The following is a 56,477-nucleotide window of genomic DNA, read 5'->3' on the forward strand; positions in this document are numbered from 1 at the left end:
GGGAAGGGCAAGGGTGGGGCCCCGCGATGGCAATCAACCGCACTCCGATGGCCCCCGTCCGGCTCCTCGACCTCCGAGGATTGCGCCCGGAGATGCGGCCCGAAGTGTCCGCGCCGAGCTTCGGGTTCGGGCCAAGTTTTCGGCTTGGCAGTTTATTGAGGATTTTCGGGTTTTCTTGCCGGGCCACTTGCGCGTCGGCGTCGCGGGCGGCCGAGAGATCTCCCGATGCCTCTGTCCCAGATCGTCTTCTTCAGCCGCAACCGGGTGACACTCGCCGGCGGCTCGATGCGCGAGATGGTCCGCGACATCCTCGCCGCCTGCCACAACTACGACCGCGTCTCGGGCCTCACCGGCGCGCTCGTCTTCAATGAGGACTTCTTCCTGCAGGCGATGGAGGGAGAGCGCAGCGCGATCTCCGAGCAGCTCTGGGGCTTGGCCGCCGATCATCGCCTCAGCGGCATGGTCCTCGTCTCGTGCCGCACCATCGAACGGCGGGACTTCGAGGGCTGGATGGTCGGCTATGCCGGGCATTCCGAGCCCCTCGACGCGATCTACATGCATTATGGCACGGCCGCGAAGCTCGACCCGACCGACATGTCGGTCCAGGGCATGATCGACCTCCTGCGCGCCTTCGCGCATCTCGACGGCAGCCACTTCGTCCAGAGGGCCGGCGCAGCAGGGGTTCCGTTGCGGGAGCCGCCGCGGCGCGGCGCCTGATCTTCACGCGAAGCCTATTTGCGGCAGGTCGGCTTTTGGTTCATTGAGGCCGGCGAACGGGCCTGCGGGCCCGGCTTCGTTCCCTTGATCGCGTCGGGATGACTTCACGCATGGCAACCCCTGACTTCGACCTGAACGACATCAAGCGCCGCATGCAGGGCGCCGTCACCTCGCTGAAGGGCGACCTCGGCTCGCTGCGCACCGGCCGCGCGACCCCCAGCATCCTCGATCCGATCCAGGTGGACGCCTACGGCGCGATGATGCCGATGGCCCAGGTCGCCACGGTCAGCGTGCCGGAGCCGCGTCTCCTCAGCATCTCCGTCTGGGACCGCGGCATGATCGGCGCCGTGGAGAAGGCGATCCGCGAATCCGATCTCGGCCTCAACCCTCAGACCGAGGGCCAGACCATCCGGCTGCGCATCCCCGAGATGAACGAGCAGCGCCGCAAGGAGATGGTCAAGGTCGCCCACAAGTACACGGAGGAGGCCCGCGTCGCGGTCCGCCACGTGCGCCGCGACGGGCTCGACCACCTCAAGAAGCTCGAGAAGGACGGCGCGATCAGCGAGGACGACGAGAAGCGTCAGGCCGCCGACGTCCAGAAGGCGACCGACCAGTACATCGCCGAAATCGATGGGGTGCTCGCCGCCAAGGAGAAGGAGATCATGCAGGTCTAGTTCAGGCCCCGCGTGATCGAGTGGGTCGAGGGTCGGCAAGGCACGAGACGAGGGAGAGGCGCGTTGGGTCGCTTTACGGGCGCGCGTCAGATCGAGGCAGCGATGACGGCCGACGTCGAGACGGTGGTGCGGCCGGATTCCGCGTCGAGCCAGACGCCCGCCCGCGTCCCGGACCACGTCGCCATCATCATGGACGGCAACGGCCGCTGGGCGGCCCGGCGCGGCCTGCCGCGGGTCGAGGGTCACCGCCGCGGCGTCGAGGCGGTGCGCCGGGCCGTGCGCTCGGCGATCGAGCTCGGCGTGCGCTACCTGACGATCTACAGCTTCTCGGCCGAGAACTGGCGCCGGCCCCCCGCCGAGGTCGCCGACCTCATGGGGCTGCTCAAGCTCTTCATGCTGCGCGACCTCGCCGAGCTCCACGCCAACGACGTGCGGGTGCGCATCATCGGTGCGCGCGACGGCCTGAGCCCGGACATCGCCGGCCTTCTCGAGGAGGCCGAGCGGCGCACCTGCCGCAACACCGGCCTGACCCTCGTCGTCGCCTTCAATTACGGCGGGCGCCAGGAGATCCTGCGGGCGGTCCGGCGCCTCGCCGAGGCGGTCGCCGAGGGGCGCCTGCGGCCCGACGCGATCGGCCTCGACGCGATCACGGGGGCGCTGGACACCGCGGGCATCCCCGATCCGGACCTCGTGATCCGCACCTCGGGCGAGCAGCGCCTCTCGAACTTCCTGACCTGGCAGACGGCCTATGCGGAATACGTGATCGCGCCGGAATTCTGGCCCGACTTCGACCACGAGTCCTTCCTCGCGGCGCTGGACGAGTACAACCGTCGCGACCGCCGCTTCGGCGGCCTCAGCGACAAGGCGGGATGATGATCGCCGGCGGCGAGACGGCGCCGCGCCACACCCCGTTCGGGAGCCGCGAGTTCCAGGCGCGCGTGTTCTCGGCCGTGGTGCTCGCCGCAATCGTCCTCTCCGCCCTGGTCCTCGGGGGCTGGCCCTTCGCCCTGATCTGGCTCGCGGCGGCGATCGTGGCCGCCGCCGAGTGGATCGGGATACGCCGGATCGCGCCGCGGCGCGCCCTCCTCGCCGTGACCGCGCTCACGCTCACCGGCCTCGTCGCCTCCCTGCAGCTCGGGGCTCCGGTCGCCGCCCTCGTCGTCATCGGGGGGCTGGGGCTCGGCGCCGCCCTCGTCCTGGCGAAAGGGGAGGGGGGCCGGCTCGCCGCTGCGCTCGGTCTCATCGGGGCAGGAATCCTCGCCCTCGTTCCGACCGCGCTGAGGAACGATCCGGCCATCGGCATCCTCGGCCCGGCCTGGATGTTCGCCGTGGTCTGGTCCACCGACATCGTCGCCTACTTCACCGGCCGGGCGCTGGGCGGCCCGAAGCTCATGCCGCGGGTCAGCCCGAAGAAGACCTGGTCCGGCGCGTTGGGGGGACTCGCCGCCGGGACCGGGGCGGGAATCGGGCTCGTCCTCTTCGCCCGCGAGCACGGCTGGAGCATGCTCGCGGCCGCGCCGCTCCCCGCCGTGGCCCTGGCGAGCGCGCTGGCCTCCGTCCTCAGCCAGGCCGGCGACCTCGCCGAATCCGCCGTGAAGCGGCGATGCGGCGTCAAGGATTCCGGCCGTTCGATCCCGGGCCACGGCGGCGCCATGGACCGCCTCGACGGCTTCTTCGCCGTGGCCCTCCTCGTCGGGCTCGCCCTGATCATCCACCGCCTCGCCGCGGCCTGAAGGAACTCGTCCGTTGCGTCTCACCGTCACCATCCTCGGCGCCACCGGCTCGATCGGCCGCTCGACCACCGACCTGCTGGTCCAGCATCGCGACCGCTTCCGCGTCGGTGCCCTGGTCGGCGGCCGCGACGCGATCGCTCTGGCCAAGCTCGCGCGCGAGCTCGACGCCAACTTCGCCGCGCTGGCCGACGAGTCCGCCGGTCCGGCCCTGCGCGAGGCGCTCTCGGGGTCCGGCATCGCCTGCGGGGCGGGGGAGGCGGCCGTGCTCGAGGCCGTGGCGCGCGAGGCCGACATCGTGGTCGCGGCGGTGAGCGGCGCGGCCGGCCTCAAACCCACCCATGCCGCCCTGCGGCTCGGCCGGACCGTGGCGCTCGCCAACAAGGAGAGCCTGGTCTGCGCCGGCGACGCCTTCATGCGCGACGCCGCCCGCTACCGCGCCCGCCTCCTGCCTGTGGATTCCGAGCACAACGCGCTCGCCCAGGCGCTGGGCGACGGCAGGGTCGCCGACGTCGCGAAGATGACCATCACGGCCTCGGGCGGTCCGTTCCGGACCTGGGCCCGCGAGCGCATCGCCGCCGCCTCCCCGGCGGAGGCCGCCGCCCACCCGACCTGGTCGATGGGCATGAAGATCAACATCGATTCCGCCTCGCTCATGAACAAGGGGCTGGAGCTGATCGAGGCGCACCACCTCTTCGCGATCGAGCCGGAGCGCCTCGACGTCATCGTCCATCCGCAATCCATCGTGCACGGCCTCGTCACCTGGCGCGACGGCGCCGTGACGGCGGGTCTCGCCATGCCCGACATGCGGGTGCCGATAGCCCATTGCCTCGGCCTCGGCGACCGCCTGACGATCGAGCGCGGGCGCGGCCTCGACCTCGCGGCGACGGGAAGCCTCACCTTCGAGCCGGCCGACGAGGCGCGCTTCCCCTGCCTAGCGATCGCCCGCGCGGCGCTCGCCGAGGGCGGCGCGGTGCCGACCGTGATGAACGCCGCCAACGAGATCGCGGTGGCCGCCTTCATCCGCGGCGAGATCCCGTTCTACGGCATCGCCGACCTCGTAGAGCGGGCCTGCACGCACTTCGCCGGGACCCACCGCGACGCCCCGGCCGACGTCGACGAGGCGCTCGCCATCGACGCCGAGGTCCGGAGCTGGAGCACGCAGGCGCTGCCCGAGCTGCGCGCGGCCGGGTGACCGACCGTCCCGATTGACGAGCTGCGCGCCCGGGCGGGGCGCGGGCGTTCACCCTCTCTCCAACAAAGCGGGGAGGGCGGCCCGGTTTGGCCCGCCCGGGATTGCCATGCGACCATGATGCGGCCTCTCCTGCCTTTGCGTTGGCGCCGAAGCGATCCGATCTGCTAGAGATCGCCGCCCGACGAGCGGCCTGAGGACCGAGAGATGGAATTCCTGAACGCCATGAGCGGCACGGCCGCCGGCTTCTTCGGCGCGGTGATCCCGTTCCTCATCGTGCTCACCATCGTCGTCTTCGTGCACGAGATGGGGCACTTCCTGGTCGGGCGCTGGTGCGGGGTCGGGGTTCACGCCTTCTCCATCGGGTTCGGGCCGGAGCTCCTCGGCTTCAACGACCGGCACGGCACGCGCTGGAAGCTCTGCGCGATCCCGCTCGGCGGCTACGTCAAGTTCTACGGCGACGCCAACGGCGCCAGCGTGCCGGACCCGGCCGCGCTCGCCCGGATGGATCCGCGCGAGCGCGCGATCAGCTTCCCGACCCAGCCCTTGCCGAAGCGCGCGGCCATCGTCGCGGCGGGGCCGATCGCCAACTTCCTGCTGGCGATCCTCCTGTTCGGGGGCGCGATCTACTTCGGCGGCCGCTACGAGATCCCGGCGCGCGTCGTCGGCGTGGTGGCCGGCAGCGCCGCCGAGCGCGCCGGCTTCCAGCCCGGCGACGTGATCCAGTCCATCGACGGCGCGCCGGTCAACAGCTTCATGGAGATGCAGCGGACGGTCACCGGCAGCGGCGGCTCGAGCCTGATCGTGACCGTCGACCGCGGCGGCGAGGCCCGGCAGCTCACCGCGACGCCCGACACCGTCGAGGAGCGGACCCCCTTCGGCCGGCACCGGTTCGGGCGCCTCGGCCTGCAGGGGCCGAAGGCCGAGGAGGCGAAGCTCGTCCATTACGGGCCGTTCCAGTCGCTCAAGCTCGGCATCTACGAGACCTACTTCGTCGTCGACCGGACGCTCGCCTATATCGGCAAGCTAGTCACCGGCCGCGAATCGCCGGACCAGCTCTCAGGCCCCATCGGGATCGCGCGGGTCTCGGGCGAGGTCGCCAAGGTCGGCGGCGTGGCCGGCCTGATCGGGCTCGTCGCGCTCCTCTCCGTCTCAATCGGGCTCTTGAACCTCTTTCCCGTGCCGCTCCTCGACGGCGGCCACCTGCTCTTCTACGCCTACGAGGCCGTGCGCGGCCGGGCGCTGAGCGAGCGGGCGCAGGAGATCGGGTTCCGCATCGGGCTCGCCCTGGTGCTCATGCTGATGCTGTTCGCGGCCTGGAACGACATCCTAAACCTCGGCGCCTCCTGGGGGGCGAAGGGGACCTGAGGCGCCGCCGAGGCGTGGCCGTGTGCCGTTCCGCACCGGGTGGCGGCATCCCCGCCGGCCGGGCCGTGGGCGGGTTTACGCTTCGTAAACCCTGTCGGGATATCGCCGAAAACCGTTAAGTGACCGGAAGGCCACGTCTCCCAAAATCCCTAACGAGCGATGACCCCGAGCGTTTGCTTCGCTCGGGAAACTCGGTAGAAGCTGGACTGGGACCAAGTGACGAGACGACCGGTAAACCGGCGATCGTCTGCGGGTGCAAACCCGCGTCAACCATAAAAAGACGGGCGATTACATGATCTCGATGACGGGGAAGCGTCGACGCAAGTCGGCCGAGCGGACCATCGTCCTAGTCGCCGCTGCGGCCGCCGGGCTTGTTCTGGGCGGGACCGCGCAGGCGCAGCAGATCGTCGTCCAGGGCAACAAGCGCGTCGATTCCGACACGATCCGCTCCTACGTCACCGGCACCGCCTCGGGCTCCCCGGAGGAAGCGCGACGCAACCTGCTCGCCACCGGCCTGTTCTCGGACGTGCGGGTCTCCCGCAGCGGCGGCAGCACGGTCGTGAGTGTGCGCGAGAACAACGTGATCAACCGCGTCGTGTTCGAGGGCAACAAGAAGGTCGAGAAGGCCACCCTCGAGGGGCAGATCGAAGCCAAGGGCCGCAGCGGCTTCAACGAGGCCGTCGTCCAGGCCGACCTGCAGCGCATCCGCGAGATCTACCGCCGGGCCGGCCGCGGCGGCGCCAAGGTCAGCTACCGCACCGTGGACCTGCCGAACGGCACCATCGACGTGATCTACGTGATCGACGAGGGCGACAAGACCGGCATCAAGGCGATCAATTTCGTCGGCAACAATGCCTATTCGGAAGGCACCCTCAAGGACCTGATGTCGTCCTCGGAGATGAACTTCCTGAGCTTCATCAAGACCTCGGACGTCTACGACGCCGACCGCATCACCGCCGACCTCGACCTCGTCCGGCGCTACTACCTCAAGAACGGCTACGCCGACTTCCGGGTCGTCAACGCCGACGCGCGCTACGTCGAGGGCGAGGGTGATGCCGGCTGGGTCATCACCGTGACCGTCGACGAGGGTGAGCAGTACCGCGTCGGCAACGTCGCGATCGATTCCCGCCTGCCCGGCCTCGACACGCAGGGCCTCGACGGCGAGATCCGCACGGCGGTGGGCGACGTCTACAACGCCGAGGACGTCGAGAAGACGCTGAACGGCGTCACGACGCAGGTGAACCGCCAGGGCTACCCCTTCGCGCAGGTCCGCCCGACCGGCCAGCGCGACCGCGCCACCCGGACCGTCTCCCTCGGCTTCGTCGTCGAGGACGGCCCGCGCGTCTACGTCGAGCGCATCAACATCCGCGGCAACACCCGCACCCGCGACTACGTCATCCGCCGCGAGCTCGATATCACCGAGGGCGACGCATACAACCGCGTCCTCACCGACCGGGCGGAGCGCCGCCTGAACGGCCTCGGCTTCTTCAAGAAGGTCCGCTTCTCCAACGAGCCGGGCTCCGCGGCCGACCGCGTCATCATCAACATCGATGTCGAGGATCAGCCCACGGGATCGTTCTCGGTGGCCGGCGGCTATTCGAGCCAGGACGGCATCATCGGCGAGGTCTCGGTCTCGGAATCGAACTTCCTCGGCCGCGGCCAGTTCGTGCGCGTCGCCGGCACCGCCGGCCAGTACTCGCGCGGCGTCGACTTCTCGTTCACCGAGCCGTACTTCCTCGGCTACCGCCTCGCTGCGGGCTTCGACGCCTTCTACAAGTACAGCGACCAGACCCGCTACTCGCGCTACGAGACCACCGTCTACGGCGGTCAGCTCCGCGTCGGCCTGCCGATCACGGAAGAGTTCGGCGTAACCCTGCGCTACTCGCTCTACAACACCGAACTGAAGGTGCCGAACACCCTCAAGCGGCCCTACAACGACTGCTCGAACCCGATCCCGGGTTACACCGATCGCTACCCCGCCGGCACGGTCATCAACGGCCAGAACGTCGGTGGCCTCGCGCGGTACCCGAACTGCGCGTTCGACGGCGAGGCCTCGATCGCGCTCAAGGGCTCGCAGGGCTCGACCCTGACCTCGCTCGCGGGTCTCACCCTGGCCTACTCGACCTTGGACAGCTACGCCCAGCCCCGCAACGGCCTCTACGCCGAGGTGAAGCCGGACATCGCCGGCCTCGGCGGCGACTCGAAGTTCTTCCGCGCGACGGGCGACGCCCGTTACTACAAGGAGATCTACGAGGACGTGGTTGGATTCGTCCGCTTCCAGGGCGGCCACATCACGGCGCTCAACGATCAGCCGCTTCGCATCACCGACCAGTTCTTCCTCGGTCCTTCGCTGGTCCGCGGCTTCGCCCCGAACGGCATCGGTCCGCGCGACGTCGGCATCGCCGACAGCCGCTCGAACGCGATCGGCGGCACCACCTATGTCGGCGGCACCGTCGAGGTCCAGTTCCCGATCCCGGGCATCCCGCGGGATCTCGGCCTGAAGGGCGCGGTGTTCGCCGATGCCGGCACGCTGTTCGGCTATAGCGGCCGCACCCAGTTCAACGTGAACGGCGATGCGCTCATCAACGGCATCGCGCCGGGCGGCCTCTGCAACTTCAACACGAGCACCATCGGCGTCGAGCCGGAATGCGTGAACGTGCGCGACCGGGCCGTGATCCGCTCCTCGGTCGGTGCCTCGATCCTCTGGAACTCGCCGCTCGGACCGATCCGCTTCGACTACGCCTACGCCCTCTCGAAGGACGAGGGCGCCCGCGTCCCCGGCACGAACTTCCGGGTCGGCAAGGATCAGACCCAAGCGTTCCGGTTCTCCGGCGGCTCGCGCTTCTGAGGACGCGCGCCGCCTCCATCCCGAGGCGGCGCGTTCTCATCCCATGTCGAGCCCCCAGTTCTTCACAGCTCAAATCGTCATCAGCCTCGGCGCCGTCGCCGAGGCTGCGCGCGTTTCGCTTCCCGACGGGGTCGACTCCCAGGCCGTCATCAGCGGCGCGGCGCCCCTCGAGAGCGCCGGGGCGCGCGACCTGGCCTACATGGACAACGCCCGCTACGGCGACGCGCTCGCGGCGACGCGGGCGGGCGCCTGCCTCGTGGCGCCCCGCTTCGCGGCCCGGGTGCCAGCCTCGACCGTCGCGCTCGTCACTCGCGATCCCTACCGCGTCTACGCCGAGATCCTCGCGCGCCTGCACCCCGACGCGATGCGTCCCGCCTCGATGTTCGGCGCGAGCGGCGTCTCCCCGGGCGCGCACCTGCATCCGGAAGCGCGCCTCGAGGCCAATGTCCGTGTCGATCCCGGCGCCGTCATCGGGCCGCACGCCGAGATCGGCTCCGGCACGGTGATCGGCCCGAACGCGGCCGTGGGCCCGAATGTCCGGATCGGGCGCGGTTGCGCCATCGGCGCCGGGGCCACCATCGCTCACGCCCTCGTCGGCGACCGGGTGATCGTCCATCCCGGCGCGCGCATCGGCCAGGACGGCTTCGGCTTCGCCATGGGCGCCAGTCACCTCAAGGTGCCCCAGATCGGACGGGTCATCGTGCAGGACGACGTCGAGATCGGCGCCAACACCACGATCGACCGGGGCGCCAGCCGCGACACGGTGATCGGGGAGGGCACCAAGATCGATAACCTCGTCCAGATCGCCCACAACGTGGTGATCGGCCGCCACTGCGTGATCGTCTCGGGCGTCGGCATCTCAGGCTCGACGACGCTGGAGGATTACGTGGTGCTCGGCGGCCAGGTCGGCGTCGTCGGCCATCTGCGGATCGGCAAGGGCGCCCAGATCGCGGGCTCCTCCAACGTCAACCGCGACGTGCCGTCTGGCAGCCGCTGGGGCGGAACGCCGGCCAAGCCCGTGCGCGCCTGGTTCCGCGAACTGACGACCCTGGCGCGCCTCGCCGAACGCTCGGGCCGCGACGAGGACGAGCCCAAGGGCTGAGCGCGCTGCGTTCTTGCCATGCATCCGTCGCGCGGGAGATCGCGCTTTGGCTCCCTTGCCGGCTTTCGAGACCGACACTAGGGTCCGCGCCGCGACGGAGCCGTCCTGTCCGGGCTCGTCGATCAATCGGAGTGCACTGACATGGGCTTTCTGGCCGACGCCCTCTCGCGCGTGAAGCCGTCCGCGACCATCGCGATGACGCAGAAGGCGCGCGAGCTCAAAGCCGGCGGCATGGACGTGATCAGCCTGTCGGTCGGCGAGCCGGATTTCGACACGCCCGATCACATCAAGGACGCGGCGATCGAGGCGATCCGGCGCGGCGAGACCAAGTATCCGCCCGTCTCGGGCATCGTGCCGCTGCGCGAGGCCATCGCGAAGAAGTTCAAGCGCGAGAACGGGCTCGACTACAAGCCCTCGCAGACCATCGTCGGCACGGGCGGCAAGCACGTCATCTACAACGCGCTGCTGGCCACCCTGAACCCGGGCGACGAGGTGGTGATCCCGCGGCCCTACTGGGTCTCCTACCCGGAGATGGTGGTGCTGTGCGGCGGCACGCCGGTCTTCGCCGAGACCGACATGGCGCACGACTTCAAGCTCCAGCCCGAGGAGCTGGAGCGGGTGATCACGCCCAAGACCAAGTGGATCATCCTGAACTCGCCCTCGAACCCGTCGGGCGCCGCCTATGCCCGCGACGAGATGAAGGCGATCACCGACGTGCTGATGCGGCATCCCCATGTCTGGGTGCTGACCGACGACATGTACGAGCACCTGACCTACGGCGACTTCGCGTTCGTGACCCCGGCCCAGGTCGAGCCCGGCCTCTATGAGCGCACGCTCACCATGAACGGCGTCTCGAAGGCCTACGCGATGACGGGCTGGCGGATCGGCTACGCGGCCGGGCCCGAGCACCTGATCAAGGCGATGGACTTCGTCCAGGGCCAGCAGACGTCGGGCGCCTCCTCGATCTCGCAATGGGCGGCCGTGGCGGCGCTGGACGGCACGCAGGAGCACCTCAAGCGCTTCAAGGCAGCCTTCCAGGAGCGGCGCGACCTCGTCGTCTCGATGCTGAACCAGACGCAGGGTCTGAAATGCCCGACGCCGGAGGGCGCCTTCTACGTCTATCCCTCCTGCGCGGAGACGATCGGGCGCAAGGCGCCGTCGGGCAAGACCATCGAGACCGACGAGGACTTCGTGGTCGAGCTCCTGCAGGCCGAGGGCGTGGCCGCCGTCCAAGGCTCTGCCTTCGGCTTGGGGCCGAACCTGCGCATCTCCTACGCGACCTCGAACGCGGCGCTGGAGGATGCCTGCCATCGCATCCAGCGGTTCTGCGGCTCGCTGCGCTGAAGCGGTCCCGACGCGGCCTCGAAGGATCGAGGCCGCGGCATCGCGACGGTTGCCGGCTCCAGAGCGTGCCCCTACATCGGCCGTCCCTGCCGCCAATGCGCCCGATGGTCTCGCGAACCCTCTCGGGCCTGCATGGTGGCGCGGTCGGCAGTGACGGGACGGTGCGGACCAGTTCTCTGCACCGCTCCCTTGAGGCTCAGTGGGCCGAGCGGCTGCAGGAGTGTCGGCGGCGCGGGGAACAGGAACCGCGATTCCGGCGCAAGGCCCACAGATCGTTCCAGTTCGGGACACTACCCGCGCGGGCGCGGAAGCCGTCCGTTCACGATCTTCGGTAAGGATGGTCTCGATCGGGGAACCGGTCTCGTTCCACGCGCAATCCGGGCCAGACCATCATGCGGCGCCTCCTGACGGGCGGCATCAAGGCGATCCTCGCGATCGCCGCGCTCTCCACCGCCGCACACTGGGCGATGCGCGTCCAGCGCGATCCCGCCGAGGGGCCGCAGGCCATGGCCTCGATTCCGGACCCGGTCACCACGGGCTCCATCGAGCCGCGGAAGGCGGAGCCGCCGCGCGCCGAGGCGTCGAAGGACGTCACCACGGGCCTCGATCAGCGACACCTCTCCGAGCTGATCGCGGGCTCCGTGTCCGAGAAGCCGAAGCCGCAGAAGGCCGCCGCGACCAAGCGCTGAGCCTCCGTTGTCACGCTTCCTTCGTCGGTTTCTGATCTTGGGTTTCTGATGCGGTCGGCGGGACCGGATCGGGAGCCTGAGGCATGTCGGATCGTTCAGGCCTGACCCGGCGCGAGAGCGTCGTCGGCGCAGCCGCCCTCGCCGTGACCGCCGCGACGGCACAGGCCCAGACCGCCCCCAGCCAAGGCGTCCCGCGTGCCGAAGCGACCGCCATCGGCCGGGTCTACGACGCGGCCGCGGCGGGAGACGGGCGGACCGAGCGGGCCGGCATCCCGGGCGTCCTCGTCTCGAACGGCCGCGAGGTCGTCCGCACGGACGAGGCCGGCCGCTACGCGCTGCCGGTCTCCGACGAGACGATCCTCTTCGTGATCAAGCCGCCGGGCTACGCCCTGCCGCGCGACGCCAACAACATCCCACGCTTCAGCTACATTCATCAGCCGAAGGGCACGCCCCCGGAACTCGGCCTGCGCTATCGCGGCATCGACCCGACGGGGCCGCTGCCCGCCGCGATCGATTTCGGCCTGACGCCGGCACCGGAGCCCGAGAGCTTCGAGGCGATCCTGTTCACGGACCCGCAGCCGGAGAGCCTGATCGAGCTCGGTCATGTCCGCGATACCGCGGTGACCCGCGTGCTCGGCACGCAGGCCGCCTTCGGCATCACGACCGGCGACATCCTGTTCGACGATCTCTCGTTCTACGGCCGCTACAATCGCATCATCGGGCGCATCGGCGTGCCCTGGTACCATATCGGCGGCAACCACGACCTGAACTTCGAGGCGCCCGACGCCCGCTACAGCCGCGAGACGCTGAAACGGATCTACGGCGCGCCCTACTACGCCTTCCACCACGGGCAGGCGCTCTTCGTGATGCTCGACAACGTCCATTATCTCGGCGCCGCCACCGCGACGGGGAGCAATGGCGGGCGCTACGAGGGCCGGATCGGCGAGCGTCAGCTCGCCTTCGTCGCGAACCTCCTGCGCGAGACGCCGAGGGACCGCCTCATCGTCGTAGCGATGCACATTCCGCTCCTCACCGATCTCGGCCCGGACAACCCGCGGGAGAACACCCTCGACCGCGACGCGCTCCTCGATCTCCTGGAGGGCCGCCCGGTCCTGAGCCTCGCGGGGCACACCCACACGACCGAGCACCATTACCCGCGCGGGAAGGGCGAGGGGGCGCATCATCACCATGTGCTGACGGCGGTCTCGGGCTCTTGGTGGAGCGGCCCGAGCGCGCGCACCGGCATTCCCTCGGCGGACAGCCGCGACGGGACGCCGAACGGCTTCCACGTGCTCTCGATCGAGGGCACCCGCTACACGACGCGCTACCTCTCGGCGCAGGGCGAGCCCGATGCCGTCATGCGGATCATGTTCGAGAGCCAGCACCGGACCGGCGCCGGCCAGATCCTGCGCGACTACCGCCCGGCGCAGCTCCTGCGCTCGCCGATCCCCCTCGACAGCGTCGACTCGACGGATCTCGTCGTGAACGTCTTCGACGGCGGCCCCCGCACCCGCGTGCAGTTCCGCGTCGGTGACGGCGGGCCCGTGGCCATGACGCGCCGCCGGCGATCCGACCCCTTCGTCGCCGAACTTTACGCCCGCTACGCCGACACCAAGAAGCCCTGGGTGAAGGCGGAGCCGTCGAGCCATCTCTGGGTCGCGAGACTACCGGCCACGATCGGGCCGGGCGCCCACCGGATTACGGTCGAGGTCGAGGACGAGTACGGGCGCCCGGCGCGCTCGGCGGTCGTGCTCGAAGTCTTGGCGGAGGAGGCCGTGCCCCGGCGCGGGTGAGCCCCCGGGCCAGGGTTGGTGGCGCTCCCTCCTGGCCGCGCCGCCCGCGGAACTGGCATGGACGGGAGGTGTTGGTCCGCAGACCCCCAACCCGAAGGAGCGCTGCATGGCCAATCCCGGCCTCCCGATCCCCGAACCCCTGCCCGGCGGGATTCCCGGCGACCTGCCGCCGACGCCTCAGCCGGACGAGCAGCCCGAAATCGGCCCCACCGGTCCCCGCACTCCCTATCCCGTCAACGATCCTGGGGTCGTCGATCCCGCCGGCCCCGGCTCCGAGCCGGATTACCTCCCCGGCGCGCCCACCGATCCCGGCGTGCGGATGTAGGGCTCAGTGGTCCCCGTGCGACGCACGCACGTCGCGGGGAGCGGCGAGAATTTCGGAGAGGCTCGTCGCGACGTGACGGGCCTCTTCGTCCGTCAGGCGCAGCTGGAACGGCGGCAGGGCGCCGGCCTGGAGCGCGACCACGGCCTGGCCCTGCTCGTCGGTCCCGACTTCGATCGCCGACGAGGTCACTTCGAGCATGGCGATGTCCTCGTCGTTCATGTCCTCGGGGAGATCGGATTCGTCCGGCTCGTCGATGGCGGTGAGGAGCTGCCCGACGGCCCGCACCAGGGCACGCGCGGCGCGGGCATCCATGACCACCGCCGTCGCCTGATCGTCCTTCTGGAACGAGAGCTGGATGTTCGCGCCTTCGAGGGAAACCGAGATGCCCGCCATGAACCGCCTGACCGCGTCGCCTAACCGCTTGGAACCGAACTCATATATGCATGCGTCGGTGCCAAAAACACAGGGCCGCGCGGGCCGCCGCGGCGTGATGGGCGCCCCGATATCGGCCAGGGTGCCTTGTTGCCGCCGCATCCCCGGCCTACATGAAGGTCAGCGGGGATTGGTGAAACGGACGCCTGGGCGAACCAGCGTCTCACGCTCCGCCAGCCCCCGTCAGAAGTGAAGTAGAGGATCGAACGACTGGCGTCGTGAGACGTTTCCGTTTGGTCGACGAACGATACGAGGATCTATTCGTGAATACCGGTACTGTGAAGTGGTTCAACGAGACCAAGGGCTACGGCTTCATCCAGCCTGACGACGGCGGCAAGGACGTATTCGTCCACATCTCCGCCGTCGAGCGCGCCGGCATGCGCAACCTCATCGAGGGTCAGAAGGTCTCCTACGAGATCCAGACCGACAAGCGCAGCGGCAAGGATTCCGCCGGAAACCTGCAGGCGGCCTGAGGCCCCTTCGGCGCCGGTCCATCGGACCCGCGCCCTCCCTGCCGGATGAACGGACCGGTCACCGCTTTCCGACGACGCCCGCCCTCGACGAGGCGTGGGCCCGCCGGACGGCCCATCATCAATCAACGCCCCGGTTCAGCCCAAAGCGGCGGGCCGCGAAGACCGAAAGACAAAAAGAAAACACATGCTGTTCGAATACACCCGACGCCGCGGCGTCCGGTCGCCCGTCACCGACGCCGCGACCTTCAAGGTGACCCGGTTGAAGCAGGCCTCGGCCCAAGCCGACAAGCCCGTCGATCTCTCTCACATCATCGACCGATCCTACAACTATCACTCGCCGCGCGAACTGCGCTGGCACATCGCCGAGCGGTTCGGCTTGCCGCCCGCAACGGTCGCGCTTCAAGAAGCGCACTAACCAGGGCGGCTCAGGGAAGGCGCCGGCGACGCGCGAGGCAATCGCGCGCCCGCCCGATCGCAAGCCTGAGGTCGGCAGCGGCTCCCTTCCACTCCCCCGACCCCATCATCATCGCGCGGCTTGCCCGCGCGAGTTCTTCGAAGCCGAGCATGCCCGCGCAGGACACCAGGTTGTGTGCCTCACACGTGATGGCCTCGCGCGCATGCGCCGAGGTCTCGACGACGAGCAGCGCCCGATCGAGGTGCTGCCCGAAGAGCAGCAGAAGATCGTTCATCGCCCGGGCGCCGATGCCGCCGGCGAGTTCCTGATAGACCTGCTCGTCCCATACCCGCATCTCGTTCTCCGCCGACGGCTCCGGTCTCGTCCAGCGATGGACCAGCGCGAGCAGGTCGACGGCGCGGAAGGGCTTGGCGAGCGATGCGTCGATCCCCGCCGCGCGCCGCGCGTCGCCCTCGTCCTCCTCCGGGCGAGCGCTGAGGGCGAGCAACGGCAATCTCCGGTCCTCATCCTCGGAGGCGCGGATCGCGCGGCTCGCGGCGAGCCCGTCCATCACGGGCATGTTGAGGTCCAGGAGGACGAGGTCGTAGCGGTCCCGCCGCACGGCCTCGACCGCCTCCGCCCCGTTGGCGGCGGTCCCGACCTCGTATCCTGCCGGAGCAAGGATCGCGGCCGTCAGATTCCGTGCCAGGTCATTGTTGTCGACGACGAGGATGCGGGCGGTGTCCATCGGTATCGGCATTCGTGACGCGGCGGCTGAGCGTTCGGAGGCGCCGGGGTTCAATTCTGGGTCGGGCGCCGTGCGGCCCCACTCACGACCACGCGAGTGGTTAACGAGTCCTTAAGACGACTTTGCTATAGCATTAAAAATTCGATAAATTTATTCTTTCGACATCAACAGGAGATGTATACACAGGCTCCTCAAGTGAAGAGTATGGTTGAACCGTCCCTGAGCAGGGTCGTGCGAAGGAGCAGGCGATGAAGCTCGGACAGCAACGCGTTCTCCTGGTCGAGGACGAGATGCTGACGGCCATCGATCTGTCCTGCGAGATCGAGGATTCCGGCGGGGAGACGATCGGTCCCGCGACCTCCGTCAAGGACGCCCTCCGGCTTCTCGAGCGCGAGGCCGTCACCGCCGCGATCCTCGACGTCAATGTGCGCGACGGCGAGACCATGCCCGTCGCGGCCGCCCTCATCGCCCGGGGCATTCCCTTCATCCTGCATACCGGCGCCGTCCTGCCCTCCCGCCTGCGCACGCGCTTCGGCGGGGCACCGGTCCACATCAAGCCGACGTCGAGCCGTCGGCTGATCGCGGCGCTGGCCCGCGAGATCGAGAGCGCCGAGGCCCGCGGGCAGGGGCGGTCGGCGCCCCACGCCCTCGTCATCGAGGACGAGCGGCAGACGGCGCAGATCCTCGATGGATGCCTACGGGCCTACGGCTATGCCAGCGTCGATCGGGCGGACACCGAGGCCGGGGCGATCGCTGCCGCGCAGGCCCACCGGCCGGATCTGGTCCTCGTCGACCTGAGGCTGCGCGAGGGCGATGGCCTCTCCGCCGCGCGGGCGATCCGGATCGCCTACGGCGTCCCGCTGATCGTGGTGACGTCCCGGCCGGACCTCGCCACGGGGATCGATGCCCGCTTCGTCGTGGCCAAGCCCTTCACGCCGGCCATCCTCCAGGCGGCGATCGAGCGGGCCCGCCCGGCCGCGATCCCGGCCTGAGGCTGCTCCGCGCGGCTAGGCCCGGCCGTCGAGGGCGCCCACGACCTGGTCGCGCAGGCCGTGCGCCGTGGCAATCAAGGCGCCGTGGATCGGCTCGGGCCGGTTGTAGCGCGTCGGCTGCCCGTCGAGCATGCTCACCGAGCCGCCCGCCTCGCGCAGGATGATGTCGGCGGCGGCGAGGTCCCAGTCGCGCGCGTCCTGCGAGATCAGGCCGACATCGATGACGCCCTCCGCGACGCGGGCGATGCGCAGCGCCAGCGAGGGCACCCGCTCCACCGGCACGAAGGTCGGGGCCGTCCCGTTCTGCGTGGCACCGCGGCTGAGCTTGTCGATCATCGGCTTGGGCCCGGCGACCCGGGCGCCGTCGAGGGCGCCGAGGGCCGAGACGGCGATCGGCCGCCCGTCGCAGGTCGCGCCCGCGCCGGCCCTGGCCTCGTAGAAGCGGTCGGTGGCCGGCGCATGGACGAAACCGAGCAGGGGCTCGCCGCCCGAGAGCAGGGCAACCGCGATGGACCAGTCCGGATGGCCCGACAGGAAGGCGCGGGTGCCGTCGATCGGGTCGACGATCCAGACGAGGTCGTGCCCGAGCCGGACCGAGTCGTCGCTCGTCTCCTCCGAGAGCCAGGCGGCCTCGGGGAGGAGAGCGCTGAGACGGATCTTCAGGAAGGTGTCGACGGCGACATCCGCCTCGGTCACCGGCGAGCCTCCCGCCTTGGACCAGATCTTGGCCCGCGTGTGGCCGCCCGCCTGGAAGAAGGGCAGGGCGAGCGAGGCGGCCTCGCGAATCGCCTCGCGCAGGGCCGGGACGATCGCCTGCGCGGCCTCTGAGGACATCGGTGCGGACATGCGTCTCCGTGCTGGTCTTGCGCCCGCCTGAGGCGTCGCGGGCGTGCGGCGTCGCGGCGGTCCCGACCCCGCCCATGCGTTGTAGGCCGCCGGCCCGGCCGCCACAAGGATCGGGCTCTGCTCACGAAGCTCCATCTTCCTTCCAATCCGTGCAAGGAACCGTTGAGCATTCCCGCGGCTTTACCGGTGTCCATGATCGCTTAACTGTCAGTCTTAAGGCGCAACGAGGAGATTAGACGCGAATCTGCTTGTCATAACGGACGGCCCGACTAGGGCCGCCAAGGCAACAGGGCGTCAGCGAGATGAACACGTTCGCGAACATGAACTCCGAGGTCGAGGCCGATGCCTCCGCCCCATACGTCCACCCCGCTTCACCCCTGCCGGTGATCGGCCGGACGCGGACTTCGGCACCCGCCGGCGTCGCGCTGACCTTCGCCACCGAGGCGGCCGAGAGCTGCGGCGAGGACCGTTTCGCCCTCCTCATCGTCGATGCCGGGGGCGCCACCCTGATGCGGCTCGGTCCCTTCAGCGAGGACGACGTCGTCGCGGTCTGGCGCGACTGCGCCGCCAAGTCGACCCTGCCGCGGATGATCGTGCGCGAGGACGGCACCCTCGCGACGGTCTCCCGTCAGCTCGGCCCCGTCGCGCTTGGCGCGACGCGCACGCGCCGCCGCCACGGCTCCCTCAACGGCCGTCGCCCGCGCTTCCTCGTGCGCCGCAAGACCGGCCGCCTGCCCGTGCGTCCGCAGATCTTCCGCGGCGAGCGCGAGATCATGGGCGGCGCGCTCTCGTAAGAGCGGCCCGCCGTCCCGGCCAGGGACACCGTTTCTCCGCAAGTCTTGCGAAAACACGGTGAACGGGAACGGTTGTTTAACCTGAATCCCGTTTGAATGACGTCATCAAGTTGCGTCAGCAAACGGGTGCGTCGATGCGGGTTCGCGGGACTGGTCGGGGAATGAGGGCGCTGTCGCGCTTCGCGCTCGTCGGCATCATCGGTGGCGGCGTCGCCGCCTGTTCGTCGGATGCCTCGCGGCTCGGCGACCCCTTCACCAATCCCTTCGCCGCCTCGGAGCCCTCGGCCACCGGCAGCCTGCCGGATCAGGCCGAGATGCCGCGCACGGCGCCGCTGCGCACCGGCCAGGTCCAGTCCGAGTCGCTGCCCGCCCCGACCGCCCGGATGTCGCCGCGTCCCGCCGCCAATCCCGCGCCGGCCATGACGAGCCGCGTCGCCTCGACGGAGCCCTCGATCGGCGCCGCCTCGGGCATGAACCCCGATGCTGGCAAGTCCATCGCGGCCCACCCCGCTCCGGCGCCTGCGCCGATGACGCCCTCGCCGAAGGCCGTCGAGAAGCGCGCCACGGAGGCCGCCCGCAAGGAGGCCGAGGCCAAGAAGATCGTCGAGGCGCGCAAGCTCGTCGAGGCCAACAAGCAGGGCGAGGCCCGCAAGCTCGCCGAAGCCAAGAAGCTTGTCGAGGAGAAGAAGCTCGCCGAAGCCAAGGCCCAGAAGGAGGCCGAGGCCGCCAAGCGCCGCGTTCGCCCCGGCCAGAGCGCCAAGGCGGAGGACAAGTCGCCCAAGGCCGCCGAAAAGGCTGCCGAGGTGAAGAAGGCCGAGACCAAGAAGGTCGAGCCCAAGGCCGAGCCGAAGCTCGAAGCCAAGGTCGATCCGGCCAAGGCCAAGGCCGAGGCTGCCCGCAAGGCCGCCGAGGCGGAGGCCAAGACCGCCAAGGCCGAGGCGGCCAAGCAGGCCGCGAACAAGGCTGCCGAGGCCAAGGCCCAGAAGGATGCCGAGGCCGCCAAGGCTGCGGCGCCCGTCAAGGTCGCGGCAACGCCGGCGCCCGAGAAGGTCGAGCCTGCGAGCACGGGTTCCGTGGCGACCGAGCATTCGTTCCGCTGGCCGGCCAAGGGCCGCGTCATCGCGGGCTACGGCTCCAGCGGCAACGAGGGCATCAACATCGCCGTGCCGGAAGGTACGCCGGTGAAGGCCGCCGAGGACGGCACCGTCGCCTATGCCGGCTCCGACGTGAAGGGCTACGGCAAGCTCGTCCTGGTGCGCCACAACAACGGCTACGTCTCGGCCTACGCCCACAATGCCGAGCTCGACGTCCGCCCCGGCGAGAAGGTGAAGCGCGGCCAGACTATCGCCAAGTCCGGCGCCTCGGGCAACGTCACCTCGCCCCAGCTCCACTTCGAGATCCGCAAGGGCGCGACCCCGGTCGACCCGATGCCGCACCTCGCGAGCAACTGACGCCTCGCAAGCACCAATCTACGGAACAACGAAGCCTCCGAACGGACCTTTCGGAGGCTTCGTGCCGCCTTGGGGCTTGAGCACCGGGCGCGGGCCTCAATCCTGATCGTCGTCATCGTCCCGGGAGCGGCGCCTCGGCCCGTAGCCGTAACCCCGCTCGCGGTAGCCGTCGCGACCCCTGTAGCCCTCGCTGCGGCGGTAGCGCCGCTCGTAGAAGCGGCGGCCGCGATCATCGTCGCGGACCAGGGTGTCGATGCGGGTGTGGACGCCGTTCGAGCTGTTCGAGCTCGAATTCGACGAGGTGTTCCCGGCCAGGGCGGTCGTGGCCGTCAGCAGGGCCAATCCCGAGAATGCCAGCGAAAATGCCAGAATGCGTCTCATGGCGCGCCTCCTCCGTTGCGTGGGGAAGGCTGATCACGGTTGCGATGAATGCCGGATGAGCCGCGGGGCAGGGTGCCACCGATCCGGCGAGCGCACGGGATCGTGTCCCGTCGCGCCGAGAGGGTCGGTCTGCGCGGGCGTTCAGGCCAGGCGCTGCCCGAGCCGACCCGCGAGGTCCTGGATGAACTGGAAGGCGGTGCGGCCCGAGCGCGAGCCTCGCGTCGTCGCCCATTCCAGCGCCTCGGCCCGCAGCCGTTCCGGCTCCACGGCGAGTCCGTAGCGATCGGCATAGGCGCGGATCATCGCCAGGTATTCGTCCTGGCTGCATTTGTGGAAGCCGAGCCAGAGGCCGAAGCGGTCCGAGAGCGAGACCTTTTCCTCCACGGCCTCGCCCGGATTGATGGCGGTCGAGCGCTCGTTCTCGACCATCTCCCGGGCCAGCAGATGCCGCCGGTTCGAGGTGGCGTAGAACAGGACGTTCTCAGGCCGGCCCTCGATGCCGCCGTCGAGCGCGGTCTTGAGCGACTTGTAGGAGGTGTCCTGCCCGTCGAACGAGAGATCGTCGCAGAACACGATCCAGCGGTGCGGGTCCGGGCGAAGGAGAGCCATCAGGTCCGGCAGCGCCTCGATGTCCTCGCGGTGGATCTCCACGAGCTTGAGGGGGAGGGCCCCCTCCGCCCGCGCCGCGTTGATCTCGGCATGGGCTGCCTTGACGAGGGAGGACTTGCCCATGCCGCGCGCACCCCAGAGCAGCGCGTTGTTGGCGGGCAGGCCCTCGGCGAAGCGCGCGGTGTTCTCGACGAGGGTGTCCCGCGCCCGGTCGATCCCGGTCAGGATACCGATCTCGACGCGGTTGACCCGCGGCACGGGCAGCAGCCGACGCTCGGGCCCCCACAGGAAGGCGTCCGCGCTCGTGACGTCGGTCCTCGGCGTCGCGGCTGGGGCTGATCGCTCCAAGGCGTCGGCGATACGCTCGAGCAGGGGCAGGATCGCGTCGAGCGTGGGGGGCGGTGGCGTGGCCGTCATGAAAAGGGACCCCGGGTGCGGAAGAGCCGCGTCTTTAGAAGCTTCGCGCCGCGAAATCACGCACGGCCTCACCCCGACCCATTCGCCTCACCCCGGCGCCGTTGCTTTCACTCGGACCCTGGCTATAGTCCGCGCGCTTTTTAAGCCGGCCCGCAGGCGCTCGACGCCTCCGCGGGCTTTGGCCGCTTTAAACTCAAGGAGTCACGCGTTTGATCACCCCCGCCTTCGCGCAAGGGGCCGGCCCCGCTGCTGGCGGAGCGGACATCGCCTTGCAGGTGGTGCCGTTCGTCCTCATCTTCGTCATCATGTACTTCCTGATCCTCCGCCCGCAGCAGCGCCGCGTGAAGGAGCATCAGAACATGGTCAAGAACGTGCGCCGGGACGACACGGTCGTGACCACCGGCGGCATCGTCGGGCGCGTGACCAAGGTGGCCGACGAGGCCTCCGAGATCGAGGTGGAGATCGCGCCCAACGTCCGCGTGAAGGTCGTGCGCACGATGATCGCCGAGGTCCGCGTCAAGGGCGGCCCGGTCAAGGCGGCCTGAGGGCCTCGCGCCGACACCAGGAACGAGTGGGCGGATGCTGCGCTTTTCGAGAACCAAGATCATTGCGACGCTGGCGGTCATCCTGATCGGCCTCAGCCTCGCCGTTCCGAGCTTCATCCCGGCGGACAGCCGCAAGGCCTTCATGGCCTCGCTCCCGGGCTGGTTCCCGAGCTGGATCATCCCGACGCGCTCCATCGTGCTCGGCCTCGACCTCCAGGGCGGCTCGCAGCTGCTCCTCGAGGTCGACCAGAACGAGCTCACCGCCTCGCAGGCCAAGGCGCTGCGCGACGACGTCCGCCGCGTCCTGCAGCAGGAAAGCGTGCGCGCCGAGGGCGGCATCCAGCTCCTCCAGCGCGGCGTGCAGGTCCGGATCGCGGATGCCGCTGCCCGCGCCAAGGTGCTGCCCAAGCTCCAGGAACTCTCCCAGCCGATCCAGAGCACGCTGGTCACGCAGGGCGGGGGGCGCACGCTCGAGGTCACCGAGCAGCCCGACGGCCTCATCCGCCTCGTCAACACCGATGCCGGCATCCTCGACCGCACGCGCCGCGCCGTGAGCCAGGGCATCGAGGTCATTCGCCGCCGCCTGGATTCCACGGGGACGACCGAGCCCTCGATCCAGCAGCAGGGCGCCGACCGCATCCTGATCCAGGTGCCCGGCGAGCAGAACCCGGAGCGCCTGGAGCGCCTGCTCGGCTCCACCGCCAAGCTCGAATTCCGGATGCTGTCCGACACGCCCTCGGGCGATGTCGACCTCCTGCCCTCGAAGGACCAGGGCGGCGCCCGGGTGCCGGTCGAGCGGCGCGTCATGGCCGATGGCGGCGACCTCGTCGATGCTCAGCCCGCCTTCGACCAGCAGACGCAGGAACCGATGGTGAGCTTCAAGTTCAACCTGAAGGGCGCCCAGCGCTTCGGGCAGGCCACCTCGGAGAATGTCGGCCGCCGCATGGCGATCGTGCTCGACAACGAGGTCGTCTCCGCTCCCGTGATCCGCTCGGCCATCACCGGCGGCAACGGCCAGATCACCGGCAACTTCACCGTGCAGCAGGCCAACGACCTCTCCGTGCTGCTGCGCGCCGGCGCCCTGCCGGCGAAGTTCACCGTCGTCGAGCGCCGCGTCGTCGGGCCGGGCCTCGGCCGCGACTCGATCGAGGCCGGCAAGATGGCGACTCTCGCCGCCGCCGCCCTCGTCATCGCCTTCATGTTCGCGACCTACGGCGTGTTCGGCTTCTTCGCCAACATCGCCCTCATCGTCCACGTCGGCCTCATCCTCGGCCTGATGTCGGTGCTTGAGGCCACGATGACGCTGCCCGGCATCGCCGGCATCGTGCTGACCATCGGCACAGCGGTTGATTCGAACGTGCTGATCTACGAGCGCGTCCGCGAGGAGGTGAGGGCCGGGCGCTCCATCGTCTCGGCGCTGCAGGCCGGCTTCGACAAGGCCTTCGCCACCATCATCGACTCGAACTCGACCATGGCGATCGCCGCGATCATCCTGTTCTTCATGGGCTCCGGCCCGGTGAAGGGCTTCGCCGTCGTGTTCATCCTCGGCATCCTCACGACCGTCATCACCGCGGTGACGCTGACCCGCATGATGATCGCGTTGTGGTATAACTACGCCCGACCCAAGGCCCTGCCTTTCTGATCGGCAGGACTTCGCGTTTTCGATTCCGAGAGGAGCCCGATACGATCTCCATGTGATCGACCCGGCTGGAGAAGCCCACCCCGTCATCCCGGGGCCGCGAAGCGGAACCCGGGATCCAGACGCACAGGTGGTCCAGCTTGAATCGTCGGCGGTTCTGGATTCCGGGTTCGCTCTTCGAGCGCCCCGGGATGACAGGGCGGGTGATGCGAAGGGACGTGGTGACGTGGATATCGTGCGAGGCCCGCTCAAAACCTGAGACCGACCATGCGCCTGCTCCGCCTCTGGCCCGACGAGTCGCATTTCGACTTCATGCGCTTCCGGCGCTTCACCTTCCCGCTCTCGGCGTTGCTGTCGGTGGCGACGGTGGTGCTGTTCATGACGATCGGCCTGAACTTCGGCATCGACTTCAAGGGCGGCACGCTGGTCGAGCTGCAGGCGAAGAGCGGCACGGCCGATGTCGGCGCCGTGCGCCAGACCGCCAACGCCTTCGGCTTCGGCGAGACCGAGGTGCAGGAGCTCGGCGGCCAGGGCAACATCCTCGTCCGCTTCCCCCTCCAGCCCGGCGAGCAGGGCCAGACGGCCGTGATGCAGAAGGCGCACGCCGCCTTCGACGCGGATTTCGAGTTCCGCCGCACCGAGACGGTGGGCCCGCGCGTCTCGGGCGAGCTCGTCCAGTCGGGCACGATCGGCGTCGTGCTCTCCGTCGTGGCGGTGCTGCTCTATCTCTGGTTCCGCTTCGAGCGGGAGCTGGCGCTCGGCGCCATCGTCGGCACGCTCCACGACATCGTGCTGACGCTGGGCATCTTCGTGATCAGCCGGATCGAGTTCAACATGACCTCGATCGCCGCAATCCTCACCATCGTCGGCTACTCGCTGAACGAGACCGTGGTGGTGTTCGACCGGACGCGCGAACTGATGCGCCGCTACAAGACGATTCCCACGGTCGAGCTCCTCAACCTCTCGATCAACTCCACCATGTCGCGGACCGTGATGACGGGCACCTCGGCCTTCCTGTCGCTGCTCGCCCTGGTGCTGTTCGGCGGCGAGGCGATCGAGGGCTTCGCCATCGTCATGCTGGCTGGCGTCGTGATCTGCACCTACTCGGCCATCTTCGTCTCGACGCCGTTCCTGATCTATATCGGCCTGATGCTTTCGGGGGCGAAGGCGCCGGCGCGCCAGGGCGGACGCGTGGCGCAGGCGGCGGAGTAGCCCCGCCTTGACATCCGGCAGCCTGCACGACGGCTTCGTCCCGGGGCGTCACCTCATCGACGCCTACGGGAATGGCGGGTTCCGCTTCGCAGAGATGTCGCATCGGGGCTCGATCCTCGCGACGCCGGCAGGAATTCGGGCCTGGGACGTCGCGCATCCGGGCGCCATCGACCGCAACGCCCTGCGCCCGATCCATGCCGAGGCGGGCGTCGTCGAACTGCTCCTGATCGGAACCGGCCTCGACATCGCACCGTTGTCGGAGGGTCTCAGACGCTGGTTGAAGGAGGCGGGCATCGGGCTCGACGTGATGCAGACCGGCGCGGCCGCGCGCACCTACAACATCCTGCTGGCGGAGAACCGCAAGGTCGCCGCTGCCCTGATCGCCGTCGCGTGACTGAGACGGACGCCTCCCCACGCACCGACGAGGGCCTGGCCTTCGCCTTCGCCCATTGCGAGACCCTGGTGCGGGAGGGCGACCCGGACCGCTACATCGCCACCCTGTTCGCGCCCGCCGCCTTCCGGCCCCACCTCTTCGCGCTCGCCGCCTTCGGCCTCACCATCGCGCGCGTCCGCGACGCGGCCTCGAACCCCATGGCCGGCGAGATTCGGCTGCAATGGTGGCGCGACGCGCTGCAGGGCGAGGCGAGGGGCGACGTGCGCGCCAATCCCGTTGCCGCGGCGCTCGACGACGCCATCGTCAAGCGCAAGCTCGGGCGCCAGCCCTTCGTCGACCTGATCGATGCCCGCGTGTTCGACCTCTACGAGGATCCGATGCCGCGGGTGAACGACCTCGAAGGCTATTGCGGCGAGACCGCCTCGGCCCTGATCCGCCTCGCTTCTCTCGTGCTCTGCGACGGCGCGGAGCCAGGGGGCGCCGCCGCGGCCGGCCATGCCGGGGTCGCCTACGGGGTCACCGGCCTGCTGCGGGCGCTGCCCTGGCACGCCCGGGCAGGGCAGGTCTACCTGCCCGCCGACGTCCTGCGTACGCATGGCGTCACCCGCGACGACATCGTCACGGGACGCGGCGGGCCGGGTCTGGTCGGGGCCGCCGCCGACATGCGAGCCCTGGCCCGGCGCCACCTCGCGGCCTATGCGTCTGCCCGCGCCACGATCGCGCCGGCCGCCCGGCCGGCCTTCCTGCCCGTCGCCCTCGTCGGTCCCTACCTCGACGCGATGGAGCGCCCCGGCTACGACCCGCTCAACACGCGCATCGAGATCCCGCGCTGGCGCCGGCTCTGGCGCCTGTGGCGGGCGGCGCGGAGCCCGCTCGGGGCCTGAGCCGCATCACGGGCTCATCGGAAGGCCCCGGCACGCGGCCCGCCGATGGGTGGAGCGCTGGCGGATGCCGGTCCGGGTCTCGTGAGGGAAGCCGCGCGGCGACGCCAAACACCTATCGGATGGGAACATCGAAAGCAGAATCCGGAAAGGGTTCGCGCTTGAGCGTGAAGTGCCACCATTCCAGAGCGTAGGGCTGAAAACCCGCTTGCTCCATCGCGGCGCGCAACCGGGCCCGGTTCGCCCGTGCCTGGGGACTGAGATCGCCGTGCGCGAAGTTCGAGCGCGGACTGAAGAGGTCGAACGCACTCCCCATATCGACCTCCTCGCCATTCGAGAGATCGAACATCGTCAGGTCGACGGTCGATCCTCGTGAGTGGCTCGATTCCCGGGCGATGTAGCCCAACCGGAACAGATCCTTCTTGTCGATCTCTGGGTAGAACTCCGCCTTGCCTTCGAGGTCTTTCGGATCGTCGGCCCATTTCACGAAGGCCGAGACCGCCCGCTTGGGACGGTAGCAGTCGAAGACCTTGAGGCCGTATCCGTCGGCTCGGATGGCCGCCTGCACTTTTTCCAACGCCTGGCTGGCTTCCCTCGTCAGCAGACACTTGGGCGCCTCGTAGCCGGGCACCGGTCTTCCCATGAAATTGTGGGCGCCGGCATAGCGCATCTCCAGCCGCAGGTCCGGCACGAGCTTGCCGGCGTCGACGAGCGGGGATGAGTTCTTCGCTTCCACGTCGGACGCCATGACACACAGGAACAAGGACACGAGACACCTTCTTCGGCCGCGAGCCATGACAAGCCTCGATCTGATGACAGGACGTTTCCGGGCGCAGCGATCTTCTTGTCGAGCCAAAACCCGATCGAACGACCGGCGGCCAAGTTCCGCGGTCAAGCGACGAGCAGGGACGAACATGCATCTCGTTCAAATCGCATCATTGCCGAAGCAGTATCCCGGTTCCTGCTTCCTTCTCGCCGTCGTGATGGTTCCATTTGGCCGACGCGCCGGACTCGGCGAAATCGATCCTGACGTCATCCGGGCGATAGCTCGAGGAACCCGACGCCAGGATACCTTGCCCAAGGAAGGTGCCGGGCGACGTCATCTTTCCCCGGAGCACGAGCGTGAAGCGGATTGATCCATCCTGATTGTAGATCTTGATCGTTCCGCCGGAGAGCTGTGCGTTCATGCTGACGACGTAGCGGCGCGGGGGAAGCTGCGTCCCGTCGAGGCGTCTGCGGCTGACGAGACCCGTGTACTGCCCGGCGATTCGGTGCGCGTCCTCTGAGGAGGGCTTAAGCTCTGCTGGGGATTGCGTATCGACGGCGGCGAGCTTGCCCGGAGCGCGGCGTTCTTCGAGATCCCTGCCCCTGGTCGGCAGGCCGGATGCTCCTTGGCAATTGGTGCCGCAATCGCTGCCCGGTCGATCCGATGAGCTCGCATCGTCCGTGTTCCGCGAGGCGAACCCTGCCTGCGCTCTTGGTTCCGCCGGCGATGCTCCGGGCGGAGCGATGATCTTGAGGTAGGCGCGTGCGACTTGCTGGTATGCGCAGATCCCGCCTCTCGCCTCGCAATCCGCCAGGTAGTCCTGATACCTGCTCTGCGCGCTGAGACGCGTCCAGGCCAGTTCGTCGGCGCTCTTCTGGCTCACGCCGAGGCTGTCCTTCACCATGCCGAGGGCGGCTTCGAGGGCCTGGTCCTTGTGCGCGCAGACCTCGCCGCACGAGCCGACGTAACGCTCGTAGCCGGCGCGACTGCCCTCGCCCTGAGCCTTTCGCCATTTCGCCTCGTCCCGAACGCCCGCCACGGCCCGGCTGACCGCGGGCACGGGCGCGCGAAGGGGCAGGTTGAAGGCCGCCGCATCGATCTCCGGCACCTGCTCGCGCCGACTCTCGCGTTGGGCGGTCTCAACCACCTCCCGGGTCACATAGGCCTGCAGCTCGGACCAGCTCACCTGACCGGACCGATTGTCGTTGGCCTCGGCCGGCGCAGGCGCGGCGAGGCCGGCGGCTCCCATCAGGAAACGGCTGGTGAAGAGCCCGAGCTTGTTCTGCGCGTCCCAATTGGCCGGCGCCGAGCCGGAGGTTGCCACCAGCTTGACGACCCCGCCGCCGGTCCTGGGTTTGGTCGGCTGGAAACCGGGGGCGGAGACCGCCAGCAGGCCCTTTCCGTCGCTCCGTCCGGTCTCGCCGGTGAAGCAGGCATCCAGCATCACCACGACCTGGCGGCTCGGACCGACCTTCCCCTTGATCATGTCGAGGTTGCGGTAGAGCGTCTCCAGCCCGTAGCCGGAGGAGGCGCGATCCGGATTGCCGTCGGAGGGAAGCAGGAAGGCCTGGCGCGTCTTCAGGTCCGGCACGCCGTGACCGGAATAGTAGACGAACACGTCCGATCGCCCGGCCTTGGCGCGGAGCCAGAGCTTGCCCGCTTGCGGCTCCGCCTCGGAGCCGAACCAGTCTTCCAGCTGGTTGCGGGTGGCATCCTTGAGCACCACCACGTTCTGCTCGCGAAAGCCGAGGCTGCGCACCAGGAAGTCGCGCATGGCATCGGCATCGTTGCCGGCGAAGTCGACCGGGACCGTGTTCAGGTAGGTCCTGTTGCCGATCACCACCGCGATCGAGTCGGCGGTGTCACCCTGGCCGAGCAGCGGTTGGGCGGAGGCTGGCGCCAGCCAGGCGATCAGCCAGAGGAGCAGCGCCGCTCGCCACGAGCCTGCCCCTCCGCCAAGTCGGGTTCGCCCGCTCATCCTGGTCGTCCAACCTCGCGTCGTCGAAACGGACGCACGATGCCCGCGCCGCGGGTGTCCGGGAAGAGGCGGCGCTGGCATGAGGAACCGGAAGCCACCAAGACAGGATCACTCGCCCGCCGGCTGGTCCTTCTCGGCGGTGCCGGGTACGACGGTCGCTCCGCCGATGACCCGCACCGGGCGCTTCTGGTCGGGCGGCGGGTCGCGCCAGGCCTGGGCGGGCTCGGTCGGAGGCTTCTCCGCCGCCGGTTTCTCCGCAGCGACGGCCGGCGGCGCGCTCTGGACCGGCTCGGTCTTGGGCACGTCGACCTTCGGCGCTTCGAGGGCAGCGGAGGGCGCCTCGGGCTTGGCGGCGGTCGGTGCCGCGATGGTCTCGGCGGGCTTCGGCGCCTCGGGGGTGGCGCGCGGCGCGGCCGGCTTGGCGGGCGGCGTCAGGCGGGCGACCTTGCGCTGCGGCTCGGGCCGCGGGCGGGCATCGGGGTTGAGCCCGAGGGCATTCCGATCCGGGCCGGGTGCCCGGCCCACGGGATCGGCGCCGGGAAGCGCGGCCGGCGGACCCATCCGGCCCGTCCCCGGGACGGGGCCGCGCGTCTCGATATCGGCGTCCGTGTAGCCGTAGCCCGGCCGGGTGCGGATCACCGCCACCGGCGGCGCGCCGATCCGCTGGCGGCCGAGCACCGCGCCGTCCTGCGAATCCACGAACAGCCGGACCCGGTCGCCGTAGCGGTCGGTCGCCTCGACGACGTAGCCCCGGCCGTCGAAGCGGGGACGGGTGATCTCGGTGAAGCCGCGGTCGTTCAGGCGCCAGACCACGGCGCGTGGCGGGAGCATGTCGTCGAAGGGATCGAAGAATTGCGCCTGCGCGCCGCCGGCGCCGAGCGCGATGAGCGCTGCGCATCCGGCGAGCGCGAGACGGAAGGGCTTCGCTGAGAGCGTGACCGCCCGGAAACGAGACGTGTCCATCTGGCCTGGGTCCTGCTGATGCTGTTCCGGAGGCCCGCTTATGCCGCGGGTCCTCCGGCTGGCTTGAGCGAACAGGGTCGCCCCGCATGCCGCTTGTGCTCGGCGCCCGTGTTTAAGCGAGCGATTGGGGCGCAAATGCGGGGCGATAGGGGCGAGACCGGGTCGAAGGGTGTCCGGAGTGCTTCTCAGCGGATGCCGAAGCCGCCGCCGCGCGTTCCGAAATCGCCCCGTGAGCCGAAATCACCTCGGAACGTCGGGAACGGCCTGATGCTCGGCCGGACGTCGTCCGACCGGACGATCGGGCTGGCGCCCTCACCGCGCGGAGGGCGCGGCCGCGGCCAGATCGACCCGGGATCGCGGCGCGGATAATCCGGCTCGAAGCGACCGGGGAAGGGTCGGACGATCACGGGAACCCGGCGCGGCGGCAGGACCTCGACATCATCGTCCTCGTCGACCTCGATCCGCTGGGGCAGGGGCCGGCGGACGGGACGGGCGACCGGAGGCGGCGGCGCGACGGCGACCACCGGGCGCGGCTCCCGCACGGCCGGTTTGGCCGCGGCCTTCACCGCCGGCTTGGCGGGCTTGGGCGGCTCCTTCGGCTCGGCGCGCCTCACCTTCGGCGTCATCTTGGGCGCGAGCGGCGCGGGCCTGATCGCCGGGGCCGGCGGAGGCACCGCGCAGAGATCGGCGACGCGGACGCCCCGGCGGCTCGCCGCCTTGGCGGCGAGCGCACGGGCCTCCGCGGCATGGGCGGAATCGGGGTAGAGGGCGAGGAACACGCGCAGGTCCTCCACCGTCCCTGAGCGGATGAGGGTCGCCCAGGCGATCTCCTCCTGCCGTTGGGCCAGGATGCGGTGGACCCGCAGCGCCCCCGAATCCTCCGGATAGATCGCGAGGAACAGCCGGTAGATCACCGGGTCGTCCCACCGGATGACGGTCCGGTAGGCCTCGCCCGGCGCGACGGCCCGCAGGCTCGCCTCCGTGGGCCGGGCGTCGGGCGCGGTGCCGGCCTCGGCCGGCTTGTCGGCAGCCGGCTTCTCGGCTCCGTCGAAGAAGGCGAAGGAGGTCGTCAGCGACGAGGTCTCCCACGGCAGCTGCGTTCCCCCCGTGGTCTCGTCCACCGCCGAGCGGACCTGCCGAAAGAGCTGCTCGACCGGCAAACCCGGCTCGCGCACGAATTTGAGGAAGGCGGCGGTGTAGGGGCTGTGGTCGCCGGTGCCGTCCGCGGCCGTGGCGCCGGGCGAGGTCGAGAAGGCGACGAAGGTGCCGCCTTTGGAGGCGACCCGGGCGAGGCCCGTCTCCGTCCGAAGCGACCGCTCCGCCTCCGCCGCGTCCTCGACGAGGGTGACGGCGAGGCCGCGGGCGCCGCCCTTGGCCAGGAAGGGGTTGTCGCGGCAGGCGTCGAGGATGACGATCTTGGCCTTGGCGCGCGTCGCGTCGAGCCGCTTCAGGATCTCGTCGAGCGAGAGGGATTGCCGGGCGACGTCGGCCTCTTCCGAGACGGCGGTGTCCACCGGCAGCAGGTGGTTCGCCCCGTTCATCTGCACGGCGTGGCCGGCGAAGTAGACCACCGCCTCGTTCGCCTCCGCGGCCTTCTTCGCGAAGCTGTCGAGACTCGTCCGGATGCCTTCCGCGGTCGCGTCGCTCGCGTGGACGACCTCGAACTTCGCCTCCTCCAGCACGGCCTTGACCGCTTGCGCGTCGCGGATCGGGTTGGGCAGGGGCGCCACGCTCCGGTAGGCGGAGTTGCCGATCACCAGCGCGACGCGCTCGGCGGCCTCCGCCCGGAAGGCGGCGAGGGACAGGGGGACGGCGACGGCCATCCAGGTCAGGATCGACCAGGTTTGGGGATGGGAATGAATCGGCATGGCAGCCTCTCCGGTTCGTCACGCGCGAACCGCCGGCCGGGCTCTCGCCGACTCGGCACGCGATCATGCCATGAGATCATCGACTTGCACGGAAAACTGTGCGCTGGCGCTCGTCAGGAGGGCACCGCCCCGTTTGTCATTCCGGGCCCGCCTCCGGCGCCCCGGAATGACGAAAGGTGGTGAAAGCCAGGACGGGCGATCCGCAACCCCGCCGCCCCTGCGGCGATGGGGACGAGGCTCTGGCCGCAAAAGCCTCGCCCTCATGCAGGCGCGGCCCTTGCTGGACCTGTTAAAATCTGTAATGTCACCGCGTTAGGACAGTAAGACTGTCCCATTTCTCGGCCTCCGCCTGGACGGTGGCTCAGGGCTCGGCGCGTGACGGTACTGACGACCAAACGAGATTGGACACCGGTCGCCGCGAAGGCGATCCGGGCGCGAGCGGCCTGATCGGAGCCGAGGCGAGCCCGCGGGTGGCGGGCGCTTCGTGACAGAAGACCCCTCCCGTGAGACGACGGACCCTGGCATCGCCGGATGCAGGGGCATGAAACATGCTCGCATGCGAGCGGGGCGGAACACGAGGGATGGTGAGCATGGCCGCATCTGCTGACTTCGGAGTCTCCCAGGCTTCGATCCCCGCCACGCGCGACGGCGGTGCTACCCTGACGATCCGCGATGCCGGCCTGCCCGCCGCGCAGGGCCTCTACGACCCCGCCCGCGAGCGCGACGCCTGCGGCGTCGGCTTCGTCGCGGACATGCACGACCGCCGCACCCACGCCATCGTGGCCCAGGGTCTGCAGATCCTGGAGAACCTCGACCATCGCGGCGCGGTGGGTGCCGACCCCAAGATGGGCGATGGCTGCGGCATCCTCGTTCACATTCCGCACCGCTTCTTCGCGGAGGAATGCGCCGGCCTCGGCATCACCCTGCCCGAACCCGGCCATTACGGCGTCGGCCAGTTCTTCCTGCCGCAGGATGCGGAGGGCGTGCGCCTGATCGAGGAGATCGTCGCGCAGTCGCTCGCCGACGAGGGCCTGCCGCTCCTCGGATGGCGCGACGTTCCGGTCGACCCCTCCGACCTGGGCGAACGCGTGAAGGAGAGCGAGCCGCGCCACCGCCAGCTCTTCATCGGCCGTCCCGCCAGCGTCGGCGACGAGGACGCCTTCGAGCGCCGGCTCTTCACCGCGCGAAAGGTGATCTCGAACAAGGTCTACGGACTCAACGATCCGCGGCTGAAAGCCTTCTATCCCGTCTCGCTGTCGACCCGGACCATCGTCTACAAGGGCATGGTGCTGGTGACCCAGCTCGGCCACTATTACCGCGACCTGCAGGACGAGCGCTTCGTCTCGGGGCTGGCGCTCGTTCACCAGCGCTTCGCGACGAACACCTTCCCGACCTGGCGGCTCTCGCACCCCTACCGGATGGTCGCCCATAACGGCGAGATCAACACGCTGCGCGGCAACGTGAACTGGATGGCGGCCCGCCAGGCGAGCGTCGATTCCGATCTCTTCGGCAACGACATCTCGAAGCTCTGGCCGATCTCCTACGAGGGCCAATCCGACACCGCCTGCTTCGACAACGCCCTCGAGTTCCTCGTGCAGGGCGGCTACTCGCTGGCCCACGCGATGATGATGCTCATCCCGGAGGCCTGGGCCGGCAATCCGCTCATGAGCGCGGAGCGCAAGGCCTTCTACGAGTACCACGCCGCCCTGATGGAGCCGTGGGACGGGCCGGCCGCGGTCTGCTTCACCGACGGCCGCCAGATCGGCGCCACGCTCGACCGCAACGGCCTGCGCCCCGCCCGCTACCTCGTGACCGAGGACGGCCTCGTCGTGCTCGCCTCCGAGATGGGCGTGCTGCCGATCCCCGACGAGAAGATCGTCGAATCCTGGCGCCTGCAGCCGGGCCGGATGCTGCTGATCGACCTCCAGAAGGGCCGCATCATCTCGGATGAGGAGATCAAGAGCGAGCTCGCCGCGGCCCACCCCTATGCCGAGTGGCTCAAGAACACCCAGATCGTGCTGGAGGACCTCAAGCCCGTCGTCGCGCGCGAGACCCGCTCGGACGTCAGCCTGCTCGATCGCCAGCAGGCCTTCGGCTACACGCAGGAAGATCTGAAGCTCCTGATGCAGCCCATGGCCGTGACCGGCCAGGAGGCGGTGGGCTCGATGGGCACCGACACGCCGCTCTCGGCGCTCTCGGACAAGCCGAAGCCGCTCTGCACCTACTTCAAGCAGAACTTCGCGCAGGTGACGAACCCGCCGATCGACCCGATCCGCGAGGAGGCCGTGATGAGCCTCGTCTCCTTCATCGGTCCGCGGCCGAACCTCCTCGACATGGAGGGGGCGTCGCGCAAGAAGCGGCTCGAGGTGCGCCAGCCCATCCTCACGAACTCGGACCTCGAGAAGATCCGCTCGATCGGGCATTTCGAGGACCGCTTCGACACCAAGACCCTCGACATCACCTACCCGTCGGAATCCGGCGCGGCGGCGATGGAGGGCGCGCTCGACCGCCTCTGCGACCGGGCCGAGGTCGCGGTGCGCGGCGGCTACAACATCATCATCCTGTCCGACCGCGGCGTCGGCCCGGACCGCATCCCGATCCCGGCGCTGCTGGCGACCGCGGCCGTGCACAACTACCTGATCCGCAAGGGGCTTCGCACCTCGGTCGGCCTCGTCGTCGAGTCGGGCGAGCCGCGCGAGGTACACCATTTCGCGTGCCTGGCCGGCTACGGCGCGGAGGCGATCAACCCCTATCTCGCCTTCGAGACGCTGATCGCGATGAAGGACGAGCTGCCGCCCGACCTGACCGACGACGAGATCGTCTACCGCTACATCAAGTCGATCGATAAGGGCCTGCTCAAGGTCATGTCCAAGATGGGCATCTCGACCTACCAATCCTATTGCGGCGCGCAGATCTTCGATGCGGTCGGCCTGAACTCGGCCTTCGTCGCCCGCGACTTCTTCGGGACCGCGACGACGATCGAGGGCATCGGCATGGCCGAGGTTGCCGAGGAGACGGTCCGGCGCCACAACGACGCCTTCGGCGATGCCCCGGTCTACCGCCACGCGCTGGATGTCGGCGGCGAGTACGCCTATCGCCTGCGCGGCGAGAGCCACACCTGGACCCCCGACAGCGTCGCGACGCTGCAGCACGCGGTGCGCCTCGGCCTGCCCGAGCGCTACCGGGAATATGCCCGGCTCGTGAACGAGCAGGAGAACCATCTCAAGACCATCCGCGGCTTGTTCCGGATTCGCCAGGCGGCCGAGCTCGGCCGCGCGCCGGTGTCGATCGACGCGGTCGAGCCGGCGGCCGACATCGTGAAGCGCTTCGCGACGGGGGCCATGTCCTACGGCTCGATCTCGAAGGAGGCGCACGAGACGCTCGCCATCGCGGTCAACTCCTTCGGCGGCCGCTCGAACTCGGGCGAGGGCGGCGAGGAGGTCGAGCGCTTCAAGCCGATGCCCGACGGGCGCTCGCGCCGCTCGGCGATCAAGCAGGTGGCCTCGGGGCGCTTCGGCGTGACGACGGAGTACCTCGTCAATTCCGACATGATGCAGATCAAGGTCGCACAAGGGGCCAAGCCCGGCGAGGGCGGCCAGCTGCCCGGCCACAAGGTCGACGCCAAGATCGCCAAGGTCCGCTACGCGACGCCTGGCGTCGGCCTGATCTCGCCGCCGCCGCACCACGACATCTACTCGATCGAGGACCTGGCCCAGCTCATCTTCGACCTGAAGAACGTGAACCCCGACGCGGATGTGTCGGTGAAGCTCGTCTCCGAGGTCGGCGTCGGCACGGTCGCCACCGGCGTCGCCAAGGCGCGGGCCGACCACATCACGATCTCAGGGTTCGACGGCGGCACGGGCGCCGCCCCGCTCACCTCGATCAAGCATGCGGGCGGTCCCTGGGAGACGGGGCTGGCCGAGACGCAGCAGACGCTGGTGCTCAACCACCTGCGCGGCCGCGTCGTGCTCCAGGCCGATGGCGGCATCCGCACGGGCCGCGACGTGCTGATCGCCGCGCTGCTGGGCGCCGACCAGTTCGGCTTCTCGACCGCGCCGCTCATCGCGGCCGGCTGCATCATGATGCGCAAGTGCCACCTCAACACCTGCCCGGTCGGCGTCGCGACGCAGGACCCGGTGCTGCGCAAGCGCTTCAAGGGCACGCCCGAGCACGTCGTCAACTACTTCTTCTACGTCGCGGAGGAGCTGCGCGAGCTGATGGCGGGGATGGGCTTCACCAAGCTCGAGGACCTGATCGGCCGGGCCGACCTTCTCGATACGCTCGAGGTCATCGAGCATTGGAAGGCCAAAGGGCTCGACTTCTCGAAGCTCTTCCACCGGCCCGACGTCGGGCCGGAGGTCGCGATCCGGCATGTCGAGAAGCAGCATCACCCGATCGATACCGTGCTCGACCGGCGCCTGATCGAGCGGGCGCAGCCGGCCCTCGAGTCCGGCGAGCCGGTCGTGATCGAGGACGTGATCCGCAACTCGGACCGCACCGCGGGCGCGATGCTCTCAGGGATGGTCGCCAAGCGCTACGGCCACGAGGGCCTGCCCGACGACACGATCCGGGTCGAGCTCGCCGGCACCGCCGGCCAGAGCTTCGGCGCCTGGCTCGCGGCGGGTGTCACCCTGGCCCTGACCGGCCACGCCAACGACTACGTCGGCAAGGGCTTGTCCGGCGGCAAGCTGATCATCCGGCCGACCGACGCGCTCAAGGCGCCGGCGGGCCACACCATCATGGCCGGCAACACCGTGCTCTACGGGGCGATCGCCGGCGAGTGCTACATCCGCGGCTCGGCGGGCGAGCGCTTCGCCGTGCGCAACTCGGGCGCCATCGCGGTGGTCGAGGGCATGGGCGACCACGGCTGCGAGTACATGACCGGCGGCGTCGTGGTCTCGATCGGCGAGACCGGGCGCAACTTCGCGGCCGGCATGTCGGGCGGCATCGCCTACGTGCTCGACGAGGACGGCTCGTTCTCGGCCCGCTGCAACCTGTCTATGGTCGACCTCGAACCCGTCGAGGAGGAGGACGACCTCATGCGCCGCTTCCACCAGGACGGCGACCTCGAGACCAAGGGCCGCGTCGACATCCTGGCGGACATGTCCGGCCACGACGAGGAGCGGCTCTCCCAGCTCATTACCAACCACCTGAAATACACCGGCTCGCCCCGCGCCAAGGCGATCCTCGACGACTGGGCGGGCTACCGCACCAAGTTCGTCAAGGTGATGCCGGTGGAGTACCGGCGGGCGCTGCGCGAGATGGAGATGGCGCGGATGCCCGTGGCGGCGGAGTAGGGCGGCGATGCGGATCTACGGCGATCTCGTCTCCGGCAACTGCCTAAAGGTCAAGATCGTCGCCGATCTCGTGGGGCTCTCCTACGAATGGGTGCCGGTCGACATTCTCAAGGGCGAGAGCCGGACGCCCGATTACCTCTCCCGCTTTCCAGCGGGGCAGGTGCCGGGCCTGGAACTCGACGACGGACGCTGCCTGGCGCAGTCGAACGCGATCATGCGGTATCTGGCGCGCGACAGCGCCCTGATCCCGGGAGAGGACTTCCTCCGGGCCAAGATGGACGAGTGGCTGTTCTGGGAACAGTACAGCCACGAGCCGGCCATCGCGGTCTGCCGGTTCGAGATGCGCTACCTCGGCAAGCCGAGCGAGGCGCGGGATCCGGCTCGGGTGAGGCGGGGTGAGGCGGCGCTCGACCTGATGGAGCGGCACCTCGCCGGCGCGCAGTGGATGGTCGGGCACGGCGTCAGTCTCGCGGATGTCGCGCTCTTCGCCTACACGCAATGGGCGGACGAGGGCGGCTTCGACCTGACGGCAAGGCCGGCGATCCGAGCCTGGCTCGGCCGTTGCACCCAGGCGCTGCGGCCGGCCGCGGCCGATTGAGAACGGTCCCGGGCTGATCCGGGGCGGAGTAGAGAACCGGCGGCGACGGGACTCCCAAGTCCCCCTCCGCACGGCGCGTTAGATGGTCTCGCGAAAGACGGGCACGATGGGCAAGGTCACAGGGTTTCTCGAGTTCGACCGTCAGGAGCAGAAGTACCAGCTCGCGGCCGACCGCGTGCGGCACTTCCGCGAGTTCACGCTGCCGCTCGACGACCACGACCTGAAGAAGCAGGCGGCCCGCTGCATGGATTGCGGCATTCCGTTCTGCCACGGCGATACGGGCTGCCCGGTCCACAACCAGATTCCGGATTGGAACGAGCTCGTCTACCAGTCCGATTGGGAGGAGGCGCACCGCAACCTGCACTCCACCAACAACTTCCCGGAATTCACCGGCCGCATCTGTCCGGCTCCGTGCGAGGAAGCCTGCACGCTCAACCTCGAGAACCAGCCGGTCGCGATCAAGACGATCGAGCAGGCCATCGCCGACCGGGCCTGGAACATGGGCTGGGTCAAGCCCGAGCCCGCCGAGATCCGCACGGGCAAGAAGGTCGCGGTGATCGGCTCGGGTCCGGCCGGCATGGCGGCGGCCCAGCAGCTCGCCCGGGTGGGGCACGAGGTCCACGTCTTCGAGCGCGAGCCCAAGGCTGGCGGCCTGCTGCGCTACGGCATCCCCGATTTCAAGATGGAGAAGCGCCACATCGACCGGCGCGTGAAGCAGATGGAGGCGGAAGGCGTCCGTTTCCATTACGGCGTCAATGTCGGGGTGACGAAGCCGCTCGACGAGCTCACCGCCGCCTTCGACGCGGTACTCTTCGCCGGCGGCGCCGAGGACCCGCGCAACCCGCAGCTTCCGGGGCAGGACCTGGAGGGCGTGCATTACGCCATGCCCTTCCTCGTCCAGTCGAACCGCCGGGTCGGCGCCGAGCCGATGCCCGGCAACGGCGAGCCGCCGATCCTCGCCACCGCCAAGAACGTCGTCGTCATCGGCGGCGGCGACACGGCCTCGGATTGCGTCGGCACCTCGTTCCGCCAGGGCGCGCTCTCGGTGACCCAGCTCGATATCCGCCCCCGGCCGCCCGAGCGCGAGGACAAGCTGACGGTCTGGCCCTACTGGCCGACCAAGATGCGGACCTCGTCGAGCCAGGCCGAGGGCGCGGAGCGCGAGTTCCAGGCCGCGACGCTGCGGCTGGAGGGCAAGAAGGGCAAGCTCACGGGCGTCGTCTGTACCCGCGTCGACGAAAAGCGCCAGCCGGTGCCCGGCGGCGAGTTCGTCCTGCCCGCCGACCTCGTCTTCCTCGCGATCGGCTTCGCCGGCTCGGTCCGCAAGGGGCTCTTGGAGCAGTCCGGCGTCGTCATGGACAAGCGCAGCAACGTCGTCGCCAACGAGCGCGACTATCGGACGTCGAACGAGAAGATCTACGCGGCGGGCGACATGCGCCGCGGCCAGTCCCTGGTGGTCTGGGCGATCCGCGAGGGCCGCCAGGCCGCGCGCTCCATCGACGAGGCGCTGATGGGCGCGAGCGTGCTGCCGCGCTGAGTTTCGCCCCATAGGCCGACGCGAGTAAGACGCCTCTCCTCCCCCTTTTAGGGGGAGGAGGTGGGAGGTGGGGGTGGCTGGGTGACCCTGCTGCGGAGGCCAGCGGAACCACCCACACCCTCGATCCCTCCCCACAAGGGGGAGGGAAGCGCGCTGTCAGTACCCAACTGAGCTGATCGATCGGACTTGGCATGAAAAGGCCTCTGCGCATTCCCGATCACGCCGGCGGATGCCGAAGGCCGCGTCGACGTCCCAGCCCTGCGTGGGCTCGTCGAGCGGCTTCGCACGGCGCAGGTGGATTCCATCGGCCTGCTCGGCAGCACCGGCACCTATGTCTATCTCACGCGCGCCGAGCGCCGCCGCGCTCTCGAGGCGACGATCGAGGAGGTGGCCGGCAAGGTTCCGATCCTCGTCGGAATCGGCGCCCTGCGCACGGACGAGGCTGTGCGGCTCGCCCAGGACGCCAAGGCCGCCGGTGCGGCTGCCGGCCTCCTGGCGCCCGTTTCCTACACCCCACTGACAGAGGACGAGGTCTTCGAGCACTTCGTCACGGTCGCTGGGGAGGGCGGGCTGCCGCTCTGCATCTACGACAATCCCGGCACCACGCATTTCCGGTTCAGCTCCTCGCTCATCGGCCGCCTGAGCCGCGTGCCGGGGATCGCCGCCCTCAAGGGTCCGGCGCCCGAAGCGCAGGCCGTTCCGGCGCAGCTCGCGGCGTTGCGCGGCGTCGTGCCGGACGGCTTCTCGCTCGGCTACAGCGGCGATTGGAACGCGGTCGAGACGCTGATCGCCGGCGCGGACGCCTGGTACAGCGTCGTCGCCGGCCTGTTTCCCGAAGCCGGCATGGCGATCGTTCGGGCGACGGGTCGAGGCGACGCGGCGGAAGCCCGGCGGTTGAACGCGCGCCTCGAACCGCTCTGGACCCTGTTCAAGGATTTCTCGAGCCTACGGGTGATGTACGCGAGCGCCGACCTGCTCGGCCTCTGCCGCGCGGCTCCGCCGCGGCCGATCCTCCCGCTCCCCGACACCGCTCGGCAGCGCGTGGCGGCAGTGCTTGAGGCTCTGGACTTGATCTAGTCGGATGCCTCAGCCCGGCGGCCATCTGAAATCGTCCGCGCGCCCCGGCTGGGGCGGAGGCGGGGCGCCGCGCTGCAGGGTGCGCTCCACCGCTCCCGAGGGATCCGGCTCGCCGGGGCGACCGCTCAGGAGGACGCCGCCGGGCGAGACCTCCGGCCGGCTCAGGGGCACGACCGGTCCGGCCGCGGGCTTGACCGGCAGGGCCGGGATGCCGGGCGGCTCGGGCAGACTCGGGAGCATCGCGGTGATGTGGCGGTCCAGCGCCGCCGTGTCGTCGAGCTTTGGGATGGTGCCCTCGAGCGTGGGGGCCGGAGTCGCGGCCACCGCGGGAGCGGCTTGCGCGTCTGCCGGGGCGGGTGCGCCCGCGCCCATCAGGCGCTTCAGCTCGACATCGGCGAAATGCGCGACCTTGCGGGCGCCGGCCTTGGTGAAGTGGACCCCGTCCGAGGTGCGCAGCTTGGCGGGCTGACCCTCCAGGTCCGGCCCCGAAACGACGAAGCGGTTGCGCTCGTCGACGAAGCCGGGCCAGACATCGACATAGGTGCCGCCGCCTCGGCTCACGCGCTCGCGGTAGATCTCGTTGATCGCGGCGATGTCCTTGGTGAGCGACTCGCTGCGCATCGGCGGCGCGCCGACCCAGATCAGGGGCACCTTCTGCTCGGAGAACACCTTGACCAGGGCGTCGACCCGGCCGCGATAGATCTCGCGCCAGCGCTCGGTCAGCGGCTCGGCGCTCTGGTCGCCCTCGCGGATGGCCTGGCGGTCGTTGGCGCCGAGCATCACGACGGCGTAGGCGGGTTTGGAGCCGGCCTTGATGAACTCCTCGGCGGCCTTGGGCCAGTCGACGACATCCCGGCGCACGAGGCCGCTATCGCCTCGAGAGCGGTCGATCACCGCCACGTCGGCATTGTCCTCGAACACGTCGGTGAGGCCGCTCTTCAGGTAGCTCGCGAGGGAATCGCCGAACACCGCGATCCGGATCGACGGCTCGGCCTTGGGCACGGCGGGCTTGGGCTGGGCGGCCACCGGCGCGGCCGGGCGCGGGCGGCGGGAGCGGGGCTCGTCGGCGTAGGCCGGGGAGCGGGGGCGCGTCGGTCTGGCGCCGGGCGTCGGTGCCGGGGGCGCCTGCTGCGTGCGGTCCTCCCAGGGCCAGTAGAACTGGCGCTGCTGCTCCTGCGGCGGCGCGTAGCGCCGGTTGGCCTGGCGGGCGCCGTAGCCGCCATCGTCGCGGTAATACTCGCGGGCACGGCGGCGGGGCACGTCCTCGTAGCCGTCGTCCCATTGGGCTTGGGCGGGCCGCGTCTCGACGAGGCTCAGCGGTGCGGCGACGGAGAGAACCATCGCCGCGGATCGCAGCAGCCTCGACGGGGTCAGAAGCGTCATCGCGAGTCCCGAAAACCAAGCCCGTCGCGCCGGCACGACGGCGGCCCCTCTCGCGACAACATAGACCCTTCGCCGCGGAATCACAGGGCGACTCAGCGCGGGCTGCGCAGCCGCTCCAGCAGCGCCGGCGTCGCGTAGCCGTCGGCGGTGATCCCCTCCCGGATCTGGTACTGCCGCACCGCCTCGCGCAGCTTCGGCCCGGCCCGGCCGTCGGCCTCGCCGGCATAGAGGCCGCGGGCGGCCAGCGCCGCCTGAACGCCCTGGAGACCGGCCTTGTCGAGACGGGGCGCCGCGTTCGGCCAGGGTGCCGCGAGCGCCGGCCCGCCGGCGAGGCGATCGGCCAGGTGGCCCACGGCCAGCGCGTAGGAATCCGAGGTGTTGTAGGCCCGGATCACCTTGAAATTGTCGGTGATCAGGAAGACCGGACCACCCATCCCGCCGGGCAGGAACAGGCTCGCTTGGCCCGCGGCGGGGAGGGCGCCGCCGTCCGTGCGCTGCACGCCGCGTCGCGCAAAATCACCGAGCTCGCCGCGGTATCGCGTGAGATCGAAGCCCTCGGGCAGGGCAACCTCGTAGCCCCAGGAGAAGGCGAGGTTCCAGCCGAGATTCTTCAGGTAGCCCGCGATCGAGGCCAGCGCGTCGGGCTCCGAGGCCCAGATGTCCCGGCTGCCGTCGCCGTCGAAATCGACCGCATGCTTGAGGAAGCTCGAGGGCAGGAATTGCACCTGGCCCATCGCGCCGGCCCAGGAGCCCTTCATGCGCTCCGGCGCGATGTCGCCCCGCTCAAGGATCGCCAGGGCAGCAAGAAGCTCGTCGCGGAACAGGGTGCCGCGGTGCCGGGCCTGGGCCAGGGTGGCGAGCGCCCGGATCGTCGGCACGGAGCCGCCGCTCGCGCCGAAATCCGACTCGACGCCCCAGAAGGCGAGGACGATCCAGCGCGGCACGCCCGTCTCGGACTCGATCCGGCTCAGCGTCGCCGACAGGCGCGCCGCCTGCGCCCGACCTCGCGTGATCCGGCCGGGAGAGACCGCGCCGACGAGGTAGTCCCAGACCGGACGGCCGAACTCGCCCTGCTTGCGGGTTCGCGCCAGCACGTCGGCGTCGGGCGTCGTCACGCCTCGAAAGGCGGCGTCGAAGGTGGCCCGCGAGACCCCGCGTGCCTCCGCGTCCGGACGGAGGGATTCGATGAAGCCGCGGAAATCCTGCGACGCTTCGAGAACACGAGCGGCCGGCTTCGCGCGCGCACTCCCTCCCCCCTCGCCCGCAGAGGGAGGAGGGAGTGCGCGCGTCGGTTCAGGGGCTGCTGCAGCCGGCACGGACGATGCCGCGGCCAGTGCGACCCATCGTAGAAGTCTCGCCCTCACGTCCGGTTGCGACGCCCGAGCGCCTCCTCCCAAGCCAGCGCCTGCGCGACGATCCCGTCGAGGTCGTCGTGTTTCGGGCTCCAGCCCAGCTCCGCTCGGATGCGGTCGGCGCCCGCCACGATCCGGGCCGGATCGCCGGGGCGGCGGGGAGAGAGACGCACTTCGAAGTCCCGCCCCGAGATGCGCTTGACCACCTCGATCACCTCCAGAACCGAATAGCCGCGCCCGTAGCCGCAATTCAGCGTCAGGCTGTCGCCGCCGGAGCGCAGGTGGTCGAGGGCGACGCGGTGCGCCTCGGCGAGATCGGAGACCTGGATGTAGTCGCGCAGGCAGGAGCCGTCGGGCGTCGGGTAGTCGGTGCCGAACACCTCGAGGTGGCTTCGCTGGCCCAGCGCGGCCTGCGTCGCGACCTTGATGAGATGCGTCGCGTTCGGCGTCGACTGGCCGGTGCGCCCGCGCGGGTCGGCGCCGGCCACGTTGAAGTAGCGCAAGATGACGTAGGAGAAGCCATGCGCCTTCGCGGCGTCGGCGATCATCCACTCGCTCATCAGCTTCGAGCGGCCGTAAGGGTTGATCGGCGCGGCCACCAGATCCTCTGGCACCGGCACGATCTCGGGCTCGCCGTAGACGGCCGCCGTCGAGGAGAAGATGACGTGCTTCACGCCGGTGCGCGCCGCCGTCTCGATGAGCGCGCGGGTCTTCACGGTGTTGGCGAGGTAGTAGCCGAGCGGATCGGCGACGGAATCCGGCACCACGATCTTGGCCGCGAAATGGGCGATCGCGTCGACGCGGTGCTGGAGAATGAGCTCGGTGACGAGGGCCTGGTCGGCCACGTCGCCCACCACGAGCTTGACCTCCGGCGGCAGCGCCCAGTCGAACCCGGTCGAGAGATCGTCGAGGACGATGATCTCCTCCTGGCCCGCATCGATCAGCGCCAGCACCATGTGGCTGCCGATGTAGCCCGCCCCGCCCGTGACCAGAACTGCCATTCTCGTTCCTCCCGCTTCCCGCAGCACCGTTCTATCGTAAAGTCCCGGCGTCGTTTATGCCGCAGGGGCCGCGTCGGTCGCGACGACCCGGTGAGACTTAAACGTTTCGAGCTTCGCGAGCCGCCACCGGTTCGTCCCCGTCTTCCTATCGACTGGACCACTTTCGATGAAACCCATTCGCAAGGCCGTCCTCCCCGTCGCCGGTCTCGGCACCCGCTTCCTTCCCGCCACCAAGGCGGTGCCCAAGGAGATGCTCACCGTCGTCGACCGGCCGGTCGTGCAGCACGTCGTCGACGAGGCCCGCGAGGCCGGCATCGAGCACTTCATCTTCGTCACCGGCCGCGGCAAGGCGGTGATCGAGGACCATTTCGACATCGCGTTCGAGCTCGACCACACCCTGCAGGCGCGCGGCAAGCAGGCGGCCTACGAGGAGCTGAAGCGCGACCTGCCCAAGGCCGGCCAGACGAGCTTCACCCGCCAGCAGGCGCCGCTGGGCCTCGGCCATGCCGTCTGGTGCGCCCGCGAGATCGTCGGCGATGAGCCCTTCGCGGTGCTCTTGCCCGACATGCTCAGCCGCGGCTGCATGGGCCAGATGCTTTCGGCCTACGAGCGGCACGGCGGCAACATCATCGCCGTCGAGGAGGTGAAGCCGGAGGAGACGCACCAGTACGGCATCGTCAGCGTCGGCGAGACCTTCGACCGGACCTTCGAGATCACCGGGATGGTCGAGAAGCCCAAGCAGGGGACCGCGCCCTCGAACTTCATCATCTCGGGCCGCTACATCCTGCAGCCCGAGATCTTCGCCATCCTGGAGCGCGGCGAGACCGGTGCCGGCGGCGAGATCCAGCTCACCGACGCGATGATCAAGCTCGCCGCGGAGCAGAACTTCTTTGGGCTGCGCTACGAGGGCCGGACCTACGACACCGGCTCCAAGCTCGGCTTCCTCACCGCCAACATCGCCTACGCCCTGGAGCGCGAGGATCTCGCCGGGCCGCTCAAGGCCGAGATCGCCGCCCTGTTGGGTCGGGCCTGAGCGAAGAGTTTGCGCCACGGTCAAGCTCTTGCGCTGAGCGCGGGCAAGCCATGCACTCAGAGCGGGCATTCAGCCCCGAATGAGCCTTGCGTTTTGTGCGTCGCACTTTAATTTGTGCATTGCGGGATCGCGATGGCGTCGCGGTCCGGCAGCCCTACTTGGGCGTTTCCTCCCTAGACTTCGGGCCGCTCGCAAGAGCGGCCTTTTTCTTTGCCTGAGGGGGTGATCGCTACTCCGCCGCCATGCGGCGAGGTCCGAGGTCGGCCGCTTCCGCCGCGACGGCCATCACCACCTCCCGAAGCCTCCAGATCAAGTCCGGGAAGCCCGGCGTGATCGCGAGCGTGGACTCGTTCATGTAGAGCGCCCGGTTGATCTCGATCTGAAGCGCGTGGCGCCCGATATTCGGCTCGCCGTAATGCTCCGTGATGAAGCCGCCCGCGTAGGGCTTGTTGCGGGTCACCTTGTAGCCCCGGGCGCTCAGATGTCGCTCGAAGGCCGCGATCAGCAGCGGCGCGCAGCTCGTGCCGAAGCGGTCGCCGAGGACGAAGTCGGCCTTCGCGTCCTCGTCGCGGCCGAGGCTCGACGACGGCATCGAATGGCAATCGATCAGGATGGCGTGGCCGAACTGCCGCGACGTGCGCTGGATGAGGCCGCGCAGGACCCGGTGATAGGGCTTGTAGAGGTACTCGATGCGCGCCACCGCCTCCTCCACCGGCAGCCGTCCGCGATAGATCTCCTGGCCGTCGGCGACGACGCGCGGCACCGTTCCGAGCCCGCCCGCGACGCGCATGGAGCGGGTATTGGCGAAGGCCGGCAGCCGCCCGTCGAACATCCGCGGGTCGAGCTCGTAGGGCTCGCGGTTCACGTCGAGATAGGCGCGGGGGAAATGCGCCCGCATGAGCGGCGCGCCGAGGTCGACCACAGGCGCGAACAACCGGTCGACATAGGCATCCTCCGACCGCCGCAGCGCCAGCGCATCGAGGCGCGCCGCGGCGAGGAAGGCGCGCGGGTAGACGGAGCCGGAATGGGGCGTGTTGAACACGAAGGGAAGCGTGTGCGCTTCGGGCTCGTCGACGACGAAGGGCGGGTCGAAGCCGGCCGCTCCGGCGCCTGGCGCGGGGGTGGGTTCACTCATCGGGGCGCGGGCGCCTCGGGGCGGCGGAGAAACGCATTCCGTCACTTTGGGTGGTACCGCTCGCCCTGTCCACTGCAACACTGCCCGCCCGCGCGCGGCACGACACGCCTCGGGACCGGCCACGCTAACACCTTGTTTACCATACCGCCGCTTTATGAAATGAACACAGCGACTCAAGGGTACGGTGCCGTCCGATGAAGATCCTCCTGGCGGAAGACGACAACGATATGCGGCGCTTCCTCGCGAAGGCGCTGCAGAACGCCGGCTACGACGTCCTCTCCTTCGACAACGGCCTCTCGGCCTATAACCGCCTGCGCGAGGAACCGTTCGAGCTCCTCCTCACCGACATCGTGATGCCGGAGATGGACGGCATCGAGCTGGCGCGCCGCGCGACCGAGCTCGATCCCGACATCAAGGTGATGTTCATCACCGGCTTCGCGGCGGTCGCCCTGAACCCCGATTCCAAGGCTCCGAAGGATGCGAAGGTGCTCTCGAAGCCCTTCCACCTGCGCGACCTCGTGAACGAAGTCGAGAAGCTCCTCGCCGCCTGAGGCGAGCTCCTCTGGCGACAAGCATTAGGAAGAGTCCCGGCCCTCGCCTATATGCGAACGGCAACCTCGCCGGACGCTTCCCACGATGCCGCCCATCACCATCTACACCACGGCCTGGTGTCCCTACTGCTCGGCGGCCAAGAGCCTGCTGAAGGAGAAGGGCGCCGCCTTCACCGAGATCGACGTCGAGCGCGTGCCCGGCGCGCGCAAGACGATGGTCGAGCGCGCCGGCGGCCGCACCAGCGTGCCGCAGATCTTCATCGGCGAGACCCATGTCGGGGGCTGCGACGACCTCTACGCCCTGAACGGCGCCGGCAAGCTCGAGCCCCTGCTCGCCTCATGACCGAAACCCGCTTCGTCGCCGCCTGCGTCCAGATGCGCTCGGGACGCGATCCCCTCGCCAACCGCGACGCGGCCGTCGCCGGGCTTCGGGAGGCTGCCGCCGCCGGCGCGCATTACGTGCAGACGCCGGAGATGACCTCGCTGGTCGAGCGCAGCCGCACGAAGCTCTTCGAGCAGGTGCGCGGGCAGGACGAGGACGCGACGCTCGCGAGCCTGCGCGAAGTCGCCCGCGAGCTCGGCATCGTCGTCCATATCGGCTCGCTGGCCGTGCGCAGCGGCGAGAAGATCGCCAACCGCGCCTTCCTCATCGACGCCGAGGGCGCGATCACCGCGGCCTACGACAAGCTCCACCTCTACGACGTCGATCTGCCGAACGGCGAGCGCTGGCGGGAATCCGCGCTCTACACCTGCGGCGACCGTGCGATCGTCGCCGAGACGCCCTGGGCGCCGCTCGGGTTGGCGATCTGCTACGACCTGCGCTTCCCGGCGCTCTACCACGCGCTGGCCCAGGCGGGCGCCGCGGTGCTGACGGCGCCGGCCTGCTTCACCCGCCAGACCGGGGAGGCGCATTGGCACGTCCTGCACCGGGCGCGCGCCATCGAGACCGGCTCCTTCATGATCTCGGCCGCGCAGGGCGGGGTGCACGAGGACGGCCGCGAGACCTACGGCCACTCCCTGATCATCGATCCCTGGGGCCGGGTGCTCGCCGATGCCGGCGGGGCGGAACCCGGCGTCATCCTGGCCGAGATCGACCTCGCCCTAGTCACGGATGCGCGGGCGCGCATCCCCACCCTCCAGCACGCCAGACCGTTCACGATCGAGCGGGCAGGCCGCGCCGCCTGAAAACCCCGCAGCCATGATCCGGTACAATCTTCACTGCGATTCCGGCCACGCCTTCGAGAGCTGGTTCCCGTCGAGCGCGTCCTACGACGAGCAGGCGGCCCGCGGCCTCGTGAGCTGCCCGGTCTGCAACTCGGTGACGGTGGCCAAGGCCATGATGGCGCCGGCCCTGTCCCGCGGCAGCCGCGCGCCGGCTCTGATCGAGGCGGAGGCCGTCCCGACGGCGCCGGCTCCGCCCGAGCCGGTCGCGATGATCTCGGAGCCGGAGCGGCAGATCCGGGCGATGCTGCGCGCCGTGCGCGAGCACGTCGCCAAGACGGCCGACCATGTCGGCGGGCGCTTCCCCGAGGAGGCGCGGCGGATGCATTACGGCGAGATCCCCGCGCGCGCGATCTACGGCGAGGCGAGCCCCGACGAGGCGCGGGCCCTCGTCGAGGAAGGCATCGACGTCGCCCCGCTGCCGACGCTACCGGACGATCGCCACTAGGCGGTCAGGACCGAGCCGCCGCGGTGCCGGCGATCGAGGCCAGGACAGCCGCGATGACGGCGTTCCATCCGGCGAGCGAGACGCCGAGGAGTCGCCAGGCCGCCGTCGAGCAATCGACGACGCGAGTCGTCTGCAGCGTGTTCAGGAAATCGCCGACGCTGCTCGGATTGGGGCCGGTGCCGGCACCGCAATCGCTGGGGCCGGCCCAGAAGCCCCATTCGGCGCCCGCGTGATAGACGCTGAGCCCGGCCCCGTAGAGCAGGCCGAGCGCGGCGAGACCGAGCAACAGCCTGCCGGCGCGCTCCGGCACGGTCAGCGTCAGGAGCGCGAGCGGCATCGCGGCGTAATAGGGAATGCGCTCGGTCAGGCAGAGCTTGCACGGCGCGTAGCCGAGCACGAGCTCGAAGTAGAAGGCGCCGGCGATCGTGAGCGCCGACCCGATCAGGACGAGGAGGGCGGCCCGGTAAAGCCGCAGGAGCGCGCCTTCGTTCATGGCGGAGAGGAACCTTGGACGAGAGGAATCGAGGGCAGCCGTCGGCGTTGCGTCGAGCCCAATGCGGTAGCAACGGAACGCCACATCGGAAGTTCAGGTCCGTTCGACGGCGAAGGGCCGCCTTTTGAGCACACCCGCCGCCCGCTGGCGAGACGCCCGCCCTCCGCCGGGCTCGGACCCCCTGGCCCGAAACGCGATCCTGTGCCATGAGGCGAGGATTGCGGGCGTGGTGGAACTGGTAGACGCGCCGGACTCAAAATCCGGTTCTGGTGACAGAGTGTCGGTTCGATTCCGACCGCCCGCACCATCACACCCATGCTGCCGGCATTGAAAGCGCGTCGCTTTTCTGTCATAGGCGCCCTCGCGTTGAACCGCCCGGCCGATCAGGGCTGCCGTGGCGGTTCGTGCTGCTCCACCAGAAGCATCAATCGAGCGCGCATCGCCGGTCCCTCCCGGGCCGGACGCATTCGCGCCAGGAGAGCCAAATGCCCAAGCTGAAGACGAAGTCGGGCGCGAAGAAGCGCTTCAAGATCACCGGGACCGGTAAGGTCATGTACGCCCAGGCCGGCAAGCGGCACGGGATGATCAAGCGGACGACGAAGCAGATCCGCAACCTGCGCGGCACCACCACCCTGTTCGAGGGCGATGCCGCCAACGTGAAGAAGTACTTCTTGCCGAACGGCTGAGCACCTTCACCGTCAGACTGCTTCCTCTCAACCCAGGAGATCCCACATGGCCCGCGTCAAGCGCGGCGTGACCAGTCACGCGAAGCACAAGAAAGTCCTCAAGGCCGCCAAGGGCTATTACGGCCGGCGCAAGAATACGATCCGCATCGCCAAGCAGGCGGTCGAGAAGGGGATGCAGTACGCATACCGCGACCGCAAGAACAAGAAGCGCACCTTCCGCGCCCTCTGGATCCAGCGTCTCAACGCGGCGGTCCGCGAGCACGGCCTGACCTATTCGCGCTTCATCGATGCGCTCGCGAAGTCAGGCATCGTGGTGGACCGCAAGGCCCTCTCGGAACTCGCGATCCACGAGCCGGCGAGCTTCGCCGCCGTGGTCGAGAAGGCCAAGGCCGCCCTCCCGGACCAGCAGCGCAAGGCGGCTTAACCGCTCCTGGCGACCGCAACGGTTCATGAAGGCGCGGTCCTCGCGGGCCGCGCCTTCGTCATGTCCGCGAACCCGTTGCGGGTGCGTCGGACACATCGCTTGCATCCGCGGGCCCGACCCGCGAAACCCTCGCGCAAGCCCGAAGCAGCCCTGAGTTCCCGCGATGACCGATCTCGACACGCTCCAGGCCGATCTCCTTGGCCAAGTCGCGAACGCCTCGGACGAGGCGGCGCTCGAAGCCGTCCGCGTGGCGGCCTTGGGCAAGAAGGGCTCCGTCTCCGACCTCCTCAAGACGCTGGGTGCCATGACGCCCGAGGAACGCAAGGAGCGGGGGCCCCTCATCAACGGCCTGCGCGACCGGGTTCAGGCCGCCATCGGCACGCGCCGCGAGGCGCTGGCCGAGGCCGCGCTGGAGGCCAGGCTCGCCGCCGAGCGTATCGACGTGACGCTGCCCGTGCGCGAGGCGCCGGAGGTGCGGGGCCGCATCCACCCGATCAGCCAGGTCATGGACGAGGTCACCGCGATCTTCGCCGGGATGGGCTTCTCGGTGGCGGAAGGGCCGGACATCGAGACGGACGACAACAACTTCACGGCGCTCAACTTCCCGCCCGGCCACCCGGCCCGCGAGATGCACGACACCTTCTTCCTGGCGCCCGACCGCAACGGCCAGCGCAAGGTTCTGCGCACGCATACCTCGCCGGTCCAGATCCGGACGATGCGCGCGCAGGAGCCGCCGATCCGCGTGATCTGCCCCGGGCGGACCTACCGGCACGATTCCGATCAGACCCACACGCCGATGTTCCATCAGGTCGAGGGGCTGGTGATCGACCGATCCGCCAACATCGCCAACTTGAAATGGGTGCTGGAGGAGTTCTGCCGGACCTTCTTCGAGGTCGATGCCGTCACGATGCGGTTCCGGCCCTCGTTCTTCCCCTTCACCGAGCCCTCGGCGGAGGTCGACATCCAGTGCTCGCGCAGGGGCGGCGAGATCCGCTTCGGCGAGGGGACCGACTGGCTCGAGATCCTCGGCTGCGGCATGGTTCACCCCAACGTGCTCCGGAATTGCGGCCTTGATCCCGATGCGGTCCAGGGATTCGCCTTCGGCGTCGGGATCGACCGGATCGCGATGCTGAAATACGGCATGCCGGACCTGCGCCCGTTCTTCGAGGCCGATGTCCGTTGGCTCGACCATTACGGCTTCCGGCCGCTGGACGTGCCGAGCTTGGTGAGCGGGCTGACGGGGTAAGAGCTGCGGAGGAGACCGATGACGGATCAGGAAATCCAGGAGGTCGTGTCGAACGTCCTCAGGACCCGCGTTCCTGAAGCGGGATTCAAGGGCGCCGATGTCCGCTCGGACATCGACTTCGACGGCGAGTCTATTATTCGCGTGACAGCTCGGTACGAGCGTCGGCCGCAGGAGCGGCGCGAGGCTCTGATCGGCGCGGTCCACGATCTTCGGGACGCCCTGATTGCCAAGGGTGAGGAGCGCTTTGTCTTCCTCACGAACGATGTCGTGAGCGAGCGGCAGTCTCAGCCGGATATCGACTAGCGGATGGGCACCCACGTTGGACGCCTGTTGGATCTAGCCGACGCGCTGATCGATCAGCACCCGCGCAGCTCCGCGGTGAAGCGGCGCGCGGTCAGCACGGCTTACTATGCGGCTTTTCACGCGCTGATGAGGACCTACGCCGACGCACTTCTACCGGATCAGGGCCGGGACACGGCGGAGTACGAGCGCGTCTATCGCGCTCTTGACCATGGGTCGATGAAGAACGCCTTCCAGGCCACCGGAAGTCCTTTGCGGCAGAGCAAGCATCTCAGCAGAATCGGCGAATTGATAGTTCCTCTTCAAAGCGCTCGGATGCAGGCCGACTACGCTCCGCCGAGGATCAATTTCTACGAGGCGGATCAAGCGCGCGATTTCGTGGCTCAGGCGAGAGAAATCGTCTCCCGTCTCGATGCTCTTCCGGCAGAGGCTAAGCTGACCCTTGCCGTCCATCTGATCTTCAAAGACAGAAGCAAATGAAATTCACTCTCTCCTGGCTGAAGGACCACCTCGACACCGAGGCGTCCCTCGACATCATCGCCGAGACGCTGACGCGGATCGGCCTCGAGGTGGAGCGCATCGAGGACAAGGCGGCCGCCCTGAAGCCCTACGTCGTCGCGCGCGTGCTCACCGCCGAGCAGCATCCGAACGCCGACCGCCTGCGCGTCTGCACCGTCGATGCGGGCGACGGGACGCCGGTCCAGGTCGTCTGCGGCGCCCCGAACGCGCGGGCGGGCATGCTCTCCGTCTTCGCGCCCCCGGGCACCTACGTGCCGGGCAAGGACATCACGCTCGCCGTCGGCACGATCCGCGGCGTCGAGAGCCGCGGCATGCTCTGCTCGGGCGCCGAACTCGGGATCGGCGAGGACCATGACGGCATCCTCGACCTTCCCGCCGAGGCGCCGGTCGGCCAGCCCTACGCGGTCTATGCCGGGCTCGACGATCCGATGATCGAGATCAACCTGACGCCGAACCGGCCGGATTGCACGTCGATCCACGGCATCGCCCGCGACCTCGCGGCGACGGGATTGGGCAGCCTCAAGCGCGAGCCGATGCCGCCCGTGCGCGGGGAGGGCGACTGCCCGGTGCCCGTAACCCTCGCTTTCGAGGCAGGCGATCGCGGCCTCTGCTCGCTCTTCACGCTCCGGCTGGTGCGCGGCATCCGCAACGGTCCGTCGCCGGCCTGGATGCAGGCGCGGCTGCGCGCGATCGGCCTGCGCCCGATCAACGCGCTCGTCGACATCACGAACTACCTGACCTTCGATCGCGGCCGGCCGCTCCACGTCTTCGATGCGGCCAAGGTGGCGGGCGGGCTCACGGTTCGTCGCGCGCAGCCGGGCGAGGAGCTCGCGGCGCTCGACGGGCGCACCTATCAGCTCGATGACGACACCGTCGTGATCGCCGATGCGAACGGCCCGGAATCCATCGCCGGCATCATCGGCGGCGAGGCCTCCGGCTGCGACGAGGGGACCACCGACGTCCTCATCGAATCCGCCCTGTGGGACCCGACCAACATCGCGCGCAGCGGGCGTCGGCTCGGCATCGTCACGGATGCGCGCTACCGCTTCGAGCGCGGCGTCGACCCCGCCTTCACCCTGCCGGGCCTCGACCTCGCCACCCGCCTCGTCATGGAGATCTGCGGCGGCACGCCGACCCGGGCGGTGATCGCCGGCGAGCCGCCCGCGACCGAGCGCGTCATCGACTTTCCCTGGACCGAGGTCCGGCGGCTGGCCGGTCTCGAGCTCTCCCGCGCCGAGATGAAGGTGACTCTGGAGGCGCTCGGGTTCCACGTCGCCGGCGGCAACGACCGTGCGAAGGTGCTCACGCCCTCCTGGCGGCCGGACGTCGAGGGCAAGGCCGACCTCGTCGAGGAGATCATCCGCATCGCCGGCCTGGACCGGATCGAGCCGAAGCCTCTTACCGTTCCCGAAAGGGACGCCGGAAAAGTCGTGCTCAGCATTCTCCAGAAGCGGACCCGCCTCGCCAAGCGTGCGCTCGCGAGCCGCGGCCTCGTCGAGGCGGTGACATGGTCCTTCATCCCGCGCGAGGACGCGCTGCTCTTCGGCGGCGGCGGGGCCGATCTCGCGCTCGCCAACCCGATTGCCGCGGAACTCTCCGACATGCGCCCAAGCCTTCTGCCCGGGCTGATGCGCGCCGCCCAGCGCAACGCCGACCGCGGCTATCCCGACGTGGCCCTGTTCGAGGTCGGGCAATGCTTCGCCAGCGACCAGCCCGAGGGCCAGACCGTGCGGGCGGCGGGCCTGCGCCGCGGCACGGCCGGGCATGCCGGCAACGGACGGCATTGGGACGGCTCGCATAAGACCGTCGACGTCTTCGAGGCCAAGGCCGACGTCTTGGCTCTCATGGCCGCCCTCGGCGTGCCGACGGGCGGGCTCCAGGTCGTGGCGGGCGGTCCGGCCTGGCTGCATCCGGGTCGCTCGGGCACGCTTCAGTTCGGCCCCAAGAACCCGGTCGGGCATTTCGGCGAGGTCCACCCGCGGATCATGAAGGCGCTCGACCTCAAGGGGGGGCTCGTCGCCTTCGAGATCGTCCTGGACGCGATCCCGCTGCCGAAGTATCGGCCGACCAAGGCCAGGCCCCCCCTCGACCTGCCCGACTTCCAGCCGGTCTCGCGCGACTTCGCCTTCGTGGTCGGCCGCGACGTGGCGGCCGGCGACGTGGTGCGGGCGGCGCAGGGGGCGGAGCGCAAGCTCATCGCGGGCGTCGACGTGTTCGACATCTACGAAGGCGTCGGCATCCCCGAGGGCTCGAAGTCGGTGGCGATCGCGGTGCGGCTGCAGCCCGTCGAGCGCACGCTGACGGATGCCGAGATCGAGGCGGTGAGCGGGCGGATCGTGGCGGAGGTCTCCCGCAAGACCGGCGCGACCCTGCGCTCTTGAGAGCCGCCCGGCGGGAGACGCCATGAGCCATCCCAACGTCGCGGCGCTGTCATCGGCGACCTACCTGCCGCGACAGGCGCTGATCGATGCCCTCCGGGCGCCGGAGACGGTGGCGGACGAGGTCCTGCGCGTCCTCGAACGGGCGGCCGACGGACAGGAGCTCGACGAGGCGGACGCCAACCTGCTGTTCTGGGGCCTGCACGCCCTGGCCGGTTCCCGCGACGCGCGCGCCTTCGCACCCATCATGCGCCTCCTGCGCGAGGACGGCGAGAACCTCGACGCCCTCCTCGGCGACGCCGTCGCGGAGACGCTGGCGCGGATCGTCGCGAGCGTCTTCGACGGCGATGTCGCGTCGCTCCACGCGCGCCTCCTCGACAGCACCACCGACCCGCTGGTGCGCAACGAACTTTTCGCTGCCCTAACCTTCCTGACCTGGAAGGGTCGCCTGGACCGGGCGCAGACGCGCGACCTGCTGGTCCGGTTCGACGAGAAGGGTGTCGCCGTCGAGGGCGATACGGGCTGGGGCGGCTGGGAGGAGACGATCGCGCTCCTCGGCCTCCGCGAGCTCGCGCCTCGCTACGAGGCGGCGCGCAGGGACGGTCGCATCACCGATGCCTGCGGCGACGCCGTCTGGTTTCGGACGACGCTGCGGCAGGCCGAGGCGCGGCCGGGCGATCCGGACCGGTTCGATCCCGGTCGCCACGGCACTCTCGACGATCCCGTCGCGGCGCTGGCCTGGACGGCGGAGGATGCCGGCCAGCCGCTGCGCAACCCCTTCAAGGATGTCGGCCGCAACGATCCCTGCCCATGCGGCAGCGGGAAGAAGTTCAAGAAGTGCTGCCTGGACGCCGAGCCCGCCTGATCATGCCGCGGCCGGTGCGAGCCGGTGGAGGGTCTCCACCACCTCGGCCATGAGCGGGCGGGCCGCCGGATCGGGCTGCACGCAGGCCTCCTCCAGCGCACGCAGGGCGGCCGCCCCGGGAGCATCGCAGCGGTCGAGCAATTCGCCGAGCAGCAGGCCCCAGGCCCGCACGTCGAGCCGCTGCAGGGCGCGACCTGCGTCGCCGGCGGGCAGCATCGAGGCCGCCCCGAAATCGCTGAGCACCGCCTCGCCCACCGCACCGTCCCAGAGAATGTTGTGGGCGTAGAGGTCGCCGTGGAGCAGGGCGCGGCCGTGAAGGTGGGACGCTGCTGCGGCGACTCCCCGGGCTAGGTGCAGGGCCGCGGCGGGGGCAAGCCGCAGGCCGGGATCGTAGACGTCGCGGCTGCAGCTCTCCAGGCTGGGCGGCCCCGCGAGCACCCCCCAATCGGGCGGGAGCAGGGGCATGACGAGGCCCTGGGCGTTCTCCGGATGGTCCGTCACCCGGCCGAGCGCGCCGGTCAGGTGCGGATGGGCGCCGGCGAGGAGGCAGGCCGCCATCTCGTGGTCCGGAATCCCGTCGCTGGTCATGGTGCCCTTGAAGAGCTTGAGCGCCACCGGCCGGGAGGGACCCGTTCCGCCCTCCCGCCAGAATGCGCGGTGAACGCGGCCCGAGGCGCCCTCGCCGAGGAGGTCGCCGGGCTCGAGATGCGACCAGGGGATCGCCGCCGCGTTCCCGCGGTCGATGCCGCCCTCGAACGGGTTGCCGCTCCAGGAGAGCCAGGCGAGGCGAGGAAGCGCCGTGATCCAGGTCGGAAGGGCGTCGAGCGTGTTGGCGGAGAGCCGGAGCAGTTCGAGGTTCGGCGCCCCGGCGAGGCTTGCCGGGAGGGTGCGAAGGCGGTTGCCGGCCAGCATCAGCTTCTGCAGCTTGGGCCGTCGCCCGAGCGCGTCGGGCAGGGCCTCGATCCGGTTGTCCGTCAGCGTCAGCCAGCGCAGCTGCGGCGGCAGCGCCTCCTCCGCGACCTCGCGGATCGCCATCCCGCGGAAGCCGACCTGGCTCAGGGCGGCGCAATCACCGAGGACGGGCGGCAAGCGCTCGAATCGGTTGCCCGAGCAGAACAGCGCCTTGAGCCGATGGAGCCGGCCGAGATCCGCAGGCAGATCGGTCAGGGTCCCGCCGCCGAGGTCGAGCAGTTCGAGGGTGTCGGCGAGGCCGAAGATCTCGTCGGGGAAGGCGGTGATTCCGGGCAGGCGCAGCTCGCGTGCACCGGCGAGGTCGCCCCGGCGCAGCGCTTCGAGCCGCGCGAGGGTCGAGGGCCGCACGTTCATGCGGGACGTCCGCTCAGCGGGTTCGTCTCGTCCCAGGCATAG

The 56,477-nt window shown here is 69.7% G+C and carries 52 protein-coding genes, 1 tRNA gene and 2 pseudogenes (1 of these 55 running past the window's edge); 39 read left to right on the forward strand and 16 right to left on the reverse strand.

What is annotated here, in order from left to right; genetic code table 11:
* Positions 1–225: 225 nt before the first annotated feature.
* The 12 genes from MFF55_RS09575 (at position 226) to MFF55_RS09630 (ending at position 13,782) form a co-directional block, all read left to right on the forward strand.
* On the forward strand, positions 226–717 hold the full coding sequence (locus tag MFF55_RS09575) for a BLUF domain-containing protein (RefSeq protein WP_238243864.1): 492 nt from the start codon (positions 226–228) through the stop codon (positions 715–717).
* Between the two features lie 110 nt (positions 718–827).
* A complete protein-coding gene (frr, locus tag MFF55_RS09580; RefSeq protein ID WP_238243865.1) occupies positions 828–1,391 on the forward strand; it encodes a ribosome recycling factor in 564 nt (187 codons plus the stop codon).
* A 102-nt stretch (positions 1,392–1,493) separates the two neighbouring features.
* Positions 1,494–2,264, forward strand: coding sequence for an isoprenyl transferase (locus MFF55_RS09585; protein ID WP_238243866.1), 771 nt, complete (start codon positions 1,494–1,496; stop codon positions 2,262–2,264).
* Positions 2,264–3,124 carry a phosphatidate cytidylyltransferase gene (locus MFF55_RS09590; RefSeq protein WP_238243918.1) on the forward strand — a complete coding sequence of 287 codons (861 nt, stop codon included), beginning with the start codon at positions 2,264–2,266 and terminating at the stop codon, positions 3,122–3,124. Before MFF55_RS09585 ends, MFF55_RS09590 begins: the two co-directional genes overlap by 1 nt.
* A gap of 13 nt (positions 3,125–3,137) precedes the next feature.
* Complete coding sequence (gene dxr / locus MFF55_RS09595) at positions 3,138–4,316, forward strand: 1-deoxy-D-xylulose-5-phosphate reductoisomerase (protein WP_238243867.1); 1,179 nt, start codon at positions 3,138–3,140, stop codon at positions 4,314–4,316.
* A gap of 204 nt (positions 4,317–4,520) precedes the next feature.
* Positions 4,521–5,681: an RIP metalloprotease RseP gene (gene rseP, locus MFF55_RS09600; protein ID WP_238243868.1), complete on the forward strand. Its 1,161-nt coding sequence runs from the start codon at positions 4,521–4,523 to the stop codon at positions 5,679–5,681.
* Positions 5,682–5,973: 292 nt separating this feature from the next.
* Positions 5,974–8,529: an outer membrane protein assembly factor BamA gene (gene bamA / locus MFF55_RS09605; RefSeq protein ID WP_238243869.1), complete on the forward strand. Its 2,556-nt coding sequence runs from the start codon at positions 5,974–5,976 to the stop codon at positions 8,527–8,529.
* A gap of 43 nt (positions 8,530–8,572) precedes the next feature.
* Entirely contained in the window at positions 8,573–9,631 is a 1,059-nt protein-coding gene (gene lpxD, locus MFF55_RS09610) for a UDP-3-O-(3-hydroxymyristoyl)glucosamine N-acyltransferase (protein WP_238243870.1), read from the forward strand.
* 141 nt (positions 9,632–9,772) lie between these two features.
* Positions 9,773–10,975 (forward strand): pyridoxal phosphate-dependent aminotransferase, encoded by a 1,203-nt coding sequence (locus MFF55_RS09615; RefSeq protein ID WP_238243871.1) that lies wholly within the window; start codon positions 9,773–9,775, stop codon positions 10,973–10,975.
* Positions 10,976–11,367: 392 nt separating this feature from the next.
* Positions 11,368–11,664: a hypothetical protein gene (locus MFF55_RS09620; RefSeq protein WP_238243872.1), complete on the forward strand. Its 297-nt coding sequence runs from the start codon at positions 11,368–11,370 to the stop codon at positions 11,662–11,664.
* A gap of 83 nt (positions 11,665–11,747) precedes the next feature.
* The gene (locus MFF55_RS09625; protein ID WP_238243873.1) at positions 11,748–13,457 is read left to right on the forward strand and encodes a calcineurin-like phosphoesterase C-terminal domain-containing protein; all 1,710 of its coding nucleotides are present in this window, start codon (positions 11,748–11,750) and stop codon (positions 13,455–13,457) included.
* Positions 13,458–13,563: 106 nt separating this feature from the next.
* The gene (locus tag MFF55_RS09630; RefSeq protein WP_238243874.1) at positions 13,564–13,782 is read left to right on the forward strand and encodes a hypothetical protein; all 219 of its coding nucleotides are present in this window, start codon (positions 13,564–13,566) and stop codon (positions 13,780–13,782) included.
* 3 nt (positions 13,783–13,785) lie between these two features.
* Here MFF55_RS09630 and MFF55_RS09635 read toward each other — a convergent pair whose 3' ends face one another.
* Positions 13,786–14,175 carry a hypothetical protein gene (locus tag MFF55_RS09635; protein ID WP_238243875.1) on the reverse strand — a complete coding sequence of 130 codons (390 nt, stop codon included), beginning with the start codon at positions 14,173–14,175 and terminating at the stop codon, positions 13,786–13,788.
* Between the two features lie 302 nt (positions 14,176–14,477).
* Here MFF55_RS09635 and MFF55_RS09640 point away from each other — a divergent pair, with 302 nt between their 5' ends.
* Entirely contained in the window at positions 14,478–14,687 is a 210-nt protein-coding gene (locus MFF55_RS09640) for a cold-shock protein (protein WP_026175704.1), read from the forward strand.
* 184 nt (positions 14,688–14,871) lie between these two features.
* Entirely contained in the window at positions 14,872–15,102 is a 231-nt protein-coding gene (locus MFF55_RS09645) for an AsnC family transcriptional regulator (protein WP_238243919.1), read from the forward strand.
* Between the two features lie 10 nt (positions 15,103–15,112).
* On the opposite strand, the gene MFF55_RS09650 is transcribed toward MFF55_RS09645, so the two are convergent.
* Positions 15,113–15,829 carry a response regulator gene (locus tag MFF55_RS09650; protein WP_238243876.1) on the reverse strand — a complete coding sequence of 239 codons (717 nt, stop codon included), beginning with the start codon at positions 15,827–15,829 and terminating at the stop codon, positions 15,113–15,115.
* A 248-nt stretch (positions 15,830–16,077) separates the two neighbouring features.
* On the opposite strand from MFF55_RS09650, the gene MFF55_RS09655 reads away from it, so the two are divergent.
* The gene (locus MFF55_RS09655) at positions 16,078–16,821 is read left to right on the forward strand and encodes a response regulator transcription factor (protein WP_238243877.1); all 744 of its coding nucleotides are present in this window, start codon (positions 16,078–16,080) and stop codon (positions 16,819–16,821) included.
* 15 nt (positions 16,822–16,836) lie between these two features.
* On the opposite strand, the gene MFF55_RS09660 is transcribed toward MFF55_RS09655, so the two are convergent.
* The gene (locus tag MFF55_RS09660) at positions 16,837–17,667 is read right to left on the reverse strand and encodes a 3'(2'),5'-bisphosphate nucleotidase CysQ (RefSeq protein ID WP_238243878.1); all 831 of its coding nucleotides are present in this window, start codon (positions 17,665–17,667) and stop codon (positions 16,837–16,839) included.
* A gap of 302 nt (positions 17,668–17,969) precedes the next feature.
* Between MFF55_RS09660 and MFF55_RS09665 the strand changes: the two genes are divergently transcribed.
* Together MFF55_RS09665 and MFF55_RS09670 are read left to right on the forward strand one after the other, a co-directional pair.
* Positions 17,970–18,461 (forward strand): DUF6101 family protein, encoded by a 492-nt coding sequence (locus MFF55_RS09665; RefSeq protein ID WP_238243879.1) that lies wholly within the window; start codon positions 17,970–17,972, stop codon positions 18,459–18,461.
* Between the two features lie 161 nt (positions 18,462–18,622).
* On the forward strand, positions 18,623–19,912 hold the full coding sequence (locus tag MFF55_RS09670) for a M23 family metallopeptidase (RefSeq protein WP_238243880.1): 1,290 nt from the start codon (positions 18,623–18,625) through the stop codon (positions 19,910–19,912).
* Between the two features lie 96 nt (positions 19,913–20,008).
* On the opposite strand, the gene MFF55_RS09675 is transcribed toward MFF55_RS09670, so the two are convergent.
* On the reverse strand, positions 20,009–20,293 hold the full coding sequence (locus tag MFF55_RS09675) for a hypothetical protein (RefSeq protein WP_238243881.1): 285 nt from the start codon (positions 20,291–20,293) through the stop codon (positions 20,009–20,011).
* Positions 20,294–20,434: 141 nt separating this feature from the next.
* Positions 20,435–21,319, reverse strand: coding sequence for an ATP-binding protein (locus tag MFF55_RS09680; RefSeq protein WP_238243882.1), 885 nt, complete (start codon positions 21,317–21,319; stop codon positions 20,435–20,437).
* A 209-nt stretch (positions 21,320–21,528) separates the two neighbouring features.
* On the opposite strand from MFF55_RS09680, the gene yajC reads away from it, so the two are divergent.
* The 5 genes from yajC to MFF55_RS09705 all read left to right on the forward strand — a co-directional run bounded on the left by yajC (position 21,529) and on the right by MFF55_RS09705 (position 25,993).
* Positions 21,529–21,864: a preprotein translocase subunit YajC gene (gene yajC, locus MFF55_RS09685; protein ID WP_238243883.1), complete on the forward strand. Its 336-nt coding sequence runs from the start codon at positions 21,529–21,531 to the stop codon at positions 21,862–21,864.
* A 34-nt stretch (positions 21,865–21,898) separates the two neighbouring features.
* The gene (gene secD, locus MFF55_RS09690; protein ID WP_238243884.1) at positions 21,899–23,506 is read left to right on the forward strand and encodes a protein translocase subunit SecD; all 1,608 of its coding nucleotides are present in this window, start codon (positions 21,899–21,901) and stop codon (positions 23,504–23,506) included.
* A 264-nt stretch (positions 23,507–23,770) separates the two neighbouring features.
* Entirely contained in the window at positions 23,771–24,715 is a 945-nt protein-coding gene (gene secF / locus MFF55_RS09695; protein WP_238243885.1) for a protein translocase subunit SecF, read from the forward strand.
* 7 nt (positions 24,716–24,722) lie between these two features.
* Positions 24,723–25,109, forward strand: coding sequence for an Mth938-like domain-containing protein (locus MFF55_RS09700; RefSeq protein WP_238243886.1), 387 nt, complete (start codon positions 24,723–24,725; stop codon positions 25,107–25,109).
* Positions 25,106–25,993 carry a phytoene/squalene synthase family protein gene (locus MFF55_RS09705; RefSeq protein ID WP_238243887.1) on the forward strand — a complete coding sequence of 296 codons (888 nt, stop codon included), beginning with the start codon at positions 25,106–25,108 and terminating at the stop codon, positions 25,991–25,993. Before MFF55_RS09700 ends, MFF55_RS09705 begins: the two co-directional genes overlap by 4 nt.
* Before the next feature lie 112 nt (positions 25,994–26,105).
* Here the strand turns inward: MFF55_RS09705 and MFF55_RS09710 are convergent, their stop codons facing one another.
* The 4 genes from MFF55_RS09710 to MFF55_RS09725 form a co-directional block, all read right to left on the reverse strand.
* Positions 26,106–26,759: a M15 family metallopeptidase gene (locus tag MFF55_RS09710; RefSeq protein ID WP_238243888.1), complete on the reverse strand. Its 654-nt coding sequence runs from the start codon at positions 26,757–26,759 to the stop codon at positions 26,106–26,108.
* Positions 26,760–26,925: 166 nt separating this feature from the next.
* A complete protein-coding gene (locus MFF55_RS09715) occupies positions 26,926–28,734 on the reverse strand; it encodes a caspase family protein (protein WP_238243889.1) in 1,809 nt (602 codons plus the stop codon).
* Between the two features lie 108 nt (positions 28,735–28,842).
* Positions 28,843–29,697, reverse strand: coding sequence for a PepSY domain-containing protein (locus MFF55_RS09720; protein ID WP_238243890.1), 855 nt, complete (start codon positions 29,695–29,697; stop codon positions 28,843–28,845).
* A gap of 185 nt (positions 29,698–29,882) precedes the next feature.
* Positions 29,883–31,565 carry a caspase family protein gene (locus MFF55_RS09725; protein WP_238243891.1) on the reverse strand — a complete coding sequence of 561 codons (1,683 nt, stop codon included), beginning with the start codon at positions 31,563–31,565 and terminating at the stop codon, positions 29,883–29,885.
* A 581-nt stretch (positions 31,566–32,146) separates the two neighbouring features.
* Here MFF55_RS09725 and gltB point away from each other — a divergent pair.
* The 4 genes and pseudogenes from gltB to MFF55_RS09745 all read left to right on the forward strand — a co-directional run.
* Positions 32,147–36,862 (forward strand): glutamate synthase large subunit, encoded by a 4,716-nt coding sequence (gltB, locus tag MFF55_RS09730; protein ID WP_373874772.1) that lies wholly within the window; start codon positions 32,147–32,149, stop codon positions 36,860–36,862.
* Positions 36,863–36,869: 7 nt separating this feature from the next.
* Entirely contained in the window at positions 36,870–37,460 is a 591-nt protein-coding gene (locus MFF55_RS09735) for a glutathione S-transferase family protein (RefSeq protein ID WP_238243893.1), read from the forward strand.
* 106 nt (positions 37,461–37,566) lie between these two features.
* Complete coding sequence (locus MFF55_RS09740; protein WP_238243920.1) at positions 37,567–38,997, forward strand: glutamate synthase subunit beta; 1,431 nt, start codon at positions 37,567–37,569, stop codon at positions 38,995–38,997.
* Positions 38,998–39,195: 198 nt separating this feature from the next.
* A pseudogene (locus tag MFF55_RS09745) lies at positions 39,196–40,074 on the forward strand (dihydrodipicolinate synthase family protein); the annotation flags it as partial.
* Positions 40,075–40,083: 9 nt separating this feature from the next.
* Here the strand turns inward: MFF55_RS09745 and MFF55_RS09750 are convergent.
* From MFF55_RS09750 to galE, 3 genes and pseudogenes are all read right to left on the reverse strand, one after another.
* Complete coding sequence (locus tag MFF55_RS09750; RefSeq protein ID WP_373874774.1) at positions 40,084–41,415, reverse strand: DUF459 domain-containing protein; 1,332 nt, start codon at positions 41,413–41,415, stop codon at positions 40,084–40,086.
* Between the two features lie 134 nt (positions 41,416–41,549).
* Positions 41,550–42,659, reverse strand: a pseudogene (locus tag MFF55_RS09755) (lytic murein transglycosylase); the annotation flags it as partial.
* A 158-nt stretch (positions 42,660–42,817) separates the two neighbouring features.
* Positions 42,818–43,810, reverse strand: a complete 993-nt coding sequence (galE, locus tag MFF55_RS09760; RefSeq protein WP_238243895.1) for a UDP-glucose 4-epimerase GalE — start codon at positions 43,808–43,810, stop codon at positions 42,818–42,820.
* 166 nt (positions 43,811–43,976) lie between these two features.
* Here galE and galU point away from each other — a divergent pair, with 166 nt between their 5' ends.
* Positions 43,977–44,843 carry a UTP--glucose-1-phosphate uridylyltransferase GalU gene (galU, locus tag MFF55_RS09765; RefSeq protein WP_238243896.1) on the forward strand — a complete coding sequence of 289 codons (867 nt, stop codon included), beginning with the start codon at positions 43,977–43,979 and terminating at the stop codon, positions 44,841–44,843.
* A gap of 229 nt (positions 44,844–45,072) precedes the next feature.
* On the opposite strand, the gene MFF55_RS09770 is transcribed toward galU, so the two are convergent.
* Positions 45,073–45,978, reverse strand: a complete 906-nt coding sequence (locus tag MFF55_RS09770) for an N-formylglutamate amidohydrolase (protein ID WP_238243897.1) — start codon at positions 45,976–45,978, stop codon at positions 45,073–45,075.
* Positions 45,979–46,172: 194 nt separating this feature from the next.
* Between MFF55_RS09770 and cpdR the strand changes: the two genes are divergently transcribed.
* The 4 genes from cpdR to MFF55_RS09790 all read left to right on the forward strand — a co-directional run bounded on the left by cpdR (position 46,173) and on the right by MFF55_RS09790 (position 48,198).
* A complete protein-coding gene (gene cpdR, locus MFF55_RS09775; RefSeq protein ID WP_003603128.1) occupies positions 46,173–46,529 on the forward strand; it encodes a cell cycle two-component system response regulator CpdR in 357 nt (118 codons plus the stop codon).
* Positions 46,530–46,614: 85 nt separating this feature from the next.
* Entirely contained in the window at positions 46,615–46,872 is a 258-nt protein-coding gene (grxC, locus tag MFF55_RS09780; RefSeq protein WP_238243898.1) for a glutaredoxin 3, read from the forward strand.
* Positions 46,869–47,714, forward strand: coding sequence for a carbon-nitrogen hydrolase family protein (locus tag MFF55_RS09785; protein ID WP_238243899.1), 846 nt, complete (start codon positions 46,869–46,871; stop codon positions 47,712–47,714). Before grxC ends, MFF55_RS09785 begins: the two co-directional genes overlap by 4 nt.
* Positions 47,715–47,727: 13 nt before the next feature.
* Positions 47,728–48,198 (forward strand): DUF1178 family protein, encoded by a 471-nt coding sequence (locus MFF55_RS09790; protein ID WP_238243900.1) that lies wholly within the window; start codon positions 47,728–47,730, stop codon positions 48,196–48,198.
* A gap of 4 nt (positions 48,199–48,202) precedes the next feature.
* Here the strand turns inward: MFF55_RS09790 and MFF55_RS09795 are convergent, their stop codons facing one another.
* Positions 48,203–48,691, reverse strand: coding sequence for a disulfide bond formation protein B (locus tag MFF55_RS09795; protein ID WP_238243901.1), 489 nt, complete (start codon positions 48,689–48,691; stop codon positions 48,203–48,205).
* 220 nt (positions 48,692–48,911) lie between these two features.
* On the opposite strand from MFF55_RS09795, the gene MFF55_RS09800 reads away from it, so the two are divergent.
* The 8 genes from MFF55_RS09800 (at position 48,912) to MFF55_RS09835 (ending at position 55,109) form a co-directional block, all read left to right on the forward strand.
* Positions 48,912–48,998, forward strand: a tRNA-Leu gene (locus tag MFF55_RS09800).
* 178 nt (positions 48,999–49,176) lie between these two features.
* Entirely contained in the window at positions 49,177–49,377 is a 201-nt protein-coding gene (gene rpmI / locus MFF55_RS09805) for a 50S ribosomal protein L35 (protein ID WP_055879647.1), read from the forward strand.
* Between the two features lie 46 nt (positions 49,378–49,423).
* Entirely contained in the window at positions 49,424–49,801 is a 378-nt protein-coding gene (gene rplT, locus MFF55_RS09810) for a 50S ribosomal protein L20 (RefSeq protein WP_238243902.1), read from the forward strand.
* Between the two features lie 163 nt (positions 49,802–49,964).
* Positions 49,965–51,047: a phenylalanine--tRNA ligase subunit alpha gene (gene pheS, locus MFF55_RS09815; protein WP_238243903.1), complete on the forward strand. Its 1,083-nt coding sequence runs from the start codon at positions 49,965–49,967 to the stop codon at positions 51,045–51,047.
* 18 nt (positions 51,048–51,065) lie between these two features.
* Complete coding sequence (locus MFF55_RS09820; RefSeq protein WP_238243904.1) at positions 51,066–51,350, forward strand: hypothetical protein; 285 nt, start codon at positions 51,066–51,068, stop codon at positions 51,348–51,350.
* A 3-nt stretch (positions 51,351–51,353) separates the two neighbouring features.
* A complete protein-coding gene (locus MFF55_RS09825) occupies positions 51,354–51,827 on the forward strand; it encodes a hypothetical protein (protein WP_238243905.1) in 474 nt (157 codons plus the stop codon).
* Positions 51,824–54,247: a phenylalanine--tRNA ligase subunit beta gene (pheT, locus tag MFF55_RS09830; RefSeq protein WP_238243906.1), complete on the forward strand. Its 2,424-nt coding sequence runs from the start codon at positions 51,824–51,826 to the stop codon at positions 54,245–54,247. Before MFF55_RS09825 ends, pheT begins: the two co-directional genes overlap by 4 nt.
* Positions 54,248–54,269: 22 nt before the next feature.
* Entirely contained in the window at positions 54,270–55,109 is an 840-nt protein-coding gene (locus tag MFF55_RS09835) for a DUF1186 domain-containing protein (RefSeq protein WP_238243907.1), read from the forward strand.
* Here MFF55_RS09835 and MFF55_RS09840 read toward each other — a convergent pair whose 3' ends face one another.
* Both MFF55_RS09840 and MFF55_RS09845 read right to left on the reverse strand, forming a co-directional pair.
* On the reverse strand, positions 55,110–56,435 hold the full coding sequence (locus MFF55_RS09840) for a leucine-rich repeat-containing protein kinase family protein (protein WP_238243908.1): 1,326 nt from the start codon (positions 56,433–56,435) through the stop codon (positions 55,110–55,112).
* Positions 56,432–56,477: the final stretch of a HesA/MoeB/ThiF family protein gene (locus MFF55_RS09845; protein WP_238243922.1), read on the reverse strand. It continues 731 nt past the right edge of the window; the window shows 46 of its 777 coding nt (coding positions 732–777); its start codon lies beyond the right edge, outside the window — the gene reads right to left on this strand; it ends in the stop codon at positions 56,432–56,434. Before MFF55_RS09845 ends, MFF55_RS09840 begins: the two co-directional genes overlap by 4 nt.

The organism is Methylobacterium iners (genome assembly GCF_022179305.1).
Taxonomy (GTDB): domain Bacteria; phylum Pseudomonadota; class Alphaproteobacteria; order Rhizobiales; family Beijerinckiaceae; genus Methylobacterium; species Methylobacterium iners.

Coding starts and splice junctions, on each gene's coding strand:
- galU (WP_238243896.1), top strand. CDS start 43,977: ATGAAACCCATTCGCAAGGCCGTCCTCCCCGTCGCCGGTCTCGGCACC.
- MFF55_RS09655 (WP_238243877.1), top strand. CDS start 16,078: ATGAAGCTCGGACAGCAACGCGTTCTCCTGGTCGAGGACGAGATGCTG.
- MFF55_RS09795 (WP_238243901.1), bottom strand. CDS start 48,691: ATGAACGAAGGCGCGCTCCTGCGGCTTTACCGGGCCGCCCTCCTCGTC.
- MFF55_RS09590 (WP_238243918.1), top strand. CDS start 2,264: ATGATCGCCGGCGGCGAGACGGCGCCGCGCCACACCCCGTTCGGGAGC.
- cpdR (WP_003603128.1), top strand. CDS start 46,173: ATGAAGATCCTCCTGGCGGAAGACGACAACGATATGCGGCGCTTCCTC.
- MFF55_RS09615 (WP_238243871.1), top strand. CDS start 9,773: ATGGGCTTTCTGGCCGACGCCCTCTCGCGCGTGAAGCCGTCCGCGACC.
- MFF55_RS09665 (WP_238243879.1), top strand. CDS start 17,970: ATGAACACGTTCGCGAACATGAACTCCGAGGTCGAGGCCGATGCCTCC.
- grxC (WP_238243898.1), top strand. CDS start 46,615: ATGCCGCCCATCACCATCTACACCACGGCCTGGTGTCCCTACTGCTCG.
- MFF55_RS09790 (WP_238243900.1), top strand. CDS start 47,728: ATGATCCGGTACAATCTTCACTGCGATTCCGGCCACGCCTTCGAGAGC.
- frr (WP_238243865.1), top strand. CDS start 828: ATGGCAACCCCTGACTTCGACCTGAACGACATCAAGCGCCGCATGCAG.
- MFF55_RS09740 (WP_238243920.1), top strand. CDS start 37,567: ATGGGCAAGGTCACAGGGTTTCTCGAGTTCGACCGTCAGGAGCAGAAG.
- MFF55_RS09620 (WP_238243872.1), top strand. CDS start 11,368: ATGCGGCGCCTCCTGACGGGCGGCATCAAGGCGATCCTCGCGATCGCC.
- MFF55_RS09630 (WP_238243874.1), top strand. CDS start 13,564: ATGGCCAATCCCGGCCTCCCGATCCCCGAACCCCTGCCCGGCGGGATT.
- MFF55_RS09660 (WP_238243878.1), bottom strand. CDS start 17,667: ATGTCCGCACCGATGTCCTCAGAGGCCGCGCAGGCGATCGTCCCGGCC.
- MFF55_RS09785 (WP_238243899.1), top strand. CDS start 46,869: ATGACCGAAACCCGCTTCGTCGCCGCCTGCGTCCAGATGCGCTCGGGA.
- MFF55_RS09840 (WP_238243908.1), bottom strand. CDS start 56,435: ATGAACGTGCGGCCCTCGACCCTCGCGCGGCTCGAAGCGCTGCGCCGG.
- galE (WP_238243895.1), bottom strand. CDS start 43,810: ATGGCAGTTCTGGTCACGGGCGGGGCGGGCTACATCGGCAGCCACATG.
- rplT (WP_238243902.1), top strand. CDS start 49,424: ATGGCCCGCGTCAAGCGCGGCGTGACCAGTCACGCGAAGCACAAGAAA.
- MFF55_RS09770 (WP_238243897.1), bottom strand. CDS start 45,978: ATGAGTGAACCCACCCCCGCGCCAGGCGCCGGAGCGGCCGGCTTCGAC.
- secD (WP_238243884.1), top strand. CDS start 21,899: ATGCTGCGCTTTTCGAGAACCAAGATCATTGCGACGCTGGCGGTCATC.
- MFF55_RS09575 (WP_238243864.1), top strand. CDS start 226: ATGCCTCTGTCCCAGATCGTCTTCTTCAGCCGCAACCGGGTGACACTC.
- rseP (WP_238243868.1), top strand. CDS start 4,521: ATGGAATTCCTGAACGCCATGAGCGGCACGGCCGCCGGCTTCTTCGGC.
- MFF55_RS09650 (WP_238243876.1), bottom strand. CDS start 15,829: ATGGACACCGCCCGCATCCTCGTCGTCGACAACAATGACCTGGCACGG.
- pheS (WP_238243903.1), top strand. CDS start 49,965: ATGACCGATCTCGACACGCTCCAGGCCGATCTCCTTGGCCAAGTCGCG.
- MFF55_RS09645 (WP_238243919.1), top strand. CDS start 14,872: ATGCTGTTCGAATACACCCGACGCCGCGGCGTCCGGTCGCCCGTCACC.
- MFF55_RS09735 (WP_238243893.1), top strand. CDS start 36,870: ATGCGGATCTACGGCGATCTCGTCTCCGGCAACTGCCTAAAGGTCAAG.
- MFF55_RS09680 (WP_238243882.1), bottom strand. CDS start 21,319: ATGACGGCCACGCCACCGCCCCCCACGCTCGACGCGATCCTGCCCCTG.
- MFF55_RS09720 (WP_238243890.1), bottom strand. CDS start 29,697: ATGGACACGTCTCGTTTCCGGGCGGTCACGCTCTCAGCGAAGCCCTTC.
- MFF55_RS09820 (WP_238243904.1), top strand. CDS start 51,066: ATGACGGATCAGGAAATCCAGGAGGTCGTGTCGAACGTCCTCAGGACC.
- MFF55_RS09675 (WP_238243881.1), bottom strand. CDS start 20,293: ATGAGACGCATTCTGGCATTTTCGCTGGCATTCTCGGGATTGGCCCTG.
- gltB (WP_373874772.1), top strand. CDS start 32,147: ATGGTGAGCATGGCCGCATCTGCTGACTTCGGAGTCTCCCAGGCTTCG.
- MFF55_RS09715 (WP_238243889.1), bottom strand. CDS start 28,734: ATGAGCGGGCGAACCCGACTTGGCGGAGGGGCAGGCTCGTGGCGAGCG.
- MFF55_RS09750 (WP_373874774.1), bottom strand. CDS start 41,415: ATGGTTCTCTCCGTCGCCGCACCGCTGAGCCTCGTCGAGACGCGGCCC.
- MFF55_RS09835 (WP_238243907.1), top strand. CDS start 54,270: ATGAGCCATCCCAACGTCGCGGCGCTGTCATCGGCGACCTACCTGCCG.
- MFF55_RS09625 (WP_238243873.1), top strand. CDS start 11,748: ATGTCGGATCGTTCAGGCCTGACCCGGCGCGAGAGCGTCGTCGGCGCA.
- bamA (WP_238243869.1), top strand. CDS start 5,974: ATGATCTCGATGACGGGGAAGCGTCGACGCAAGTCGGCCGAGCGGACC.
- pheT (WP_238243906.1), top strand. CDS start 51,824: ATGAAATTCACTCTCTCCTGGCTGAAGGACCACCTCGACACCGAGGCG.
- lpxD (WP_238243870.1), top strand. CDS start 8,573: ATGTCGAGCCCCCAGTTCTTCACAGCTCAAATCGTCATCAGCCTCGGC.
- MFF55_RS09825 (WP_238243905.1), top strand. CDS start 51,354: ATGGGCACCCACGTTGGACGCCTGTTGGATCTAGCCGACGCGCTGATC.
- rpmI (WP_055879647.1), top strand. CDS start 49,177: ATGCCCAAGCTGAAGACGAAGTCGGGCGCGAAGAAGCGCTTCAAGATC.
- MFF55_RS09670 (WP_238243880.1), top strand. CDS start 18,623: ATGAGGGCGCTGTCGCGCTTCGCGCTCGTCGGCATCATCGGTGGCGGC.
- MFF55_RS09635 (WP_238243875.1), bottom strand. CDS start 14,175: ATGGCGGGCATCTCGGTTTCCCTCGAAGGCGCGAACATCCAGCTCTCG.
- MFF55_RS09725 (WP_238243891.1), bottom strand. CDS start 31,565: ATGCCGATTCATTCCCATCCCCAAACCTGGTCGATCCTGACCTGGATG.
- secF (WP_238243885.1), top strand. CDS start 23,771: ATGCGCCTGCTCCGCCTCTGGCCCGACGAGTCGCATTTCGACTTCATG.
- MFF55_RS09585 (WP_238243866.1), top strand. CDS start 1,494: ATGACGGCCGACGTCGAGACGGTGGTGCGGCCGGATTCCGCGTCGAGC.